Genomic DNA, 57,103 nt, shown 5'->3' on the forward strand with positions numbered 1-57,103 from the left:
CGCATTCCGACCCCGCCCGCATCCTGGGCAAGGTCAGCGACGAGGCGGGGCTGGCACCCGTGTACCGCCGCTGGCTCGACCAGGCGCAACCGGTGATGGGGCGCGCCTCCACCCAGCTGGAGGCCGAGCACATCGTTAGCATGGCGGGCATGCCGCTGCCGCAGTGGATCGTGGCGCGCGTCAGTCCTTCCCAATCCCTGCTGGCGCCGCTGCAAGGGGCGCAGCGCCAGGCGTGGTGGCTGGCTGCCGCCAGCATGCTGCTGTGCTTGCTGCTGATGGCCGCCCTGATGGGCTGGATGGCCCAGCCCCTGGCCCAGCTCACGTACCGCGCTCGCCAGATGCTGCAGCGGGCCACGCAGGCATCCGGAGAAGGTGCGGGGCACGCCTTGGCGTGGCCGCGTGCGGGGGGCGAGGTGGGAGACCTGGTCCGTGTTTTTGAAGGCATGGCCCGGCAGGGCAGCCTCCACCAGCAGTACAAATCCACGCTGGACGGCCAGTTCCAGGCGGTGCTGGACAGCGCGCCTGTGGGCATCGTCATTTCGCGCCGCGGGATCCTGGAGGTCGTCAACCGCCAGGCGCACCTGATGCTTGGCTACGTCCAGGGCGAGTTGCAGGGGCGCCCCGCACGCCTCTTGTATGCCAGCGACGCGGACCACGCGCAGGTGGGGCAGCGTGTGCAGGCCGAATTCGCGGTGCACGGCGTGTTCGACGAGGACGTGTGCTTCATGCGCAAGGACAGCTCACCCGTGTGGGCGCGGGTGCAGGGCCGTGCGGTGCAGCCCGACGGCGGCGCCCAGGGCGGCAGCACGGTATGGATACTGGAGGACATCACCGCCGCCCGCGAGGCGCGGATGGAACGGGCGTGGGAGCGCTCGCACGACGCGCTGACCCAGCTGTACAACCGTGCCGCGTTCGACGAGCGGCTGGGCCTGTTGCTGGCCGAGCGCGCCGCTAGGAGCGTGCGCGGCAGAAGGCATCGAAGCGAAACACCCGAAAACCGAGGATCGCTGGGTAGCGCCGACAAACCCAGGGTGGACCCCTGGGCGCCAGGGGTGCTAACCGGCGAGACCGGTTTGTCGGGCGTTGCAGCCGATGCTCCTTCTGTGGTGCACGCTCCTTGGCCACGGAGCGAGGAGGCGGCGGGCGGCGAGGCGGGCGCGGGCGATGGCGTGGTGCTTTTCCTGGACCTGGACCACTTCACGGTGATCAACGACATCGCGGGCCACGACGCAGGCGACGACGTGCTGCGCCATGTGGCCCGGCTGCTCGAATCCCAGGTGCGCCAGATCGGCTGGGCTGCGCGGCTGGGCGGCGATGAGTTCGCCGTGGTGCTGCCCGGCTGCGCGCTGGCACGCGGCCAGGCGGTGGCCGAGCAACTGCGTGCCTCGGTGCAAGGGTGGGAACCCTCCTACCAGGGCCGCAGCTTCACCTTGGGGGTGAGCATCGGGCTGGTGGTGCTGGATGCGAGCCTGCAGGATGTGCCCTCGGTGCTGTATGCGGCCGACATGGCGTGCTACGACGCCAAGCGGGCAGGGCGCAACCGCGTGGAGATGCGCGAGGTGACTGCTTCGGGCCGAATGGCGTTGGGACCGGTGTGATCTCCCCGGCCCGTGTGCGTCGGCGCATCAGCCCTGGCACAAAGGCATCGCCTGCCGGAAGGGTGTAAAGTAGTTTTGCTATTAAATCAATAGCTGCCTGCGCCTGATTTGTAGGCGCTGGAGCCCGGAAATTACAGAATCCGGCCGTACCACGCCACCGACAGCCCTGCCGCCAGCAACGCCAGCGCGGCGCCCAGCAGGGCCAGCAGCGAAGAAATTTCGGTCTCTTTCTTCTCGATCGTGAGCCGGGAGCTCAGCGTCTCATAGACCTTCTTCAAGTCTTCGGCCGTCGCCGCGTGGAAATACTCGGCATTGGTGCGCGCGGCCACGGCCTTGAGGGTCTCCTCGTCCAGCCGCACGCGCATCGACCAGCCCTCGAAGCCAATGGTCTCGCCCTGTACCGTGCCCACCCCCACGGTGTATACGCGCACGCCCCGGTCGGCGGCCCACTTGGCAGCTTCCAGCGGGTCCACGCCGGTCGTCCGCTGCCCGTCGGTCAGCATGATGATAGCGGCCGAGGTGTAGGAGCCCGGCGCCACCGGGGTGAAGGACTTGGCCGGGTCCTGCTTTCCGATCTCTTCGATCGGGCGCGGGCGCATGGCCTGGCGGCCTCCCAGGGCCGCGATGTCGATGCCTGCGTCGGGAAACAGCGTGGCCAGCGACAGCATGATGCCGTTGCCCGTGGCCGTGCCGCGCTGCAGCTGAAAGCTGTCGATGGCCTTGATGAGGTCCTCGCGGCTTTGCGTCGGCAACTGGGCCAGCTGCGCGCTGCCCGCAAAGGCCACGATGCCCACGCGCACATGGCGCGGCAGTTCGGCGATGAAGGCCTTGGCCGCGTTCTGGGCAGCGGTGATGCGGTCGGGCTCCACGTCGGCGGCGCGCATGCTGCCGGACACATCCATGGCCAGCATGATGGTCTGATCCTGCGCGGGCAGGGTGATGACGGCCAGTGGGCGCGCCGCGGCCAGCAGCAGCGCCACCAGCGCCAGCAGGAACAGCACCGGCGGGATGTGGCGGCGCAGGCGCTGGCCAGGACCCATGGCCTCGCGCACCAGCGCCAGGCTCGAATAGCTCAGCGCCGCCTTCTTGCGCCGGTGCAGCAGCCACCAGTACAGCAGCACCAGCAGCGGGGCGATGAGCAGTAGCCAGAGAAAGGTGGGCCAGAGGAAAACCATGGTTCGTGCGTCCCGGGTGTGTAATCGATTCAGGCCTGGGCGGGCAGGGCCGCGTCTGCCGTGGCTGAGCGCGGCGCGGCACGCGGCATTCGCACGTGCCGTTGGCGCAGGTCCATGTAGCGCAGCAGGGCGTCGACCAGATCGTCATCGGTGCTCAGCTCCAGCGTGTCGGCTCCGGCACGCGCGAGCGAAGTGCGCAGCGCGCCCTCGCGTTCGGCGGCCAGGCGCGCGAAGCGGCGGCGGAATCCCGCATCGTGCGTGTCCACCTGCAGCTGCTCGCCGCTCTCGGCATCGCGCAGCAGCAGCAGGCCCACGTCAGGCAACTCCATCTCCAGCGGGTCCACCAGCCGCACGGCCACCACGTCGTGGCGCTGCGCCAGCTGGGCCAGGGGCTTTTCCCAGCCGGGAGCGCTGATGAAGTCGGACACAACGAACACCGCACTGCGGCGGCGCACGTTGGCCAAACCGGCCTGCAGCAGCCGGTGCAGTTCGGTCGCTGCGCCCTGCTGCGCACGGGGCGATGCGGGGGCAGGCGCGGCGGGTTCCAGCAGGCGATGCAAGAGGTGCAGCACGTGAGCACGGCTGCTGCGCGGGGGCAGCACGGCATCCACCCCGCGCCCGGCCTGGCTGCTGGCGCCGCCATACAGCAGCGCTCCCACGCGGTTGCCGTGCCGCGTCAGCAGGCGCGAGAGCACGGCCACGAACCCCGTGAGGATGTCGCGCTTGGCATGGCCCGGGGGGCCGAAGCTGATCGAGGGGCTCAGGTCCAGCAGAAACCACGCCGTCATCTCGCGGTCTTCGGTGAACACGCGCACGTGGGGCGTGCTCAGCCGCGCGGTGACGTTCCAGTCGATGTGGCGCACGTCATCGTGTGGCTGGTACTCCCGCAGGTCGGCCAGGTCGAGCCCGGTGCCGCGCAGGAGCGTGCGGTAGTCGCCCTGCAGCAGGCCGTCCAGGCGCCGGATGACCTTCCACTCCAGCTCGCGCAGCAGCCGGTCGGCCTGCGCGGGCTGGGCCGGAAGTGCCTGGGCCAGGGCGACGGGGGAGGGCTGGGGAGTGTTGCGCATGGCAGGCCTCAGGCAACGCGGGCGGGTCAGGCGGCTTTTTGCCGTTCGTGGTGCAACGGCCGAGCAGGTGCGGGGATCTTGGCCATGATGCGCTGGATCAGCGCGTCGGCGTCCAGACCGTCGGAGAGCGCCTCGTACGACAGGCTGATGCGGTGGCGCAGCACATCGGCTGCCAGGTCGGTCATGTCCTCCGGCAGAACATAGTTGCGTCCGCGCAGCATGGCCAGAGCCTGTGCGCCTTCGGCCAGGGCGATGGTGGCGCGGGGGCTGGCCCCGCAGCTGATGAAGGCGGCCAAGTCCTTGAGGCCATGCCGTGCGGGTTCCCGGGTGGCCGCCACCAGCTTCACCGCGTATTGCAGCATCGAGGGGTCGACATACACCGTGCGGCACTCGGTCTGCAATGCTGCCAGCTGGCTGGTGGTCGCCACGGGCAGCACCTGCACGGGCAGGTCGAGCGCGCGCTGGGCGATCACGAACTCTTCCTCCTCGGTGGGGTAGGAGAGCAGCACTTTCATCATGAAGCGGTCCACTTGCGCCTCGGGCAGCGCGTAGGTGCCTTCGGTTTCGATGGGGTTCTGTGTGGCCATCACGAGGAACGGCTCGGGCACCCGGTGCGTTTCGCCCGCAATGGTCACCTGGCGCTCCTGCATCACCTCCAGCAGGGCGCTTTGCACCTTCGCGGGGGCGCGGTTGATCTCGTCGGCCAGCAGCAGATGCGTGAACACGGGGCCCAGTGCCGTGCTGAACTCGCCCGTTTTCTGGTTGTACATGCGTGTACCCACCAGGTCGGCTGGCACCAGGTCGGGCGTGAACTGGATGCGCTTGAAGCTGCCCTGGATCGTGCTGGCCAGGGTCTTCACCGTGAGCGTCTTGGCCAGGCCTGGAACCCCTTCCACCAGCAGGTGGCCCTGGGCGAGCATGGCCACCATGACACGTTCCAGGAATCGGTCTTGCCCGACCACCACGCGTTTGACTTCAAAAAGCACCTGTTCCATCAAGGTGGCGGTGTTGGTGGTGGTTTCCATGGGTGTCCTTCCTTGTGTCTGATCCACGATGCGCGGCCGCCCGCTAGAACGGCGGCATGCCCACGGCCGAGGCCGCGTTTTCGATGGGCACGGCGAACCCGATACCGATGAACGTCCGCGCCGGGGTGGGGTTGAGGATGGCGGTCACGATGCCCACGACCTCACCATCGAGCGTGACCAGCGGGCCGCCGGAGTTGCCCGGATTGGCCGCTGCGTCGAACTGGATCAGGTTGCTGAGCTGGCGTTTGCCCTCGGGCGAAGTGAACTCGCGCTGGAGGCCGGAGATCACGCCTGCAGACGCCGATGGCCCGATGCCGAACGGAAAGCCTACCGCCACCACGTGGTCGCCCGGGCGCAGGTCCTGCGTGGAGCGCAGGGGCGCGGCAAACAGATCGTCGGGCACCTTGTGCGCCTGCAGTACGGCCAGGTCGTTTTCGGGCTGCGCGCCCGTGATGCTGGCCGTGGTCTCCAGGCCGTCGTGGAAGGTGATGGCAATGCGGTCCGAGCCCGCCACCACATGCAGGTTGGTCAGGATGATGCCCTTGTCGACAATCACCACACCGGTGCCGATGCCGCGCTCGACTTCTTCCTTGCCGTTCTTGCTGCGGCCGTAGCCCACGACCCGCACGATCGAAGGCGAAATGGCTTCCACAGCCCGCGCGGCGGCGGATGGTGGCGTGGTGGTCTCCAGGGTGCGCAACACCGCGGCATCGATGTCCTCCTGCGTGATCCGGTGCGGGGCCGGGCGCTGGTGCAGCCAGAGGCTGGCGATGAGCAGGGCAGCGAGCAGTGCTGTGGTGGCCCACAGCCCGCGCAACTGCCGCCGCGACGGGTGGGGGCCTGGGGCGGGCCCGGCGGCCGGGGCTTCCTGCGCTTCGGAGACCGGCGGCGCGGGGGGGGGCTCGGGCGGGGCCACGCTCGGCGCGGAGCGGGGGGCGCGGCGGGATTGGATGTAGAGGGCGGGCCGGGGCATCCTGTCACCTTGACGATGAGCACGCCGCAGGGGCGCGAGCGGATTCACGTTAGCACGGATCGCCCGCCACTGCACATCCGAGGTCTCATCAAGGTGTTGCTGAATGCATGTATTGCGGAACCCGTAGGGGTGGGCTGCCTACGCCTCTGCGGTCGGTGGCAGCGTGGCCTCGGCTGGTCCGCCGTTGCTTTTTCCAGCCAATAGCTGGGCGATTGACTTCGAAAAGGCGCTTGGCGGCCTATCCCGACCCGCACTACCACGGACTCGCGAGGGCTATGCACGCCATCCCCATGCTGCTGGGGCATCATGGCGCCATGCACGCCTGGATCGATACCCATTGCCACCTGGACGCCCCGGAGTTCGACCCCGACCGCGACCGGGTGCGCAGCGACGCCCGGGATCGGGGCGTGATCCACTGCGTGATCCCTGCGGTGGCCCGCAGCAACTGGGCTACCGTGCGGGACTTGGCGCACCGCCACGGCGACAGCTACGCGCTGGGCATCCATCCGTTGTGCACCCCCGACGCCCACGACGACGACCTGGATTGGCTGGCCCGCGAACTCGACGCTCACCGCAACGATCCGCGCCTGGTCGCCGTTGGCGAGATCGGTCTGGACTATTTCGTGCCGGGCCTGGACCCTGCGCGGCAGGAGCGTTTTTACCGCGGGCAGCTGCAGTTGGCCCGCCGTTTCGACCTCCCCGTGTTGCTGCACGTGCGGCGTTCTGCCGACAAGCTGCTCAAGGCCCTGCGCGAGTTGCCCGTGCAAGGCGGCATTGCGCACGCCTTCAATGGCAGCCTGCAGCAGGCGCAGGCGTTCATCGGCCTGGGATTCAAGCTCGGCTTTGGCGGCGCCATGACCTATGACCGCGCGCTGCAGCTGCGCCGCTTGGCCGCCGAGCTGCCGCAGGAGGCGCTGGTGGTCGAAACCGATGCGCCCGATATCCCGCCCCACTGGCTGTACACCACGGCCGCCCAACGGGCCGCGGGCCAGCCGCAGGGCCGCAACACGCCGGGGGAGCTCGCGCGCATCGCACCCCTCCTGGCGCAATTGCGCGGCCAGCCCGAGGACGCGCTGGCCAGCAGCACCTGTGCCAACGCGCTGGCGGCGCTGCCCCGGTTGCGGTCCCTCGTTCGCGCTTGAATGGCCGACATTTTGATGAGCCACCGCTGAGTGGCAAACGGTTGGCCGCTATCGTTTTTTTGCAAATGGTGAGGGAGTCCGGAAAGTTTGGGGTCAGAATGGGTGGATGCCCGAAGTCCTCACCATGCCCCCCTCGCCGCACGCCGGTGATCAGCCGCCGGCATCGCCCGCGCGCCTGGCAGGGTTGCCGCCGGTGGTGTCGGCGGACTCGGTGGTATTGATCCTCGGGAGCTTTCCGGGGGCGGCTTCCTTGAGGCTTCGCCAGTACTATGCGCACCCACAAAACCATTTCTGGAAAATTTTGCAGGCACTGTGGCCGCAGCATCCCTTGCCACCCGCTGGAACCGACGGGTACGCCGCGCGGTGCGACTGGCTGCTGGCACGGCGGCTGGGCCTGTGGGATGTGTACGAGAGCTGCGAGCGGGAAGGCAGCCTGGACACCAGCATCCGCCATCCGCAAGTGAACGATTTTGCGCGCCTGCGTCAGGCGTGCCCCCGGCTCGCCGCCGTTGCGCACAATGGCGGCGAAAGCTTCAAGCATGCGCGCGCGGTGCTCGCCAGTTTTGGCCAGCCCCGCCCGACGGTGGGCGGCGGCGTGCCCGCCCGCCCCGGGCGGAAGCAGGGTGCTGGTGCGGATCTCGCCAGCCCCGTCGCGTCGCACCGCCTTCCCTCCACCAGCCCCGCCAATGCGTCCTGGAGCTTTGAGCGTAAATTGGCCGCCTGGACGGCACTCATGTCCACCCATGGCCTGCTTTGACTGCCTTGAATGACCCGCAAGAAAGATAAACCGAAAGAACTGCCCGAAGTCAGCGTGTCCGACGACGGAGATGTGCGCCACCTGCACTTGGGCACCCCCTGGATCCAGGGCTCGATGCGCATTGCCGAGCCCTTTGCGCTGGAGCTGGAGTACGTTCAGCGCATGATGGCCTGGCTGTTGTTTGCCGACCTGGCTCAGGTTTCCAAAGGCCACGCGATGCAGCTGGGCCTGGGCGCAGGCGCCATCACCAAGTTCTGCCACAAGAAGCTGCGCATCTGCACCACGGCCATTGAGCTCAACCCGCAGGTGCTGGCCGTGTGCCGGCACTGGTTCAAGCTGCCGCCGGATGGTCCCAAGCTGCGCGTGGTGCTGGCGGATGCCGCGCAAGAGATCAGAAACCCCATGTGGCTGGGCACGGTGGATGCGCTGGCGGTGGACCTGTATGACCATGAAGCCGCCGCGCCCGTGCTGGACAGCCCCGAGTTCTACGCCGACTGCCGCGCGTTGCTCACCGAAACCGGCAGCATGACCGTGAACCTTTTCGGGCGTGCGTCGAGCTTCGACCGCAGCCTGCAAAGCATGGCAGCGGCGTTTGGCGAAGATGCGCTGTGGGCCTTCAAGCCCACGCGCGAGGGCAACACCGTGGTGCTGGCGCAAAGGACTCCCACCCGCCCCAAGCGCGCCGAACTGGCCGAACGCGCCCAGGCGATCCAGGAGCGCTGGGAGCTGCCCACCGCCAAGGGGTTGCGGGCGTTCAAGCCCGTGGTGGCCTAGGGCCTGTTCACATTATTTTTGCCAGATGCGTTGCGTTGCCAAGGGCCATGCGCGAGGCGCCAAACCAATCTGGGGTGGGGCCCCAGCGCGGGGTTGCCACGCCGCGGATGGGCCGTGGGCATCGCCACCCGAAGGGAAGGCTTCCCGCGCCACGCCACTCGTCGTTGCGTTCCTAGCCAAGGCCCCCGGCCTTGGCGTCGTCACGCGCCTAGATTGGCGTGGCGGGAGAGGCCTTCGCAATGGCAAAAATAGTGTGAACAGGCCCTAGTGTCCTGTCCCGCAAATAAATGCCAATAAAACCGCGTCTTTCACGCCAGGGCTGCGTTGCAAATCCTCGCGATAGCACTGACTCTCGCTGCGGTTTGCGCCTTGCCCTGGCGCGAAATCCATCGGTTTTATTTCGTCATCTATTTACGGGACAGGACACTAGCATTCAACTCCGGTGATCAGCGCCCGCGCTGCCCACCACGGTCTCATATGAAAGGCAGTTGATGAAAACTTCCCTGGCTTCCCCACAAGGCAGTACGGCGCGGCCTTTTGCCGGCCCGCTGGATTGGCGGCGCGTGGTGCAGTGGCTCAGCGATGACGAGGTCATCTCCCAAGAGGAGGCGCAGCGCACCATCGCCCGCTGTTCGCAGGCCGAAAGCTCGCAGCACGCCCTGGTGCGTCTGGCCAACGTGGCCATGACGCGCGCCAGCGACGGCAAGCCGCTCGATATCGAAGCGCTGTCCGAGTACCTTGCCAAGCGCGCGGGCCTGCCTTACCTGCGCATCGATCCGCTCAAGGTGGACGTGGGGCGCGTGGCCGACACCATGAGCGCGACCTATGCGGAGCGCCACAAGGTGCTTCCCGTGCAGGTCACGCCCAAGGAAGTGGTGGTGGCCACCGCCGAGCCATTCATCGAGGACTGGGTGGCCGAGGTGGAGCGGCAGTCCCGCCGCACGGTGCGCCGGGTGGTCGCCAACCCGGCGGACATTCATCGGTTCACCGCCGAATTCTTCGCCTTGGCCAAATCGGTGCGTGCCGCCCAGAAGGCGGGCGGCAACTCCGGCGGCAGCAGCTTCGAGCAGCTGGTCGAGCTGGGCAAGAGCAACAAGCAGCTTGATGCCAACGACCAGGGCGTGGTCAAGGTGGTCGACTGGCTCTGGCAATACGCCTTTGACCAGCGCGCGAGCGACATCCACCTGGAGCCGCGGCGTGACCAGGGCGTCATCCGTTTTCGCATCGACGGCGTGCTGCACCCGGTCTACCAGATGCCCATGGGCGTGCACAACGCCATGGTCTCGCGCATCAAGCTGCTGGGCCGCATCGACGTGGTGGAAAAGCGCCGCCCGCAGGACGGCCGGATCAAGACACGAAACCAGCGCGGCGATGAGGTGGAAATGCGTCTGTCCACGCTGCCGACGGCCTTTGGCGAAAAGATGGTCATGCGGATCTTCGATCCGGACAACGCCGTTAAGGACCTGGATGCGCTGGGCTTTTCGCAGCACGACGCCGAGCGCTGGGAGGCGCTGGTCAAGCGGCCGCACGGCATCGTGCTGGTGACGGGCCCCACGGGCTCCGGCAAGACCACCACCTTGTACTCCACCTTGAAGCGCGTGGCCACCGAAGAGGTTAACGTGAGCACCGTGGAGGACCCGATCGAAATGATCGAGCCCAGCTTCAACCAGACGCAGGTGCAGCCCCAGTTGGATTTCAACTTTGCCGAAGGCCTGCGCGCACTGATGCGCCAGGACCCGGACATCATCATGGTGGGGGAAATCCGCGACTTGGAAACCGCCGAGATGGCCATCCAGGCAGCGCTCACAGGGCACCTGGTGTTCTCCACGCTGCACACCAACGATGCGCCCTCGGCCATCACCCGCATGATGGAACTGGGCGTGCCCCCCTATCTGCTCAACGCCACCTTGCTCGGCGTGCTGGCGCAGCGCCTGGTGCGCACGCTGTGCAAGCAGTGCAAGCAAAAAGACGACGGGGGCGACCGCGAGACGCTGATGGCGGCTGTCAAGCCGTGGAAGCTCAGCGGGGGCTACCACCCCTACAAGCCCGTGGGCTGCGTCGATTGCCGCATGAGCGGGTTCCGGGGCCGCATGGGCCTGTACGAACTGCTCACGGTCACCGAGCCCCTCAAGGAAAAGATCAACCAGTCTCCCTCTATCGACATGCTGCGCCGCCAAGCGGTGCAGGACGGCATGCGCCCGCTGCGGCTGGCGGGGGCGCTGCGTGTGGCGGAGGGTGTGACCACGCTGGACGAAGTCATTACCGCAACGCCACCGCTCGAATAGCGTTCTTGCAAGGCTGAGAGCGGCTAACAAAACTCCTTTGCTCCTCAGGCGTCGTTGCAGCGGCTTGTCGTACACGTTGTACTGCCTGCAACGCAGCGCCTAGCCAGAACCGCTTCGCTGAGTTCTGCTGGCCGCTCTCAGGCAGATCGCGCGCTCTGCCGAAACCGCTGCCTGCCCGGCCTGGGCAAGCTTTACGACCCCATGGCCGCTGATGGCTGGGACGGGAAGGGTTACGGAATGTAGGTGGAATCCACATCCACGCACGCCCTGGATGCCCCCACAATCGCGCAGTCGAAAATCCGCCAAGGAGACAATTCGTGAAAATCAAAAGTCAAAAGGACTTCTTTGCCGGCCTCATGTTCATGGGTGTGGGCGTGGCGTTTGCGTGGGGAGCCACTACGTACAACGTCGGAAATGGGGCTCGCATGGGCCCGGGTTACTTCCCGCTACTGCTGGGGATCCTGCTGGCCATCATCGGCGGCGCGATCACCTTCAAGGCCACCACGGTCGAGACGCAGGATGGTGACAAGATCGGCAAGTGGGCCTGGAAGCCGCTGTTCTTCATCCTGGCTGCCAACTTTGCGTTCGGCATCCTGCTGGGCGGACTGCCCAGCCTGGGTGTGCCTGCCATGGGCCTCATCGTGGGCATCTATGCGCTGGTCTTCATTTCCAGCCTGGCTGGCCAGGAGTTCCACGCCAAATCGGTATTCCTTCTGGCCACGATCCTGGCCATAGGAAGTTATGTGGCATTCGTCTGGGCGCTCAAGCTGCAGTTCCCTGTGTGGCCGAGTTTCATCACGGGTTGAGCAGGAGCACCGACCATGGAATTATTTGACAACCTCGCGATGGGTTTTGGCGTGGCCTTCACGTTCCAGAACCTGATCTACTGCTTCATCGGCTGCCTGCTGGGTACGCTCATCGGTGTGCTGCCCGGCATCGGGCCGGTGGCCACCATCGCCATGCTGTTGCCGGCCACGTATGCGCTGCCGCCCGTGGCCGCGCTGATCATGCTGGCGGGCATCTACTACGGTGCACAGTACGGCGGCTCCACCACCGCGATCCTGGTGAACCTGCCCGGCGAATCTTCGTCGGTGGTGACCGTGATCGACGGCTACCAAATGGCGCGCAAGGGCCGAGCTGGCCCTGCGCTGGCGGCGGCGGGCCTGGGCTCGTTCTTTGCCGGCTGCGTGGGTACGCTGATCCTGGCGGCCTTCGCTCCTCCGTTGACCGAAGTGGCGTTCAAGTTCGGCCCTGCCGAGTACTTCTCGCTGATGGTGCTGGGCCTGATTGGCGCCGTGGTTCTGGCTTCGGGCTCGCTGCTCAAGGCCGTGGCCATGATCGTGCTGGGCCTGCTGATGGGCCTCGTGGGTACCGACGTGAACTCGGGTGTCGCGCGTTTCAGCTTCGACATTCCGGAGCTGACCGACGGCATCGGCTTTGTGACCATCGCCATGGGTGTGTTCGGCTACGGCGAAATCATCGCCAACCTCTCGCGCCCCGATGACGAGCGCGAAGTGTTCACTGCCAAGGTGGAAGGTCTGTTCCCCACCAAGGATGACTTCAAGCGCATGATTCCTGCCGTGCTGCGGGGTACGGCGCTGGGTGCCGCCCTCGGCATCCTGCCCGGTGGTGGTGCCTTGCTGGCCGCGTTTGCAGCCTACACGGTGGAGAAGAAGACCAAGCTCAAGCCCGGTGAAGTGCCGTTCGGCCAGGGCAACATCCGCGGTGTGGCGGCGCCCGAGTCGGCCAACAATGCCGGTTCGCAGACTTCCTTCATCCCGCTGCTGACGCTGGGTATCCCTCCCAACGCCGTGATGGCGCTGATGGTGGGTGCCATGACGATCCACAACATCCAGCCTGGTCCCCAGGTGATGACGAGCAATCCCGAGCTGTTCTGGGGCCTGATCGCCTCGATGTGGCTGGGCAATGCCATGCTGATCATCTTGAACCTGCCGCTGATCGGCATCTGGATCAAGCTGCTCACGGTGCCCTACCGCTGGCTGTTCCCGTCCATCGTGCTGTTCTGCGCCGTGGGTGTGTATTCGACCAACAACAACACCTGGGACATCTGGATGGTGGGTGCGTTTGGTCTGGTGGGCTACATCTTCCACAAGCTGGGCACCGAACCCGCACCTCTGCTGCTGGGCTTCATCCTCGGCCCGATGATGGAAGAAAACCTGCGCCGCGCGCTGCTGCTGTCGCGTGGCGACTGGAGCGTGTTTGTCACGCGTCCGCTGTCGGCGGGCCTGCTGGCTGCTGCGGCGCTGCTGCTCATCATCGTGCTGCTGCCTTCGGTGAAGAGCAAGCGCGAGGAAGCCTTCGTCGAAGACTGACGGCACGGCCTTTTCCATCCGACTCCAGAACAACGGCGCCTTCGGGCGCCGTTGTTTTTTGGCGATCTGCAGCCGCAGCACGCCCTCAGCGCCAGTACACAATGGCGGGCAAGAGGCCCGCATGTCCACTCCAATCCACCTGCCGCAGCATCCCCACCGGGCGATGCTGCACAACGAAATCCACGCCCGTCCGCCTGAGGCCATGACGGCCCCGCTGGCCATCGCACACATCGTGATGCTGGCCGACGCCGCGGGGCGCGAAGCAAGCAGGGCCCACGTGGCGGCCCTATTGCGCGACCATCACCTGGCACTGCCCGATGCGAACACCACCCACCTGCGCATGGACCTGGGGGCTTTCCGCATGCGGTGGGAACTGCACACCGAGTTTGTCTCGTGGACTTTCATGGTGCCTCTGGTGGCGGACGCCTTTGGCGAGCGGGAGCCCGCCAGCGCTGCCGACACCGTGCCGCGCGAGTGGCTGTCGGCCTTGCCCGGCCAGTGCCTGTGCAGCCTCAACCTGTGGGTGCTGCCCACGCACACCTTCGGTTCGGGTTCGCTGGTCAAGCATGTGCTGCACGAGGACACGCTGGTGGCCTCCACGGTGGCAGACGGGCATGGCGAGGTCTACACGGACTTTGCGATCCACGCCGATGGGTTTTCGCGCATGGTGCTGCTCGCGGGCGGCATGACGCAGCGCCGACTGGGCCGACTGGTGCAGCGCCTGCTGGAGATCGAGACCTACCGCATGGCGGCGTTGCTGGGCCTGCCGGCTGCGCGCGAGGCCGCGAGCGTGCTGGCCTTTGCCGAGCGGGAACTGGCCGAGCTGGCCAATGCCATCCGCACCGCCAACCGCGACGCCGAGCCCGTGCTGCTCGACCGCCTGACCCGCCTGGCGGGGCAGGTGGAGAGCCAGTACGCGGCCACGCACTCGCGCTTTTCTGCTAGCAGTGCGTATTTCGAGCTGCTGGACCGCCGCATCGAGGACATCGCCGAAACGCGCCTGGCAGGGATGCAGACCATCCGCGAATTCATGGACCGGCGCCTCACGCCCGCACGCAGCACCTGCGAGTGGGCAGCGCGGCGCCAGGATGCGCTGTCGCAACGCGTATCGCGCATGAGCAACTTGCTGCGCACGCGCGTGGAGATCGAGCAGCAGCAGAGCAGCCAGGCGCTGCTGACCACCATGAACCACCGGCAGGATTTGCAGCTGCAGATGCAGTCCACGGTGGAGGGGCTGTCGGTGGCGGCCATCACCTACTACATCGTGGGGCTGGTCAGCTACCTGGCCAAGGGAGCGCAAAAACTGGGCTGGCCGCTGTCGCCCGAGACCACGGCGGCCATCGCGATCCCCGTGGTGGCGCTGGGGGTATGGTGGTCGCTGCGCAGGCTGCACCACAAGGTCTTCCGCAAGCACGGCTGAACGCTGCCGCGAGGGGTGTTCGCGCAGAGGGCAGCGCTGCCGCGGGGTGCGGCCCATAATGCCCCGATGGACTTCAGCTATACCCCTTCTTATGCCAGCACGCGCTTGCCGGTGTTCGCCCGCAACGTGGTTTCCACCTCCCATCCGCTGGCTGCCCAGGCGGGCCTGCGCATGCTGCAGCAGGGCGGCAACGCCGTGGATGCTGCGGTGGCGGCGGCAGCGGCCATGACGATCTGCGAGCCCGTGAGCAACGGGCTGGGCAGCGATGCTTTTTGCATTTTGTGGGACGGGAAAGCCCTGCATGGGCTCAATGCCTCCGGCCGCGCCCCCGCTGCCTGGACGCCGTCTTACTTTCATAGCCGCTACGGCGAGGGGCAGGCCAGCCCGCCTAAGCGGGGCATCGATTCCGTCACCGTGCCGGGCGCCGTCAGCGCCTGGGTCGCCTTGTCGGAGCGGTTTGGCAAGCTGCCTTTTGCCGACCTGATGGAGCCCGCGGCCGAGATCGCCGAGCGCGGCTACCTGGTGCCAGTGGTGGTGCAGCAGAAGTGGGCGGCCGCGGTGCCCGAGCTGCACGTGCAGCCCGGCTTTGCGCAGAGTTTCATGCCCTGGGGCCGCGCGCCGCAGGTGGGCGAGCTGTTCCAGTTTGCTGCAGCAGCGCGGGCGTTGCGGGCCATTGGCGCGACGCGCGGCCAGGCGTTCTATACGGGCGAGATTGCACAGGCGCTGGTGGCCTTTTCGCAGGCGCTGGGTGGGGGGCTGACCTTGGCGGACTTCGCGGCGCACCAGCCGGAGTGGGTGGCGCCCATCGCCCGCGACTACCGTGGCTACACGCTGCACGAGATTCCGCCCAACGGCCAGGGCATTGCTGCCCTGATCGCCCTGGGCATCCTGGAGCAGTTCGACCTGGCCGAGCTGGCGGCGGATGGCGCCCGTGCACAGCATCTGCAGATCGAGGCGATGAAGCTCGCGTTTGCCGATGTGTACCGCTATGTGGCCGAGCCATCGTCCATGGCGGTGACCCCCGCGCAAATGCTCGATGACGCGTACCTCGCCTCCCGTGCCAAACTCATCGACATGAACAAGGCGCAGGATTTTGGGGCAGGCAACCCGGCCAAGGGCGGCACCATTTATCTCACGGCGGCCGACGAGAACGGCATGATGGTGAGCTTCATCCAGAGCAACTACATGGGCTTCGGCTCGGGCTGTGTGGAGCCCACGTTCGGCATCAGCCTGCAGAACCGCGGCCAGGCGTTCAGCACCGACCCGGCGGGTGCCAATGCCGCCAACCTCGTGGCACCCGGCAAGCGGCCGTTCCACACCATCATCCCGGCCTTTCTCACGCAGGGCGGGCAGCCGGTGATGAGCTATGGCGTCATGGGCGCGAACATGCAGCCGCAAGGCCACCTGCAAACCCTGGTGCGCATGCTCGACTACGGGCAGAACCCCCAGACCGCGTGCGACGCGCCGCGCTGGCGCTTCAACGAAGGCCTTTCCCTCAATGTCGAAGCCAGCATGGCCCCCGGCACCGTGCAGGGGCTGCAGGCCCTGGGACACCAGCTGGATGTGCTGCAGGACCCCTACCAGGACTTCGGCGCGGGCCAGTTCATTTGGCGCATGGGCGATCCCAAGGTGCAGGGCTACGTGGCAGCCAGCGATCCGCGCCGTGATGGGCTGGCGGCAGGGTACTGATGAAACTCCCCCTGAGTCGCCTTCGGCGCCTTCCCCCTCTCTCGCTGCGCGGGAGGGGGACGCCACCGGTGGCCTGGCGAAGCCAGATCCATGGTGGCACTGGCTTGGGCTACGCCACTTGCCAGCGACACGGGTCGTACGCACGTCATTGATGAGTGGAAAGCTATATTAAAAGTGCCTCCAGCCCAATCACCACAAGCGCAAGCAGCTAGAAAAAATGTAGCAACCGGGCTCGTCCTGGCGCTGCTGGGCTCCATCGCCTTCAGCGGCAAGGCCATCATCGTCAAGCTGGCGTACCGCTATGGCGTCGATGCGGTCACGCTCATCATGTACCGCATGCTGTTCGCGCTGCCCATCTTCGCCGTGATGGCATGGTGGGCCAGCCGGGGCCAGCCACCTTTGACTCGCAAGGACTGGCTGGGCGTGCTGGGCCTGGGGCTCACAGGCTACTACCTGGCGAGTTTCCTGGACTTCGCCGGGCTGGCCTACATCAGCGCAAGCCTGGAGCGCCTGATCCTGTACCTCAACCCGACGCTGGTGGTCGTGCTGGGCTGGGTGCTTTACCGGCGCAGCATCACGTGGGGGCAGGCGCTGGGCATGCTCATCAGCTACTGCGGCGTCGTGCTGGTGTTCGGGCATGAGGCCAATCTGCAGGGCGCCAACGCGGCCTGGGGCACCTTGCTGGTGTTCCTGAGCGCGGTGAGCTATGCCATTTACCTGGTCTACAGCGGCGAAATGGTGCGGCGCCTCGGCTCGCTGCGGCTCGTGGGCCTGGCCACCTCCGTGGCGTGCCTGCTGTGCCTGTTGCAGTTCGTGTTGCTCCGCCCCCTGAGCGCCGCGGTGGTGGCCCCTGAGGTGGTCTGGCTGTCCATCCTGAACGCGACGCTGTGCACGGCGGCCCCGGTGCTCATGGTGATGATGGCCATTGAACGCGTGGGTGCGGGCACGACGGCGCAGACGGGCATGGTGGGGCCCTTGTCGACCATCCTCATGGGCGTGTGGATCCTGGGCGAGCCGTTCACGGTGTGGGTGGCGGCGGGCACGGCGCTGGTGTTGGCGGGCATTTTCGTGTTCACGCAGATGGCGCGCCGTCAGGCACCGTAGCCCCCGTCACGTGACATCTGATGCGGATCGCGCGCGGACTGGACCCACAGCAGCGACTACGCTGCGAACCACGCCGTGGCCTTCGATGTGGACAGCCGTTACGAACCCGTGCAGGGCCTGCACCGCACCATTCAGCGTTGGGTCTGCAAGGCACCCCGTGCCTCGGTGATGCTCGCCAAGGGCAAAGAGACCTTCGTCTGGGAGTTTTAGGAGCGGCTAACAAAGCTCTTCTGGCGTCGTTGCAGCGTCTTGCCGTACGACTTCTTGTACTGCCTGCGACGCGGCGCCTCGCCAGAACCACTTCGCTGAGTTTGGTTAGCGCCAAGTCCGCCGGTGAGGCGGCGTTGCTTATCCAGTCTTCTTGGTCGGCCGGGCCGCAGGCGCCGGTGCCGGCGTACTGGCAGGCGCGTTGCCGCCCACGCGCTGGGCAATCGAGGCACGCGAGCCGCCCAGGCCATCGAACTGCCGGCCCATGGACTGCTCCAGGTAGTCCAGGCGTGCTTGTGCTGCGGGGTGGGTCGACATCGTCAGCGTGAACATGGGATTGTCGGGCGTGACGGTGCGCAGCTGCTGCAGCACCGAGACGAGGCCATACGGATCAAAACCCGCCTTGGCCGCCAGCGATACGCCGGTGCGGTCTGCCTCGAACTCGTCGGTCTGGCTCAGTCCCTTGGTATAGACCGTTCGGAACAGCGACAGCAGCTGGTCCTTGACGAGCTGCCCCGCCACGTTGCTGGTGCGGATCTGCGAGGCCAGCAGCTGCGTGCCGACGCCGGCCATGGCGCTTTGCCGGATGGCCTGCAGGTGATGCTTGGCAGTGACGTGCGTGATCTCGTGGGCCAGGATGCCCGCCAGCTCGGACTCGTCGGCACAGCGGTCGATGAGCCCCTTGGTCACAAACACGTAGCCGCCCGGCGCCGCGAAGGCGTTGTAGCCCGCGTCGTCGAGCACCACAAAGGTCCAGGGCAGGCCGGCCCGGGGAGATTGCAGGCTGATCCAGCGGCCCAGACGGTTCACGTAGCGCTGCAGTGCCATGTCCGGGTGGGCGGGCTTGGCGCCCAGCAGCAAGGCGGCCAACTGCCGGCCAATCTCGATTTCCTTGGGCTCGTCGATGTTCTCCATCGACTGCGTCAGCAGGCTGATCAGGTCGTCGCCCTGCGCCGCGGGAGCCGACCTGCCGCCCGTGATGGCAGAGCCCAGGCCGCCGCCCAGCGAGTTGAGAATGTTCATCATGCCCTGGCTGTGGGCGGCCAGCGGGGCCGCGGCGAGCACCGTGCACAAGGCTACCGTCTGTGCGCGGCGTTTCCAGGTGGAAATCCGGTTCATGGGCATCTCCTCAGTTGGGGCTGTAGTTGGGGTCGGCGGGGTTGCCGGAATTGCTGCCGGAGCTGCGGTTCGAGGTGGGCAGTGCAGGCTGTGCCAGCGCGGGCACCTCGCGGGATTGCAGGGACGCGGAGCTGGCGAACTGGCGTGCCTGGTCGGCATTCACCCGCAGGCCTTCCACCCTCCCGACGGCCGCAGGGTCGGGCTGTGCATTGGCGATGTCTTCAGCACCCAGGCCGCGAATGCCCACCGTGGAGGTGGCGGTGGTGGTGGAGCCACCGGTGCCGCCAAACAATCCACCCAGGCCCCGCAGTCCGCTGGTCGCCGCGTTGTTGGAGGGGGTGGCCGCACCCGACTGCGGGCCCAGATCGAACATGTGCACCCAGCCGCTGGCGCCTTGCTGCGTGCTCACCTTGGTCCAGGGGCCCTTGCGCTCGTTGGTGCGCGTGACCACGGTGTTGGCTTCCAGCGGAGCCACGCTCGCGCCGCCGTCGCTGGGAGCGTCGCGCAGCTGGGTGGCCCGCTTGATCACGGCCGCCTCCTGCGCATGCACGCTACCTGCCAGGGGCGCCAATGCGGCGCATGCCAGCCAGGTGGCCAGGGCTCCGCGGTGCAGCCAGTTCATGTTGCAGCTCTCCACTTATGATGATTCGATGATTTTGTGAGTGCTGCAGGTGGCAGCAGAACCGGAGATTGTTATGGATTTGGGTATCGCAGGCAAATGGGCGCTGGTGTGCGGCGCCAGCAAGGGGCTGGGCTATGGCTGTGCTCAAGCCCTGGTGCGCGAGGGCGTCAATGTGGTCATCAATGCCCGCAATGCGCAGGCGCTCGAACAGGCTGCTAGCAATTTGGTAGCTGATGCCGCGCTTGCTGCAAGCGCGGGGGGGCAAAAAATTGTCCAACCCCAGGTCGTGGCGGTGGCCGCCGACATCACCACGGCCGAGGGGCGCGCGGCCGTGTTCTCGGTGCCGGGTGGGCCGGGGCGCGACTTCGACATCGTGGTGACGAACGCGGGTGGCCCGCCCACCGGAGATTTTCGCGACTGGGACCGCGATGCCTGGATCAAGGCGGTGGATGCCAACATGCTCACTCCCATCGAGCTGATCCGCGCCACGGTGGACGGCATGGCCGCACGGGGCTTCGGGCGCATCGTCAACATCACCTCCAGCGCCGTGAAGGCCCCCATCGACATCCTGGGCCTTTCCAACGGCGCGCGCAGCGGGCTGACCGGCTTTGTGGCAGGGGTTGCTCGCAGCAAGATTGCCGCGCAGGGCGTAACCATCAACAACTTGCTGCCGGGAAAGTTTGACACCGATCGGCTCGCGGCCACGGTGGTCGCCGCCGCCGGCAAGTCAGGCAAGTCGGTGGACGATGTCCGCCAGGCCCAGCAGGCCCAGATTCCGGCAGGCCGCTATGGCACCGCGCAGGAGTTCGGAGCGATCTGCGCCTTCCTGTGCAGCCAGCATGCCGCGTACATGACCGGACAGAACATCCTGGCCGATGGGGGCGCCTACCCAGGCACGTTCTGATCGGCAGCGGTGTGCCAGGCAGGAGTGCGCCGTGGCTTATTGCACACAGTTTTCGCCTGCGAGGGGGGGAATATGGTGAAAAATGTGAACTGAGAGTTTGCGCGCCAGAAAAGGGAAGCGGGGCAAAGTGCGATCCGTAGCGAGGTCTCTTTCCCACCTCCCGCTTCGATGCCTTCCGCCGCAGGCTCCCCGCACCCATTTGAAAGTACCGGACATGAGACCGCATATTCATCCTGCAGACGGAGCTTCTGGTCCTTGTGGATTCCACGGGTTTTCGGGTTGTGCCGGGCGTGTGTCGGATGTGGCCGCCGGGCGCAGCCCTTTGCGCCCGGGTGGCAAGCTGCTGGGGACGCTCGGGCTGCTGAACATCGCGTGGCCCTGCACCCGGGTTCTGCCATGAGCCGCCTCCGCCATCGCATCGCGATCGCCTGTGCAGCCCTGGGCTTGCTGTGCGCGGGCGTGCCGCAGGCCGGAGGCCAAACCGCGACACCCAGTTCCGCGCCCGCCGCGGCGGCGGCGCCGTACAAGCTGCGCATCGTCGGCGGCTTGGCCGGCATCAACCAGTACACGCGCCAGGAAGAACCGTTCTGGAGCAAGGAACTGTTGCGCCTGAGCGGCGGGCGGTACGATGCCGAGATCGTGCCCTTCGACCGCGCAGGCGTGCCTGGCACCGAGATGCTTCGGCTCCTGCAACTGGGCGTTGTGCCGTTTGGCACCACGCTCATGAGCTCCTTCACGGCCCAGTACCCTGAATACACCGCCCCCGATCTGGCGGGCCTCAATCCCGACATCGCCACGCTCAAGTCCACCCTGGCCGCATTTCGCCCCTACCTGGAAAAGCGGATGCGCGAGCAGCATGGCGTGGAGCCGCTGGCCGTGTATGTGTACCCGGCCCAGGTGGTCTTCTGCAAGAAGCCACTGCGTGGCCTGGCCGACTTGGCAGGACGCCGCACCCGCGTGTCTTCGTCCACCCAGGCGGACTTTGTCGCCGCACTGGGCGGTGTGGCCGTGCTGACGGGGTTTGCCCAGATCGTGCCCAGCCTCACCGATGGCAACACCGAGTGCGCGATCACCGGCACCATGTCGGGCAACACACTGGGCTTGCCCGGCATCACCACCCACGTACATGCCATGCCGATCACCTGGGGCTTGGCGATTTTCGGGGCCAACCGTGCGGCGTGGGAGGCTCTGCCGCCCGATCTCCGGGCGCTGCTGCGCCGGGAATTGCCTCGGCTGGAGGCCGCCATCTGGGACGAGTCCGAGCGCGAGACCTCCGATGGCATGGCCTGCAACCGGGGTCTGCCTACTTGCCAGGGCGGTCGCAAGGGCAAGATGGTGATGGTGCCAATCTCTGCCCAGGATGAGCGCAGCCGTCAGGAGATCCTGGCCTCCACGGTGTTGCCGCGCTGGGTTCAGCGCTGCGGAGTGCGGTGTGCCCAAGTCTGGAACCAGACCATCGGCCCCGTCCGAGGCGTGTCTGCGAGCGCAGCCAAATGAGGGATTCCCCGACGCCACGACGCATCAGGGCTTTTGTGTGGGCAGCGACCATGGTGTTCATGGGCGCTGTGGTGCTGGTGTCCGTGGCGCTGGTCATGAATGCGCGCCGGGTCGCGCTGGATGATTACGAAGCCCAGGCCAGCCGCTTCGTCGCGGGCGCCGAATCGGCGCTCAACCGTTCCCTGCTGGCCGTGGATGTGCTGCTGGCCAGCATGGATGAGTTGCTGGGCCTGTCGGTGGCGGTGAACGACTGGGTGGATGCGGCCCCGGCCAGCGAGCGCCTGCGCAGCTCGGCCCGGCAGAACCTGATGGTGCGCTACGTGGCATTGCTCAATGCCCAGGGCCAGACCCTGGCGTCGTCGGACGCTTCGGGTGGCGCCCTGGCAGTGCAGCTGCCCCCAGGCTTTCTCGCGTCGGTGCTGGAGCAGTCCGTCTCCACGCTCATGGTGAGCCCGCCGGTCGTGAGCTTCACCACGGCCGAACGCGTGCTGTACTTTGCGCGCCACCTGCGCATGGCCGACAGTACCCGGGTAGTGGCGGTGGCCGAAGTGCCAGTGGGGGCGCTCAGCTCGGTGCTGGTTCAGGGCGTGGACATCAGCGGCCTGCAGGTCACGCTGGAGCGGGCCGGCGGCGAACTGCTGCTGAGCGTGCCCCACCGCGAAGAGCCGGCCGCCCCCTTGCTGAAGCCCCCTTTGCACGAGGTGACTTCCGCTGGGCACGAATGGCGCGCCGCTGCCCGGCTCAGTGGTGACCCCGCGCTGGTCGTGTACCGGCCCGTGCTGTACCAGGACCTGCGCATCTCCGCGAGCATTCCATTGCGCGACGCACTGGCGGGCTGGCGCGAGCAGCGCACGGCCATCGGGCTCACGGGATTGCTGTTCGTGGCAATGATCGCGGCCGCCGGCGTTCTGGCGCTGCGCTATCTGGACCGCCTCTCGCTCGCGCGCATCGCGATCGCGCAGTCCAAGGCCACGCTCGACCAGGCACTGGAATCGATGGTGAGCGGCTTCCTGCTGCTGGACGGGGAGCAACGCGTCGTGCAGTGGAACAGTCGGTTCGAGGAGATCTTTCCGTGGCTTCGCGGCGTGATCGCCCCCATGCTGCCGTTTCGCCGCGTGATGGAGGAAACCTCGCGGCATCACCTGCCGCGCGCCAGCGAGGAGGAGCGCATGCGCTGGGTCGAGCTGCGGCTGCTCAAGCAGAAGCAGCACCAGGAGCCGCATGAGCAGGTGCTGCCCAATGGCCGCACCATCCAGATCACCGAGCGGCCCACGCCCGAAGGCGGGCTGGTCATCACCTACCACGACGTGACGGCCCTGCGCCGCGCCAGCGCCGAGATCGAGAGCCTGGCGTTCTACGACCCGCTGACCAACCTGCCCAACCGGCGCCTGCTCATGGACCGCATGCAACAGGTGGTGGCGGCCAGTGTGCGCAGCGGGCAGTATGGCGCGCTGCTGTTCCTGGACCTCGACCATTTCAAGACGCTGAACGATACCCAGGGCCACGAGGTGGGCGACATGCTGCTGCGCCAGGTGGCCGATCGCCTGAAGACCTGCGTGCGCCGTGAGGACACCGTGGCACGGCTGGGGGGAGACGAGTTCGTGGTGATGCTGCATGAGCTGTCGACCCGCAGCGAAGAGGCGGCCGCGTATGCGCGGCGCGTGGGCGAGAAGATCCTGCGCGCACTCAACGTGCCATATTCGCTGGGTGCGCTCAGCTACCACAGCACCCCCAGCATTGGCGCGACGCTGATGGGCGGGCCGCTGCAGCCCGGTGGCGTGGATCCACTCAAGCAGGCTGACATCGCCATGTACCAGGTCAAGTCGCAGGGGCGCAATGCGCTTTGCTTCTTCGACCCGGAGATGCAGATCGCCATCAGTGCCCGGGCCCAGTTGGAGACCGATCTGCAGACGGCCCTCGCGGCGCGCCAGTTCGTGCTGTACTACCAGCCCCAGTTCCACCTGGACGGGCGCATGGTGGGTGCGGAAGCCCTGATCCGCTGGGTCCACCCCGAGCGCGGGCTGATTGCGCCCGGCGCCTTCATTGGCGTGGCGGAAGAGAGCGAACTGATCGTCCCCATGGGCCACTGGGTGCTGCGCACGGCCTGCGAGCAACTGGCGGCCTGGCAGAGCGACCCGCGCTGCAGCCACCTCCAGCTGTCGGTCAACGTGAGCGCGCGGCAGTTCCGCCAACGCGATTTTGTGGCCCGCGTGGTCGAGGTGCTGCGCGAGACCGGCGCGCGGCCGCACTTGCTCAAGCTGGAGTTGACCGAGTCGCTGGTGCTCGACGATGTGGAGGACACCGTCGCCAAGATGGGCCTGCTCAAGACCAAGGGTGTGCGGTTTTCCGTGGACGACTTCGGAACCGGGTATTCGTCGCTGGCCTACCTCACGCGGCTGCCGCTGGACCAGCTCAAGATTGACCAGTCCTTCGTGCACAACCTGGCCGTGCGCCACACGGACGACGTGATCGTGCAGACCATCATCGGCATGGCGCGCAACCTGGAGCTCGACGTGATCGCTGAGGGTGTGGAAACCCTCACCCAGAAAAACCTGCTGGCGGAATATGGCTGCCAGCTCTTCCAGGGCTACCTCATGGGCATGCCCGGTCCGGTGGAAGAGCTGGAAGCGCTACTGCACAACGGCGCGGTGGTGGCGCCGCCTCCCGGCGCTCCGGCGGGGGCTGCGTCGACAGCGCCAGACGCTGCGGCCTGAGCAAGGGCCAGAAAAGCGAGCTTCCTTCCTGCGCGCTTCTTGCAAGGGGTCGCTACTTGCGCGATGACACCACAATGCCGCCCACAATGAGCGCAAAGGCCAGGCCGTGGAACAGCTGCGGCGTCTCGCCCAGGAACGCGGCCGACAGGATGCCGGCAAACAGCGGTGTCAGGTTGACAAAAAAACCGGCCACCGCCGGCCCTGCACGCTGCACACCCACACCCCAGCACCGGTAGGCCAGCACGGCCGGCCCCACGGCGATGAATGCCAATGCGGCCGCCAGCGGCCAGCCCCATGCGATGTGGGTGCGGCCGGTGGCCCACTCGGCACCGGCAAAGCTGCCCGACCAGGCCAGGCCGAACACCATCTGCGCCATCAGGAATGCGGCCCAATCGCCGCGGATGTTGGAGGGCTCGCTCGTGCGGGACAGCAGCCAGCTGTAGAACGCCCATGAGATGGTGGCCAGCAGCATGAACAGATCGCCCGGCACCAGACGGAAGGCCAGCAGCTGCGCCCATTCGCCCCGGCTGAGCACCAGCAGCACGCCGCACATCGACAGCAGCGCGCCCAGCAGCTGCCGCCGCGTCACGGCCGCGCCAAAGAACAGCGCGCCCACGGCCAGCATCCACACCGGCATGCTGGAGCCCACCAGCGTCACGTTGATGGGCGTGGAGGTCTGCAGCGCCATGTACTGCAGCGCGTTGTAGGCGCCGATGCCCAGGAGCCCCAGCAGTGCATAGCGGCGCCAGTGCGGCCACAGCGGGCTGTCTTTGCGCAGCACTTGGTGCGCCAGCGGCAGCAGGATGAAGAACGCCAGCACCCAGCGGATGAAGTTCAGCGTGATGGGAGGAATCAGATCGTGGACCAGGCGCCCGGTGACGGCATTGCCGGCCCACAGCAGGGGCGGAACCACCAGCAGCACGGCCGTGCCGGGTGTGAGTTTTTGAGTCATGGGGCTGCACTGTAACGGTGCGCGCGTTGCGCTGCAGCAAACTGCGGGAACGCCCTTGAAGGAGACCGGGCAGATGGGTGCGGCGGTAGGCGCCATCTGCCGATTCGTGGCAGGATGGCCGCCGTTTTGGTGTGTGTCGGCCCGGCCGGTACCTCGTTCCCCCCATTCGTCCGCTTTCCATTTTCCGTTCGTCCGTTCGCCACAGGAGCCCCCATGAGCCTTGCCGTCCAGATCCGCCAGCACGGTGGACCCGAAGAACTCCACCTCGTCGATGTTCCCGTCGGCGAGCCCGGTCCGGGCGAGGTGCGCATCCGCCACCACGCCATCGGCCTGAACTTCATCGACGTGTACCACCGCACCGGCCTGTACCCGCTGGGCATGCCAGCCACCATCGGCATGGAGGGCGCGGGCGTGATCGAAGCCGTGGGCGAAGGCGTCACGCACCTCCAGGTGGGCGACCGGGCTGCCTATGCCAGCAACCCGCCCGGCGCGTACAGCGAGGCGCGCGTGATGCCCGCCAAGTGCGTGTGCAAGCTGCCCGACGCGATCAGTTTCGAGACCGGCGCAGCCATGATGCTCAAGGGCCTGACGGCGCAGTACCTGCTCAAGAAAACGCTGCCCGTGGAGGGCCTGCAACCTGGCGACCATGTGCTTTTCCACGCGGCGGCGGGCGGCGTGGGGCTGATTGCCACGCAGTGGGCCAAGGCCCTGGGCCTGCAGCTGATCGCCACTGCCGGCTCCGACGCCAAATGCCAGCTCGCGCTGGCCAACGGCGCTGCCCATGCCATCAACTATCAGCAGGAAGACTTCGCGGCCCGGGTCAAGGAGATCACCGGCGGCAAGGGGGTGAAGGTGGTGTACGACTCGGTGGGCAAGGACACCTGGGACAAGTCGCTCGAGTGCCTTCGCCCCTTTGGCTTGATGGCCAGCTTTGGCAACGCCTCGGGTCCCGTGCCACCGTTCGCGCCCGGCAGCCTGGGCGCCAAGGGCTCGCTCTACGTCACGCGCCAGACACTGTTCACCCACATCGCCACGCGCGAGTCCACCCAGGCCATGGCCGACGACCTGTTCGCCGTGGTGGCCAGCGGCCAGGTCAAGATCCACATCGACCAGCGCTACCCGCTGGCCGAGGTGCAGCAGGCGCATCGCGACCTGGAGGCACGCAAGACCACGGGCTCCACGATCCTCACACTGTCGTGACTGCCGCGCTGCAAGCCTGGCTGCAGGCGGCGCGCCAGCGCGCGCAGCAGCCGCCTGCCCAGCCGCGCCTGCCCCTGTGGGTGGCCGGGCAGTCCGTTGGATCGGTGGCGGAGGGGGTTTTGAATGAAATTGGCCTCCAGCGCTTGAAGGACAAGCGCTATAAGCTATCAAAGCAGGAGCATTCTGCCGGAGTAGCCTGGCACCTGGATGTGCCTGTGGCGGCAGCCACTGACGCCCTCAATACCCTGGCTGCCGCGTTGCGCGATGCCGACCTTTGCGGCCCCTGGCGGAGCGAGCAGTTGGCGGTGTGCAACCCGGCGGGCGAGCGTGTGGCCACGGTGGAGCGCGGTGCCGTGCGTGTGCTGGGCATCTCCACTTCCGCCGTGCACCTGGTCGGCCAGGCGGTGGATGGGCGCATGTGGGTGCAAAGGCGCGCCCTCACCAAGCCCAACGACCCCGGGCTGTGGGACACGCTGATGGGCGGCATGATCGCCGCCACCGATTCGCTGCAGCAGGCCCTGGTGCGCGAAACCTGGGAAGAGGCCGGCCTGCGCGTGGCCGACCTGCACCAGGTCTCGCATGGCGGCCACGTGCTTTTCAGCCGCCCCAGCAGCGAAGCCAGCGGCACAGGCTACATGGTGGAACGCATCGACTGGTTCCGCGCCACGGTCCCCCAAGGCCTGACGCCTGCCAACCAGGACGGCGAGGTGGACGAGTTCGCGCTGCGCACCCCTGAAGAGCTGTACGCCCAGGTGGCAGACGGCCGTTTCACGCTGGAAGCCGCGCTGGTGATGGCCGCGCACTGGGGGCTGTAGCTGATCGCGCCGGCAGCGCTGCAGTGGGGCTGCAGACGCCTTATGGTCCAACGTCCGGAGCGGGCGGATCCCAGTCCCGGCGTCGCAGGCGCACAGCGCAGCTTTAAGCCTGCTCGTTCAGCGCACGCAGCCGACTGGGCGCCAGCGCGCCGGCCGATTCGAGGATGGGGTAAGCGACCGAGCACAGCAGCGAGTTGATGCGCTTGAGCTCGCTGATCAGGTCGATGTGCAGGGAACTGGTCTCGATGCTCTGCACTGTGTTGTCGGACAGCCGCGCGAGGTGGGTGGCCGAGTACGCGTGCTCCAGGTCGCGGAAACGCGCTTTTTCTTCCAACAGCTTTTGCGCATCGCGCACACTGCCGTTCAGGAACACGCTCATCGCCAGCCGCAGGTTGTCGATCAGGCGGGCGTGCAGTTCGTTGATCTCTTCCATGCCCGCCTCGGAGAACTGGCGTCCCTTCTTGATCTTCTTGTCCTCGATGTCGATGAGTACGCGCTCGATGATGTCGCCGATCTGCTCCATGTTGATCGTGAAGCTGATGATGTCGGCCCAGCGGCGGCCCTCGCGTTCGTCCAGGGCCTCGCGCGAGATCTTGGTCATGTAGTACTTGATGGCCGAGTACAGGCCATCCACCTCGTCGTCGAGCTTGCGCAGGTCCTGCGCGAGCTGCAGGTCGTCGGTGCGGATCACCTTGTGCAGGCCCAGCAGCATGGACTCGACCACGTCGGCTTGGTGCAGCGCCTCGCGGGCGGCGCAGGAGATGGCCAGCGAGGGCGTGGCCAGGGCCGAAGGGTCCAGATGCTGCGGACGCGTGCCCGCCGCCTGCGCCTTTTCATGGGGCAGCAGGCGCTGCACCGCGCGCGCCACCGTGCCGGTCAGACCGATGCAGATGATGCCGACCACGACGTTGAACGCCAGATGGAACAGCACCACCAGCGTCGCAATGTCGGGCACATAAGGGCGCACGTGCTTCAGCCAGAGGCCGGCGACCGGGGTCATGATGACGACGCCGATGATCTTGAAAAAGAGGTTGCCCAGTGGTACCTGGCGGGTCTGCACGTTGGCCTTCAGCGTGGTCAGCACGGCGAGCACTCCGCTGCCCAGGTTGGCGCCCAGCACGAGGCCGAGGGCCACATCGGGCGGAATGCCGCCCGAGCCTGCCAGCGCGGCGGTGAGCAGCACGGTGGCGAGGCTCGAATAGGCGACGATCGCCAGGACCGAGCCGGTGAAAATTTCGAGCAGCAGGTCGCTGGTCAGCGCCCCCAGCAGGGTGCGCACGGTGGGCGACTGGGTGAGCACCGTGGTGGATTCGGTGATGAGCCGCAGTGCCAGCAGCATCAGGCCGAGCCCGATGAGCACGCGGCCCACGCGGCCCACGGCCGTGTCCTTGCGTGAAATGAAGAGCACGACGCCCGCGAAGATAAACAGTGGGGAGAGCCATGAAAGGTCCATCGAGAACACCACGGCCATGACGCTGGTGCCCACGTCCGCCCCCAGCATCACGGCCAGCGCAGCCGGCAGCCCGACCAGCCCCTGGCCCACGAAGGACGACACGATGAGTGCCGTTGCCGTGCTGGACTGCACCACCGCCGTCACTCCCAAGCCGGACAGCACGGCGGTGAAGCGGTTGCTGACGCTGCGCGCAATCAGCTGGCGCAAATTGGCGCCAAATACGCGCAGGATGCCGGTGCGCACCAGGTGCGTGCCCCAGATCAGCAGTGAGACAGCTGCCAGCAGATTCAAAAGATGCTTCATGAAAACCGTCGATTCTTCTTCTTGGAACGCGCGGACCGCGGCGCTGCGCTTTCAGGCGGTGGATGGCGCCATCATGCACCCGCAACGCGGACACTCGCTACGGGGCCCGTGCCGGAAGATGGCTCCGATGTGCCATGCTGCACGGTGGCCGCATCTGGCGATGTGCGGGCCGGGAACGGCACCCACCACTTGTCACAAATCTGACATATGAGGATACCCGGGATTGCCGGCGCCCGGTGTAGGCAGATGCAGGCAACCGCGCCGGTGGACGGGATTTGGTGGCGCCCCATGAAAAAGGCCCGCGCAGGGCGGGCCAGTCAGCTCTGGAGCGCCGTGTCAGCGCTCGCGGCGTACGCGCAGGAACTCATCCAGGATCAGGCAGGCTGCGCCCACGCTGATGGCCATGTCGGCCACATTGAATGCCGGGAAGTGGCCGCCCGGGAAGATGCCCGAGAGAAACGTCCAGTGGAAGTCGAGGAAGTCCACCACGTAGCCGTGCATCAACCGGTCCACCACATTGCCCACGGCCCCGCCCAGAATGCTCGACAGCGCGAAGCCGAAGAGCTTCTGGCCCGGGTGCGCCCGCAGCTGCCACACGATGAACACCGTGGCCGCGAGGCCGATGCCGGTGAACAGCCACCGCTGCCAGCCCCCCGCGTCCTGCAGGAACGAGAACGCCGCCCCCGTGTTGTGCGCCCGCACGATGTTGAAGAAGCTGGTGATCACCGTGCCATCGCCCAGCTTGTAGTGCTCCAGGATGAGCGACTTGGTGACCTGGTCGGCCACCAGCAGCAGCACGGCCCAGGCCAGCCAGGGCCACATGCTTGCGCCGGATCGCCCGGCCAGCGACGACCGCGCCATCAGGCGTGCGCGCGGCTCTCGCCGCTGCCGTAGAGGTTGCTGGTGCAGCGGCCGCACAGGGTGGGGTGCGCGGCATCGTGTCCCACATCGCTGCGGTAGTGCCAGCAGCGGTCGCATTTCTGGTCGGAACTGGCCTTGACGCTGATCTGGAGAGCGCTACCAGCTACCAATTCAATAGCAGATGTGATGAACACGAATTTCAGGTCGTCGCCCAGGCTGGTCAGCAACGCATGGTCCTCAGGGGCTGCGGTCAGCACGACATTGGCCTGCAGCGAAGACCCCACCTGACCGGCGGCGCGCAGGGCCTCGATCTCCTTGTTCACCGCGTCGCGGATCTCGCGCAGGCGGGCCCACTTGGCCAGCAGGCCCTCATCGGCGTGGGCAATGGTGCCGTAGGTTTCCAGGAAGATGGAGTCGGAGCTGCCGAACACCTTCCACGCCTCTTCGGCCGTGAACGACAGGAACGGCGCCATCCAGCGCAGCATGGCGTGCGTGATCTGGTAGAGCGCGGTCTGCGCGCTGCGGCGCGCCAGGCTCTTGGGCGCGGTGGTGTACAGGCGATCCTTGAGCACGTCCAGGTAGAAGCCGCCCAGGTCTTCCGAGCAGTACAGCTGCAGCTTGGCGACCACAGGGTGGAACTCATACACCTTGTAGTGCGCCAGCACCTCGGCCTGGAACTCGGCCGCGCGCGTGAGCGCGTAGCGGTCGATCTCCAGCATCTGGTCGAAAGGCACGGCGTCCTGGGCGGGGTCGAAGTCGCTCACGTTGGCCAGCAGGAAGCGCAGCGTATTGCGGATGCGGCGGTAGGCGTCCACCACGCGCGCGAGGATCTTCTCGTCACCGGCGATGTCGCCCGAGTAGTCGCTCGCGGCCACCCACAGGCGGATGATCTCGGCGCCCAGTTTTTTGTTGATCTCCTGCGGATCGATGCCGTTGCCCAGCGACTTGCTCATCTTGCGGCCCTGGCTGTCCACAGTGAAGCCGTGGGTCAGCAGGCCGCGATAGGGCGCGCGGCCTTCGAGGGCCGAGGCCAGCAGCAGCGAGCTGTGGAACCAGCCGCGGTGCTGGTCATGGCCTTCGAGGTACAGGTCGGCCTCGGGGCCGGTGTCGTGGTGCACGTTCGGGTGCGTGCCGCGCAGCACGTGGCTGAAGGTCGAGCCGGAATCGAACCACACCTCCAGGATGTCGGTGCTCTTGGTGTAGTGCGGCGCGTCTTCGGCGCCCAGGATCTCTTCCACCGTCACGCGGCTCCAGGCCTCGATGCCGCCCTTTTCCACGATGTCCGCCGCCTGGTCCATGATTTCCATGGTGCGCGGGTGCAGTTCGCCCGAATCCTTGTGCAGGAAGAACGGGATGGGCACGCCCCAGCTGCGCTGGCGCGAGATGCACCAGTCCGGCCGCCCGGCGATCATGTCGTGCAGGCGGGCCTTGCCGTTCTCGGGGTAGAAGCTGGTGTGCTCGATCGCATCCAGCGCGATCTGGCGCAGCGTCTTGGCGGGCTTCATGCCTGGCTTTGTGAACACGCCTTCGCCTTCGTCCATGCGGATGAACCACTGCGCGGCGGCGCGGTAGATCACCGGCGTCTTGTGGCGCCAGCAGTGGGGGTAGCTGTGCGTGATGTCCTTGGTGGTCATCAGGCGGCCCGCGTTGCGCAGGGCTTCGATGATGACGGGCACCGCCTTCCAGATGTGCTGGCCGCCAAACAGCGGGAAGTCGGCCGCATAGGTGCCGTTGCCCTGCACGGGGTTCAGGATCTCGTCGAGCGCCATGCCATGGGCGCGGCAGGAGTTGAAGTCCTCCAGCCCGTAGGCGGGCGAGGAGTGCACAATACCCGTGCCGTCGTCGGCCGTGGCGTAGTCGGCCAGGTACACGGGCGACAGGCGGCGGTAGCCAAAGCTGCCGTCTTCGCCCGCCACGTCGTACAGCGGGTGTTCAAACTCGAGACCACCCAGCTTTTCACCGGCGGTGGTGGCGATCACCGTGCCGGTGAGGCCGTAGCGCTCCAGGCACTGCTCCACCAGCGCTTCTGCCAGCACCAGGTAGCCCTTGGGCGTGTCCACCAGCGCGTACATCAGCGTGGGGTTCAGGTTCAGCGCCTGGTTGGCGGGGATGGTCCAGGCCGTGGTGGTCCAGATGACGATGAAGGCGTCCTTGGCCAGGGCAGGTGCGCCGAAGGCTGCGGCCAGCTTGGCGGGCTCGTGCGCCTTGAAGGCCACATCCAGCGTGGTGCTCTTCTTGTCCTGGTATTCGATCTCGAACTCGGCCAGCGACGAGCCGCAGTCGAAGCACCAGTACACGGGCTTCAGGCCGCGATATACGAAGCCCCGCTCCATCACGCGCTTGAACGCGCGGATCTCGCCCGCCTCGTTGGCGGGGTTCATGGTCTTGTAGGGGTTGTCCCATTCGCCCAGCACACCCAGGCGCTTGAAATCGTCCATCTGCTGCGCGATCTGCTCGGTGGCATAGGCGCGGCTCTTGGCCTGCATGTCGTCGCGGCTGAGGTTGCGGCCGTGTTTCTTCTCGATGGCGTTTTCGATCGGCAGGCCGTGGCAGTCCCAGCCCGGCACGTACAGCGCATCAAAGCCTTCGAGCTGGCGCGCCTTGGTGATCATGTCCTTCAGGATCTTGTTGACCGCGTGGCCCATGTGGATCTGGCCGTTGGCATAGGGAGGGCCGTCGTGCAGGATGAACTTGGGGGCGCCGCAGCGGGCATCGCGCAGGCGCTTGTACAGGCCCTTGTCTTCCCATTCCTTCACCCATCCCGGCTCGCGCTTGGGCAGGTCGCCGCGCATGGGGAAGGAGGTATCGGGCAGGTTCAGCGTGCTGCGGTAGTCAGCGGCTGAGGTGGTGGATGCGGTGCTGGCGTTGTCGTCGGACATGGGGAGCCTTAAAACAGGGCATTCCGGGGCAGGGCCCGGAGCAAGAACGGGATGGAGCGCGAAGGAGAGCGGGCCCGTCAGGCGGGCGCTGCGAGAAGCAGCTCCCTCAAATTCGGTCGCGGGTGGTCTGGCGACGGGTTTCGGTGTGGTTGGGCGCAAGCACCGAGGCAAAGTAGGCACGCGCTTCGGCGCAATCCTTGGAGATGCCGGCTGTCAGGGCGTCCAGGCCATGGCGGGTTGGCTGATCTTGCAGTGTGTGCAGTGGTTCCACGCAGAGATTTTACTGTAACGTCTTCGAGAGCCCTTCATCCCGGGCCACCAGGGCGGCGGCAAGCGCGACGGGGTAGTTCAGCAGATGCGATCCCGCCATCAGCGCCTGCCTCAGCACCGGTTGCAGGGTGGGCTCTCGACCGTCCATTCGCAAGAGGCTCAGCGAACCCTGGGCGCCATGGCTCAGCCACAGGCTGCGGCCGTCGCCTGCCAGTGCGGCGCCTCGCACGTTGTCGACCGGGGTGACGAGGGATAGCGACTGGTCGTCCAGGCGCCAGAAGGTCAGCAAACCAGGGGTCGGGTGCGTCACCACGGCCAAGCCCTCGCGGGGAAGCACTGCGATGCTCAGGGCCTCTCCCAGCAGGCGAGGGGCGAGGTCCTGCACGGACGGCAGGCCCCGCAAGGTGGTTTCGCTTCGCTGGCACCAGCTGACACTTCCCGCGTGGTCCACGCCCAGCCCGAGCCGGGGGGCGGAAGCGATCACTGCGGTGTTGTCAGAGACCGGCGCCATGTGCCCGGTGTTGAAAGCCGAGCCCGACATCTCATGGCGATCCAGCAGTCGGCGCGTTTTCACATCGATGTAGCTGACGCAGGGGGCCGGATCTTCTCCTGCGGCCCCGCCGCCGTTGGTCACGGCCAGCACCCGCCCACCTTCCACCAGATGACAGTCGTGCGGACGGGCCCCGAAACTCGGGAAGTCGCCGAGGTAACGCAGGGTGCTGGCGTCACGCATGCCGATAAAGCCCCGCCCCTGCGCGTCGGACTCTGTGCTGAGCAGCAGTCCTCCGTCATCGGCGAGCACGCCATGACCATAGAACTGCCTCTGCTCGAAAGGAGCGATGGTTTGCACAAACCGTTGTTGCTCCAGGTCGAAAACCCCGGCCCCGGGGCCGTGCTTTTCAAAAAAGAATGCCCGGGTCTTCTGGCGGACGTCCAGTGCCCAGCCATGGGGAAAGAACGGGGACTCGATCAGGCGTGCGCCTTGCACTTGCAGGCTGGCGTAGGCCAAGGCGGTTTTGTGAGGGGCTCCAGCACGCTCCTGGTAGCGGCACCCGGCAAACAACTGGTCGCCTTGCATGGCGGGCGACATTGCGGCCGCTGAGGTAGGGGTGCTGCGGGATGCCATGGAGACTGGGAGAAGGGTGCAACCCATTGCGTGGGCAAGAAGGCTGCGCCGGTTGATTTGGGGGCGGACAGGGGGTTGAATCAGGTGGCGCATTCACGGGCTTTCGACCAAAGGACCTCTCCGGATGAACCTTCCGCCTCGGGACGCTGTTTGTCAACCCGGGGCTTGGGTGTTGTCTATCCCCAGCGGCGGGTTTCGCCGAGTCTCAAAATGCTGGCGGGCCTGGATGCAATCCCGGGCAATCCCCTCCTTCAGCGCATCCAGGCTCGGGTACTTGAGTTCATCGTGCAGCTTGTGGAGTAGTTCCACATGGACGATCTTGCCGTAGGCATCGTCTGCGCCCAGGTGTTCGGGCCAGTCCAAACAGTGGGTCTCCAGGAGCACCCGCCCTCCATTCACATCGTCGGGGTCCAGGGAGGGCCGCACGCCCAGGTTGGCCACTCCGGGTAGCGGACGGTCCGTGAGGCCTTGCACGCTGACGGCAAAAATGCCACTGGCGGCGGGTTTCCAATGGCTGAACCGCATGTTCAGCGTGCGAAATCCCAACTCGCGCCCCAGCTTGCGGCCGTGCACCACATGCCCGCTGATCGTGTACGGCCGCCCCAGCAACCTCGCTGCGGCCTCCATGTCGCCGGCTGCCAGGGCCTGGCGGACGGCGGAGCTGGATACGCGCAGTCCGTGCACCTCGTAGCTGTTCATGCGGGCCACATCAAAGCCCTTTGCCTGCCCAGCGGCGTCCAGCATGGCGTAGTCGCCTGCGCGCTGGCGGCCAAAGCGGAAGTCATCGCCCACCAGCACGTAGCGGGCTCCCAAGCCCTGGATCAGCACGTCCTGGATAAACGCTTCCGGGGATTGGGCGGCCAGCTTGGCATCAAAAGGCAGCACCACCGTTTGCTGAACGCCGCAGCGCCGCAGTTCGGTCAGCTTGTCTCGCAAGGTTCCGATGCGTGCGGGTGCCAGTTCAGGCTTGTGCAGGGCGCCGGCGAAGTAGTCGCGCGGATGCGGCTCGAATGTCAGCACGCAGCTCTCCACGCCCCGATGCGCGGCCTCGCTGTTCAGCAGGGCCAGCATGGCTTGGTGCCCCCGATGCACACCATCGAAATTACCGATGGTCAACGCACAGGCATCCGCAATGCCAGGGTGGTGAAATCCGCGAAAGATCTTCATCGGTTTGTTATCTTTTTGATAGCACCATGCGCAGGTCCATCAAGCGCAGGACGCCAATTTGTCATGAAAACGGAGTATATTGTGATCTACGGCTGTCCCTGCGCAGGGCTGCCCGCGAGACTCCGCGTTCCGAATCCTTGTGTACTTTGTGTTCCAGGAGGCGTGTTTTGAAGGTCTTGAAGCTGTCAGCCCAGGGGCTGCCCCAATCGTGGATATCACTGGAGCAAGCGGTCATCCATTACGCCGCTGGCGAGGTGCGCTGGGAGTCTGGCGGCCAGATCGCGCGTTTTCGCGGGGGGCACAACGCCGTCACGGGCGAGCAGTCGGTCATTGCCATCAACAGCATCATCGGCACCAAGGGGGTGCCCAGCATCAACCCCTTCGACCTCAAGCCCAGCCTCACCAACAGCAAGCTCTTTGCCCGCGACCGCAATGTGTGCGCCTACTGCGGCGGGCAGTTCCATGAAGAGCACCTCACGCGCGAGCACATCGTGCCCTTTGCGCGCAACGGGCAGGACCATTGGATGAATGTCGTCACCGCCTGCCGCCCGTGCAACCACCGCAAGGGCCCGCGCACGCCCGAGCAGGCCCACATGCCGCTGCTGTACGCCCCCTATGTGCCCAGCCTGTGGGAGGACTTCATCCTGCGCAACCGGCGCATCCTGGCCGATCAAATGGAGTTCCTGATAGCCCACGTCCCCAAGTCGTCCCGGCTTCTTGTGTAGGGGAGCGGCCAGTACGAGCCTGCTGCTGGCGCTGCTGGTCGGTCTTGCCATACGGGGAGTCTGGGCACTGCGCCGCCTTGACCGCTCTGCCTGGTGCTTAGCGCGGAGCACGGCTACCTGACCCCGCCCGTCCATTCAATATGTCAACTCCAGAAATACCAAGTGGCCGCTCGCTGCAGGCCATGTTTGCCCCACCACGCGCTCTCCATTGAATTCACCCGCAATGCTGCGCACGCCGCCCGATGGCTTGACCTTGGCCGAGGCCACGCCCGCGCCGGGGGGCACACCGGCCGGCGCAGCACCATCGAGCAGCATCTGGTCGCGCGCCGGGTCCAGGTAACCGCGGGGGCGGGTCAGCGTGACCACGCTCTCGGCGCCTTTGTCGGCATCGGCCATGCGCTCTGCGCGCAGGTGGACGATGTTGCTGCTGCGCGGGAAGCCGCTGCGGTAGATGTGGGTGGTGGCATAACCCGGCGCGGTGATCACGAACTCGACGGGCGAGCCGGCGGGCACCGTCAGCGGACCCCATTGGCCATCCGCACCCACGGTCTTGCGCAGCAGGGCGCCGCCGGTGCGGGCGCCGGTGGCGGGGTCAGTGGCATACACCTCCAGCTGAGCTCCCCTCAGGGGCAGGTTGTTGCTGAAATTGCCGGTCTGGGGGGCTGCTGGGTCCACGCCCAGGCCGGTGACCTTGCCGTTCAGCACCACCTGCGTTTCTGCCGCGATGGTGGTGAGCTGCGGCGCCTTGCCTGTGATGAAGCGGTAGGCGGCTTCGAACGCGGCGGGCGAGTACGAGGTTTCGCGGTGGTCGATGCGCGGGATCACGATGTTGGTGGCGCCCTTGAGCTCAGGGCCTGCGGCGGTCACGTTCGTGGGTTTGCCCTTCTGGCCGATCCACACGCCATCGGGCTGGGCGAACTTGTCGTTGTTGTCCGAGCGGATGGTCATCCACTTCACCGGGCCGCTCACCTCGTCGCCCGCGGCGTTCTTCGGTGCGTTCAGGGCCATGAGGAACGGGCCAGTGCCCGAAAACTCGTTGCCTTCGCGGAAACCAGGAATCGCCCACACGCCATGGTTGGGCGTGCCGCCCAGGATGGCATGGCTCACGGTGCGGTCGCCACCGCCGTTGTAGATGTAGTTGCGAATGGCGTTGCCCCCGCGCGAGTTGCCCACCAGCACGACCTGGCTGGCGCCCGTGGACTTCAGAACCTTGTCTACCTCGGCCTTCAGGTAGGCCATGTGCTCAGCCGCGGAAGTGCGGCCCGGCTGGGCCTTGGCATCGTCGTCGCGCGAGAGCGGATAGGGCACGTCGATGGCATGCAGGCGCTCGCGGGGCCAGCCGTTCGATTCAAACCGCCACACGGTGGTCTGCCACAGCGCGGCGGTGTCGCCGTTGCCATGCACGAAGACGATGGGGGGTGTCTCTGCGAGGCTGGGGCTCTTGGTGGCGCAGCCGGCCAGGGTCAGCGCCAGTACCGATGTCGCGGCTGCGAGCACGAATCGGCGGGTGAGAAGAGCGGTGGGGTTCATGGGAGCTCCGGAAAGTAAAAATGCCCGTGGACAGGGAAATCCACGAGCATCGTTGGCGGGTATGACGCGCCTGCGTCAGATCAGGTCAGGCGACTCAGGCAAAGACGCCCGCCGTGTCCTGCATGCGGGCTGAAACCTCGCCCAGGTGGTGCAGCGTGTCGCCGTAGGTCATCTCCAGCTGCGTGAGCTTCTTGAAGTAATGGCTCACGATGTACTCGTCGGTCACGCCGATGCCGCCATGCATCTGCACCGCCTGCTGGCCCACAAAGCGCATGGACTGCCCCAGCTGCACCTTGGCACGCGCGATGGCGCGGCGGCGCTCATCGGCGGGGGCGCCGAGCTTGAGGCTGGCGTAATAGCTCATGGAGCGGGCCAGCTCCAGCTGCATCTTCATGTCGGCCGCGCGGTGGCGCAGCGCCTGGAAGCTGGCGATGGGCACGCCGAACTGCTTTCGCTGGTTGAGGTAGTCGAATGTGACGGCGGCGGTCTTGTCCATCACGCCCACGGCTTCGGCGCACAAGGCGGCGATGCCCACGTCCACGGCCAGCTCCAGCGCTGCCAGGCCGTCGGTGGTGACGAGGGTGGCTGGGGTGTTGGAGAGCTGCACTTCGGCGGCGCGGCTGCCATCCTGCGTGACGTAGCCTTGCGTGGTGACACCGCTGGCGGTGCGCTCCACCAGGAAGAGGGCGATCTTGCCGTCGAGTTGGGCAGGAAGGAGGAAGGCGTCGGCCTGGTCGCCTGCGGGTACTATGTTTTTGATAGCTGCTACCGCATATCCAGACTGCGCCGGAACCGCTTTTGCCTCGCAAACGTTCAGGCGGTAGCGGGCCTTGCTCTCTTGCTGGGCCAGCACCACCAGGGCTTCGCCGCTGGCAATCTTGGGCAGCCACGCAGCCTGCACGTCTTGCGCGCCAAACTGGGAGAGCACGCTGCTGGCAATGAAGGCCTGGGCCAGGGGCTCCAGTACGATGCCGCGGCCCAGCTCTTCGGCCACCACCATGGCGTCAATGGCGCCCTGGCCCATGCCACCGTGTGCTTCGGGCACCGTCAGGGCCGTGAGGCCCAGCTCGGCCAGCTCGCCCCAGGCGGCGCGGTCAAAGCCGCCCGCAGCCACGGCCGCGCGGCGGCGTTCGAATGTGTAGCCCTTGTCCACCCACTTGCGCACGGCATCGCGCAGTTGTTCCTGGTCGTCAGAAAAATCGAAATCCATGTTCTTGTCTCCTGGAACTTGGGATCAGCCGAGGACGGTCTGAGCCACGATGTTGCGCTGCACTTCGTTGGAGCCGCCGTAGATGGTGGTCTTGCGCAGGTTGAAGTAGGTGGACGCCAGCGGCGCGTTGGCGGTGACGCCGCCCGGGAAGTTGCCCTGCCAGCCGGCTTCCATGGCTTCTTCGATGAAGGGCAGGCTGAACGGGCCGGCGGCCAGCATCATCAGCTCGGCATAGCGCTGCTGGATCTCGCTGCCCTTGATCTTGAGCAGCCCTGCGATGTCGAGCGAGTTCTTGCCGCTCTTCTCGGCCGAGAGCACGCGCAGCACCAGCATCTCCAGCGCCACGATGTCCACTTCCAGCAGGGCGATCTGGTCGCGGAAACGTACGTCGTCCCAGACGCCTTCGGCCCTGGCGATGCGCTTGAGGCGCTCCAGCTCGCGCTTGCTGCGGTTCACGTCGGCGATGTTGGTGCGCTCGTGGCTGAGCAGGTGCTTGGCGTAGGTCCAGCCCTTGTTTTCTTCGCCGATCAGGTTCTCGGCGGGCACTTCGACGTTGTCGAAGAACACCTCATTGACTTCGCACTCGCCGTCCAGCAACTTGATGGGGCGCACGGTGACGCCCTTGGACTTCATGTCGAGCAGCAGGAAGGAGATGCCGGTCTGGGGCTTGCCCTCGGTGCTGGTGCGCACCAGGTTGAACATCCAGTCGCCGTACTGCCCAAGGGTCGTCCAGGTCTTCTGGCCGTTGACGATGTACTTGTCGCCCACGCGTTCGGCGCGGGTCTTGACGCTGGCCAGGTCCGAGCCCGAGCCCGGTTCGCTGTAGCCCTGGCTCCACCAGACCTCGCCGCTGGCGATGCCGGGCAGGAAGCGCTTTTGCTGCTCGGCATTGCCAAACGCCATGATCACCGGCGCCACCATCACGGGCCCGAAGGGCACGATGCGCGGCGCACCCGCCAGTGCGCATTCTTCTTCGAACAGGTGCTTTTGCACGGCCGTCCAGCCCGGCCCGCCAAATTCCTTGGGCCAGCCGAAACCCAGCCACCCCTTCTTGCCCAGGATCTTGGCCCAACCCTGCAGGTCGTCGCGGGTCAGGCGCAGGGCGTTGTGCACCTTGTGCGAAATTTCTTTCGGTAGATTGGCTTGAACCCAGGCGCGAATTTCCTCGCGGAAGGCCTGTTCTTCGGGGGTGAATGCGAGATCCATCGGTTTGTCTCCAAATGATCCCGCAGTTGTAGCACGGTCGTTCGTTTTAGTCCTGTCCGGGTGGTGACATGGCGGGGTCAATGCCCAGTTCGGAACACAGGCGCTGCACAGTGGCCTGCAAGGCCGCCACTTGGCTTTCGAGGGCTTCCACGCGGGCCTGCAGCGCGGGCGAGGCACCGCCGCTGGCCGGTGCCGGCACGCTGGCGCGGGTGTCGACTGCTCCGCAAAGCAGGTGCGCCCAGCGCGGCTCGCGGGCACCGGGGGCGCGAGGCAGCAGGGTAACCAACGGTCCGCCTTTCTCGGCGCTGCGTTCCTGCAGCTCATCCAGAAACGCCTCCACCGAGGAAATGTCCGCAAACCGGTACCAGCGCTCCGCATTGATGCGCAGCTCGCCCGCTGTTTGAGGGCCGCGCAGCATCAACAGGCCCAGCAGCACGGCCGATTGCTCGGGCACCCCCACGCCGCGCTGGAAGTTGTGCTCCCAGCGGGTGGTGCGGTTGCCGCTGGTCTCGAACGCCAGCGTCAGGAGCTTGAGCGAATCCAGCGCCTCCTGCACCTCGCTCTCGCTCAGGTTCATCACCGGATCGCGGCTGGTCTTCTGGTTGCAGCCGGTGACCAGCGCGTTAAGCGACATGGGATAGCTGTCGGGCACGGTGCGGGCCTTCTCCATCAGGGTGGCGAGCACGCGGGCTTCGGCGGGCGTGAGGGGGCGGGTGGTTGGATCGAAGGGCACGGATAATTGATGGCAAATGAAAAACATCGTGATTTTGATCTCAGGCGGCGGCTCCAACATGGCCGCCATCGTCCGGACGGCGCAGCAGGAGGCTTGGGCGCAGCGCTATGGCGCCCGTGTGGCGGCCGTGATCAGCAACAAGGCGGACGCAGGCGGTCTGGCCTTTGCGCGGGAGCAGGGGATCCCCACCGAGACGCTCGACCACAAGCAGTTTGCAAGCCGCGAAGCGTTTGATGCCGAGCTGGCCGCGCTGGTCGATCGCTACGATCCCGCGCTGGTGTTGCTGGCCGGCTTCATGCGCATCCTCACGCCGGGCTTCGTGGCGCGGTATGCGGGACGCCTCATCAATATCCATCCCTCGCTGCTGCCGGCTTTCACGGGTTTGCACACGCACCAGCGCGCCATTGATGCAGGTTGCAAGTTCGCTGGCGTCACCGTGCACCAGGTGACGGCGGAGCTGGATGTGGGGCCCATCCTGGACCAGGCGGTGGTGCCTGTGCTACCCGATGACACGGCCGACACGCTGGCCGCCCGCGTGCTCACGCAGGAGCACGTGATCTATCCGCGGGCGGTGCGTGCGCTGCTGCAGACGCTGTAAGACCGTTGCCCCGCCGCAAGGGATGCGCCGCTGCACTCGCGGTGTTTGCCAGGGGGAAGGCAGCCGCTACAGCGTGGTAACGACCTCTGCCGCGTGCTGCTCCAGCACTTGGCGCACGCGCTGCGTCTGTTCCGGGTTGATGGGATGGGCCACTACGGCCCACTGGTCATGGCGCAACGCCGACCGCACCCGCGTGATCAGCCGGACATGATCGGGCCGCATGGTCAACAGCCCGCCCGCCAACAGCCCGAACGTGGTGGCAAACCCCACGATGGCGATGAAGGCAACCAGCGGGCTGCTCACGATCATCGGGTGGGCGGCCCGGTAGAACCAGAGATAGAGGGCCAAGCCCGCCACCGCACCCGCCATGCCACCTACCAGGTGGGTCTGCAAAAAAGTCCGGGCAATTCCCGCGCTTTCGGGTTCGACCGCCCGGCCGAACAGCTCGCGCCGCGCGTTGCGCGCATCCTCTGGGCCTAGGAGCCGGACCTGCGGGGCGCTCAGCCCCCCTGCGCGCAGCACCTGGTCCATGGTCGACTCGGCTTGGCTCTTCTGCGCGAACAGGCCGGCCACCTTGGTGAGGGAACGTTCTCCGAAAAGACCTTGCAAAAAGTAGCTCATACGGCCTCCTGCACACGGTTGGCAAGGGGCTCTGCAGGCGGCGCGCGCTGGCAGCCGCAGAAAGCCCTGTCGGCAACATACGTCGGCCGGGGCGCGGGCTGTGTAGGAAGCGGCCAAACCCCGGGGTAGGTGGCATCAACGCAAGGTGCGACAGGCCGGGGACCTTTGCGGTCGGAAAAGCGGCCGGAGTGATTGCTATTGAAATGCTAGCTGTTGACGCATTTCGTATAAGCGCTAAAGGCCGTTTTCAAGAATTTTCGTCATCGCTGCATTTCTCGAACCGCGGCCGCATCGTGCCATCGATGAGCACCTGCTCTTCAAACATGGCCGCAGGCCGCACCCACAGCCCCCGCTCGCCGTAGAGCGCGCGGTAGAGCGTCATGGGCTCCAGGGTCTCGCTGTGGCGCACGGTGTCCAGAACCTCGTAGAGCATGCCCTTGTAGTGGCGGTATCTGCCCGGCGGTGTGCGGATGAGGGCGGGAAGATCGTCGTCGTTCATGTTCGTTAGGATGGCGGGTTTACAGGTTTACAAGAAGCTGTTCAGCAGAGCAACTATCGGGGGAGATTCCGTGGACCAGGCAGATTTTGTGCACATGGTGCGCATGAGCGAGCATGCCAGCGCCGACAACAGCCGGGCGTATCGCCGCAGCGTGGCTGCGTTTGCGGCGCTGGGCTATGCCTGGGTGCTGGGCTGCCTGGGCCTGGCCGTGGCCATGCTGGCGTGGGTGCTGCCGCAGGTGCTGCAGGGGCGGTTTCGGATCTCGATGGTGTGGGCGCTGATCGCCGCGGCCAGCCTGCTGTGGATCAGTCTTCGCGCGTTGTGGGTGCGGTTTGACGAGCCCGAGGGCGTGGAGATCAAAGCAGCGGATGCACCCGAGCTCTTCGAGGCGCTGGAACGCATCCGCCGCAAGATCAAGGGGCCACCCATCCACAAGGTCACGCTCAACGACGAGTTCAACGCCAGTATTCAGCAGCTACCCCGGTATGGCCTGCTGGGCGGCGCCGTCAACCACTTGAGCGTTGGCCTGCCCCTGCTGATGGCACTGGACCGACCGCGCTTTCTGGCCGTGCTGGCGCATGAGTATGGCCACCTGCGCGGCGACCACGGGCGCTTCGCGGCCTGGATCTACCGCACGCGCCTGTCGTGGATGCGCCTCAACCACAGCCTCGCCGACGACGAAGGTCCGGTGGGGGCGGCCACACAGGCTTTCATGCGCTGGTACTTTCCACGGTTTTCCGCCAAGACGTTTGCGCTGGCGCGCCAGGATGAGTACGAAGCCGACCGCATTGCCGGCAAGCTGCTGGGGCGCGAGGTGACCGCGGCCGCACTGGCCGAGATCGAGATCCGCGGCGCCGCGCTGGACGCCGACTTCTGGCGGGACCATTGGTGCGCTGCCGCTGGCAACCCCTTGCCGGTCGGGCCCTATCGCGGCATGCGCCGATTCCTCGCCAAGCCCCCGGATGCCGCGTTTGCCAACGATGCGCTGCGGCTGGCGCTCAAGCGGCTGAGCAGCGTGGACGACACCCACCCCAGTTTGCGGGACCGCATCGAGGCGCTCGACGCCACCCCCACCTTGCCGGAGTGGTCGCGCGGCAGCGCGCTGGGCATCCTGGGCGAGGAAGCCAAGCGCTGGGTAAAGCACTTTGACAACCAATGGTGCCGCGACAACGCCACCGAATGGAAACAGCACCACGCATGGCTGGTGCGGGTGCGTGCCCGGGCCGATGCCCTGGCCGCCATGGCAGCGCAGGCCAGTGCCGCCGAACTGGTGGAACTGGCGCGCTTGCGGCGCCATCTGGATCCGCATGCCGACGTGCGCGGGCTGTATGAGCTGGCGCTGGAGCGCAGCCCCGAAAACCCGGCCGCCCTGCGTGGGCTGGTGCCGTGCCTGGCCGAGGACGACCGCGAAGGCCGCCTTGCATTGCTGCACCGCCTGTGGGACGCGGGCAGCAGCGACCGCTACTGGGCAGCACGCACTGCGCTGGCCGAACTGGATACGCCCCGCATGGGCATGGACCACGACGCTGCAGCCTTCAAGCAGTGGCGCAAGCGCCTGGAACGGGCGCAGGAGTCCGAGGAGCGGGCGTGGGAGGAACTGTCCAGCACGTCCTTCTTCAGCCAGATCACGCGGCACGACCTGAGTGCCTTCGAGCTGGCGGAACTTCAGTCCGAGTTGGCCCGCTGTGCACCTGTGGCCCGCTGCTGGCTGGTGCGCAAGAACCTGCGCGAGCATCCCCAGCGCCGGGCCTACCTCATCTTTGTGGAGCTGCCGGGCATGGACGATGAAAGCCGCTACCACCTGTGCCGCGCGCTGGAGCGCAACCTCAGCCTGCCGGGCCCGGCGTTGGCGCTGTGGGCGGGCGAGTCGCCCACACTGAAGGAAATCCAGCGCTACGCGTTTGACCCGGTGCATTCACGCTGAAGCCCGCAGGTAGCCCGTGGACAGCCCGCAGCCGCGCCGCGCGGCCGGAGATCGCCCCACGGTCGCCCTCGCAGCAGGGAATGGGACAATTGGGGGATGCATCCCAAAGTTCTCCTCGACGCCTGCGCCGAACTCATCAGGCTCACTCTCACGTTTGAACACCCCGCCGACGCGGTGGTGTCACGCTTCTTTCGCGACAACCGCGGCCTGGGCCCGCGCGAGCGCGCCACCCTGGCCGAGACGGTCTACACCGTTCTGCGCAAGAAGCTGCTGTTCGACCACATGGCGCCCTCCGGCTCGGGCCCCAAGGAGCGCCGCCTGGCCATCCTGGGCTTCCATGGCCCGCGCGACTTTCTCAAGAGCGCGCTGACCGAGCAGGAGAAGAAATGGCTCGACCAGTGCGACGCCGTTACGGCCGACGACCTGATGGAGCGGCACCGCCACAACCTGCCCGAATGGCTGGTGAAACCCCTGAAGGACCAGGTGGGAGACGGTTTCTGGCCGTTGGTGGAAAGCCTGGCTCAGAGCGCTCCGCTGGACTTGCGCGTCAACGCGCTCAAGGACAAGCGTGCCGACGTGCAAAAGGAGCTTGCCAAGGCCGGCATCCAGGCCATGCCCACACCGTATTCGCCCTGGGGCCTGCGCATTGACGGCAAGCCGGCGCTGACCAAGCTTGATGCGTTCACGCGCGGGGCCGTCGAAGTGCAGGACGAAGGCTCGCAATTGCTGGCTCTGCTGCTCGATGCCAAGCGGGGCGAAATGGTCGTGGATTTCTGCGCCGGAGCCGGCGGCAAGACACTGGCCATTGGCGCCAGCATGCGCAACACCGGTCGCTTGTATGCGTTTGATGTCTCGGCGCACCGCCTGGATGCGCTCAAACCCCGGCTGGCGCGTAGCGGCCTGTCCAATGTGCACCCGGCCGCCATCGCCCACGAACGCGACGAGCGCGTGAAACGGCTGGCGGGGAAGATCGATCGCGTTCTGGTGGATGCCCCGTGCTCCGGCCTGGGGACGCTGCGGCGCAACCCCGACCTCAAATGGCGCCAGTCACCGAAGGCCATCGAAGAGCTGGTGGCCAAGCAGACCGCCATCCTGGCCAGTGCCGCGCGCCTGCTCAAGCCCGGCGGCCGCCTGGTGTATGCCACCTGCAGCATCTTGCCCCAGGAAAACGAGGCCATCGCGGAGGCCTTCAGCGCATCGCACCCCGACTTTGAGCTGCTGGACGCTGGGGCCGTGCTGCAACAGCTCAAGGTAGAGGGTGCCGCGGGTCTGTGCAGCGGTGGCGAGACGGGCGGCAGATACCTGCGCCTGTGGCCCCATGTGCATCAGACGGACGGGTTTTTTGCGGCAATCTGGACAAAAAAGCCCTGACATAGCCCCCTAAAGCGGCTAAATCACCGCAAATACCGTGGATACCCCTGAACCTACCCCGGGGACACGTCTCTAAAATGGGACTCCGTCCGCTGGTGAACGGGTTCCTGTCAAAGTAAGGTTTTCTGAATATGCTGTTACCCGATTGGGCTGTCCTGAACGCTGCCATCGACTGGCTGGGCCATGGTCTTTGGAATCTGGCTTGGTGGCAGATCGTGCTGTACACCCTGGCGACGACCCACGTCACCATTGCGGCGGTCACGATCTTCCTGCACCGCGCGCAAGCGCACCGCGCGCTGGACCTGCACGCCATTCCCTCGCACTTTTTCCGCTTCTGGCTGTGGGTTGGCACGGGCATGCTGACCAAGGAATGGGTGGCCATCCACCGCAAGCACCACGCCAAGTGCGAAACCGCCGAAGACCCGCACAGCCCGCAGACACGCGGCCTGGACACGGTGATGTGGCGCGGCGCCGAGCTGTACCGCGCCGAGGCCAAGAACCAGGACACCCTGAAGAAATTCGGCCACGGCACACCCGACGACTGGGTGGAACGCAATGTCTACAGCCGCTTCCCCTGGCAGGGCGTGGGCCTGATGCTGGTGCTCGATCTCGCGCTCTTCGGCGCCGTCGGCGCTGCTGTGTGGGCTGTGCAGATGCTCTGGATCCCTTTCTGGGCCGCGGGCGTGGTCAACGGCATTGGCCACTACTGGGGCTATCGCAATTTCGAGGCGCAGGACGCCAGCACCAACCTCTCCCCCTGGGGTGTGATCATCGGTGGCGAAGAGCTGCACAACAACCACCACACCTATCCCACATCGGCCAAGTTCTCGGTCAAGCCGTACGAGTTCGACATCGGCTGGGTCTACATCAGCCTGATGAAGAAAGTGGGCTGGGCCACCGTGAAGAAGGTGCCGCCCAAGCTGCAATTGGGCGACGTGAAGGCGGTGGCCGATGAGAAGACCCTGGAGGCGCTCATTGCCAACCGCTATGAGGTCATGGCGGGCTACGCACGCGGCGTGCGCCGGGCCTGCAAGGAAGAGATTGCCGCACTCAAGGCGCGCCAGGCGGACGTTTCGGTGCTCAAGGCTGCCAAGCGCTGGCTGCATCGCGATGCCGAGAAGGTGCCGGCCATCGCGCTGCCGCAACTGGCCCAGGTCCGCGCCGCCCACCCGGCGCTCGACAAGATGGTCACCATGCGCGAGGAGCTGCGCCAGCTGTGGCTCAACACTTCCCACTCGCGCGAGCAGCTGACGGCCGACTTGCAGGCCTGGTGCCGCCGTGCCGAGGAAAGCGGCATTGCCGCGTTGCGCGAGTTCTCGCTGCGGTTGCGGGCAGCACAGGCCTGAGGTCGTTTCAGAAACCCGGACTGCACCTTTGCGAAAAAGGCCCTGCCGGTTGGCAGGGCCTTTTTATTTTCTTTTTTTGCCTGACCCCTTGTGCAAGGGGGTGCGCAGGCTCAGCGCGCCCCGTGCCATGCGCTGCGCCGCGAGGGCAGTTCGCGCGCGGCATTGCCACTGCGCCGCAAGGCCGCGCGCAGCTCTCGCCAGATCTTCGGCCACAGCGTTGGCGTGGGAGCAGCTTCCTCCAGCTGGACCGCGGCCGGCTCGTGCGTCGCGTTGTACAACTGAACCCAGATGGCCTGCGCTGTCCCACTCCATGCCAGGGGCTCGCCTGCCGCCAGCAGGGTCATGGGCGGGGTGTGCAAGGTGTGCCCGCAGGGCTGGGGTGCCCAGCGGACGCTGATAGTGCCTCGGGTGGGGCGCAATGTGCTGCCCGGTGGCAGGCAAAGCCAGAGGCTCTCGCCCGAGGGCAGGGGCAGGGGCGGGGAAAACGTCGTGGAGGGACTGTGTGGCGACATGCTGTGCTCCGTAAGAAATGCACGGTAGGGAGGGCTCCAGCTTAGAAAAAGCGTCTGCCGCCCAACAGGTACACGTGGCGCTACAGAGCGGTAGAACAGCAACGATTTTTCAGAGGCTGTTATGGTCGTGTCTGCGCCTTCCTGTATCTGTACCCGTAGCCAGCGTTCCGGCACGATGCCCAGATCCGTTGTCCAGCCCATGTCATACACCTCCTCCGATCAGCGGGAAGCCCCGCGCTACCGCCAGCTGGCCGCCCTGTATGAACAGGCGATCGCCGCCGGCAGCCTTTCACCCGGCATGCGCATGCCTTCGGTGCGCGAGCTGTGCCAGCGGCACCAGGTGAGCCTGACGACGGCGCTGCAGGTGCTGCGCCACCTCGAATCCCAGGGCTGCGTGGAGGCGCGGGAGCGCGTGGGCTACTTCGTGCGCGAGTCCGGAGGGGTGATGTTGCCCGAGGCCCGTGAGCCCGAGCTGCACGAACCCCTGGCCCAGGACCCGCATGTCTTCGCCGGCATCAATGAACGGATTTCCGGCTTTCTGGAGAAGGCCCGTCGCGCTGGCCCCCTGCCATTGGACCTGGGCAGTGCCATGCCCGCGCCCAGTCTGTTCGACGCCGCAGCGCTCAACCGGCTCGCCCACGGCCTGCTGCGCGAGCAGCCCGACATCCTGGTCTACGGGCCCTCTGCGCCCACCACCCACCCGAAGTTCCAGCAGGCGATGGCGCGGCATGCGCTGACCTTTGGCGTGTGTGTCGCACCGGCCGACATCGGCGCTACGCACGGCAACTCCGAGGCGGTGAACCTGGCGCTCGATGCCATTGCCGAGCCGGGTGATGTGATCGCGGTGGAATCACCCACGTTCTTCGGCATCCTGCAAGCCATCGAAGTGCGCGGCCTGCGCGCCCTGGAGATTCCATGCAGCCCCCACACCGGCATGTCGCTGGAGGCTCTGGAGTTGGCGGCGCGCAACGAGCCCCGGCTCAAGGGCGTGGTGGTGGTGCCCCACTTGCAGATGCCCCAGGGCAGCGTGATGCCCGACGCGCACAAAGAGCGCCTGGTGGCGCTGTGCGTCGAGCATGGCTTGGCGCTCATTGAGGACGACATCTACCGGGAGTTTGTGGAGTCCCCGCGTGTGCTGCGGCCCGCCAAGGCCTGGGACCGCCCGGGCGACGCTGGACAGGTAATCTACTGCGCGTCGCTCAGCAAGAGCTTTGCGCCTGGGCTGCGCCAGGGCTGGATGAGCGCGGGCCGCTGGCAGGCCCGCGTGCAGATGATCAAGTTCGCCCGCACGCGCAACATGCAGACCTGGTCGCAACTGCTGGCGGCGCGCAGCGTGGATTCGCCAGCGTACGAACGCCACATGCGCCGCATGCGGGCGCAGTTGCGCCTCCAGCGCGAGCAAGCCGCACGCGCCGTGGCGCGTTATTTTCCGCCCGGGACCCGCCTCAGCCTGCCACCGGGAGGGCTCAGCCTGTGGCTGGAACTGCCCGTTGGCATCTCATCGACCCGCCTGTACGACGAGGCGCTGCAAAAGGGCATCCGCGTGGCGCCGGGCCCCATGTTCTCTAACACGGGGCGGTACGAGCATTTCCTGCGCTTGAGCTGCGGCATGCCGTTCACGCCCGAGGTGGAAGCAGGCTACCAAACGCTGGGCGCCTTGCTCGCCGCGCAGATGGCGGAACTGCCCGCACCGCGCAAAGCGGCCTGAGGAAGCGCCGCACGCGGTGGGGCGAAGCGGGCATAAAAAAACCGCCCTGAAAAGGGCGGCTTTTTGGAAGGTCATGGGCCGAATTACTTCAGCTTCATTTCCTTGTATTCGACGTGCTTGCGAGCCTTGGGATCAAATTTCATGATCAGCATCTTCTCGGGCATCGTCTTCTTGTTCTTGGTCGTCGTGTAGAAGTGGCCGGTACCCGCAGTGGATTCCAGCTTGATCTTGTCGCGTCCGCCTTTGCTTGCCATGGTGCTACTCCTTAAGCCTGGCCACGGGCACGCAGGTCTGCGAGCACCGAGTCGATACCGTTCTTGTCGATCAAACGCAGGGCAGCGCTCGAAACACGCAGGCGCACCCAGCGGTTTTCGCTCTCGACCCAGAAACGGCGGTATTGCAGGTTCGGCAGGAACCGGCGCTTGGTTTTGTTGTTGGCGTGGGAAACGTTGTTTCCGACCATGGGCTTCTTGCCCGTTACGTCGCAGACGCGTGCCATGAGGACACTCCGATACTTTTTAACGGCCGTTCGCTGGGCCCCGGGGCATGATTTCCCGGGTTGGCTTGCGGCCTCACCTCGCCAGAAAGGGTGGCGGTAACCCGATTTGCCTGTTTCGAAAGGACCGTGAAGAACGGGTCGAAATCAGCAAAGCCGCAGATTATAGCCTGCAGCTTAATTTTTGATCAACTTTCTTGTTCAAGGAAGCGCTGGGCATCCAGCGCCGCCATGCAGCCCGTGCCCGCGCTGGTGATGGCCTGGCGGTATACGTGGTCCTGCACGTCGCCCGCTGCGAACACGCCGGGCACGCTGGTCTGGGTGGCAAAGCCCTTGAGGCCGCCCTGGGTGATGATGTAGCCGTTCTCCATCTCGAGCTGGCCCTGGAAGATCTCCGTGTTGGGCGCGTGGCCGATGGCGATGAAGCAGCCCTGCAGCTGGATGTCTTCAGTGCTGCCGTCCTTGGTGCTCTTGATGCGGATGCCGGTCACGCCGGTGTTGTCGCCCAGCACCTCGTCCAGGGTGTAGAACAGCTTGAGCTCGATCTTGCCGGCGGCGACCTTCTCGTTGAGCTTGTCCACCAGGATGGGTTCGGCCTTGAACTTGTCGCGGCGGTGCACCAGCGTGACCTTGCGGGCGATGTTGGACAGGTACAGCGCTTCTTCCACCGCCGTGTTGCCGCCGCCGACCACGCAGACATCCTGCTCGCGGTAGAAGAAACCGTCGCAGGTGGCGCAGCCGGACACGCCCTTGCCCATGAAGGACTGCTCCGAGGGCAGCCCCAGGTACTTGGCGGATGCGCCGGTGGCCAGGATCAACGCGTCGCAGGTGTAGGTGCCGCTGTCGCCGGTGAGCGTGAAGGGACGCTGGCTGAAGTCGACCTTGTTGATGTGGTCAAAGATGATCTGGGTCTTGAAGCGCTCAGCGTGTTCCAAAAAGCGCTGCATCAGGTCCGGGCCCTGTACGCCATGCACGTCGGCGGGCCAGTTGTCCACTTCGGTGGTGGTCATCAGCTGGCCGCCCTGGGCCATGCCGGTGATGAGCACCGGGTTCAGGTTGGCGCGCGCGGCATAGACGGCGGCCGTGTAGCCGGCGGGGCCGGAGCCAAGAATCAGAACTTTCGCGTGTTGAGTGGTGGACATGGTAAAAGCCTGTGTTTTGCGTCCGCTACATTGCGGCGCTGTTGGGGAAGCTGGGGGCTGAGCTGCCGAGTATCAACCGGCGGCCACTTGGGCAAACGGCTGCTTTATCAATCACGGCGATTGTAAGAACCCATCAGTGACGTGTGGCGGCACAGGGGTTCGCACTGAGAGGAGAGGTTTCATGTCGACGATGTTGTCCAACCTGGATCTGCTGCGCCGGGTTCCACTGTTCTCGCTGCTCACGGTGGCGCAGGCCGAGGTGCTCAGCGGGGCTGTGGTCAAGCGCCGCTTCAAGCGGGGCGAGGTGCTGGTGGAGCAGGGGCAGAAGTCCGATGCGCTGTACATCCTGCTCACGGGGCGGGCGCGGGTGATGGCCTCCGACAGCCGGGGCCGCGAGGTGATCCTGGCCACGCTCTCGCAGGGCGACTACCTGGGCGAGATGAGCATCATCGACAACGAGCCGCACTCCGCCACGGTGCGGGCCGAGGTGCAGACCGACGTTCTGACGCTGGGCCGGGCGGAGTTTGCGCGCTGCCTCACCGAGAACGCCTCCATGTCGCTGGTGGTGATGCGCGGCCTGGTCAAGCGGCTGCGCCACGCAGACCGCAAGATCGAGTCACTGGCCTTGCTGGACGTGTACGGGCGCGTGGCGCACGCGTTGCTGGACTTTGCGGTGCCCGATGCCCAGGGCCAGTTGGTGATCAAGGACAAGATCTCGCGCCAGGACCTGGCCAAGATGGTGGGCGCCTCGCGCGAGATGGTCAGCCGTGTGATGAAGGACCTGGAGGAGCGCGGCTTCATCGAAGCGCTGCCCAGTGGCGCCACCTTGCTCAAGGACCGTTTGAACGCGTTGGGCTGAGTTATTCATTCATGGGCGAGCACGTGGCCAGCGCGAGGGGGGAAACGGCGTAGCCGTTCAGGGGACTGTCGCTTCGTCCAGTGCTTGGGGTAAGCTCGCCCGGCACGCATATGACCTATTCCCTCAATACCCTGAATGCATCGGCGGCGGCCAAGTCACCGCCCCGCACGGGCGCTGCCCGTTTTGGCCATGAAATCGGTCTGGTCGTGGGCCTGCTGGCCCTGGTTTTCTGGTTGCTGGCGTTGGTCAGCTACTCCGCGCAGGACGCGGCTTTTTCAAGTTCCGGCACCCGCGACGCACGCATGGTGGCCAACTGGGCCGGCCGGTTAGGTGCTTGGCTGGCCGATGGCAGCTACTTCGCGCTGGGATTTTCTGTCTGGTGGTGCGTGGCCGCGGGCGTGCGTGCTTGGCTTTCGTCGCTCGCGCGCTGGATGCGCGGTGGCGAGTCGATCCCGGGTGCGGCCAGCCCGTTGCGGCGCCGGGCCCTGTTTTGGGGCGGATTGGTGCTGCTGATGTGCGCCAGCACGGCGCTTGAGTGGTCGCGGCTGTACCGCTTCGAATCCCTGCTGCCGGGCGGGCACGCCGGCGGCGTGCTGGGCTACGTGGTGGGGCCAGCGAGCGTGAAGTGGCTGGGCCACACGGGTTCGGCTCTGCTGTCCATCGTGGCGGCGGTGCTCGGGGCGGCGCTGGTGTTCCGCTTCTCGTGGGGCCATGTGGCCGAGGGCCTGGGCGCTCGCATCGACGCGCTCATCCAGTCGCGCCTGGCCAAGCGCGAGGTCGCCAAGGACGTGGCCGTGGGCCGCAAGGCCGCGCGCGAGCGCGAAGTGGTGGTGCTGGAGGAGCGCACCGAGAGCGAGGTGCACCACCCCGAACCCATCCAGATCATCGAACCTGTGCTGGTGGACGTGCCGCAAAGCACCCGCGTGGTGAAAGAGCGCCAGAAGCCCCTGTTCACCGAGATGCCTGACAGCAAGCTGCCGCTGGTGGACCTGCTGGACGGCCCCCAGCAGCGCCAGGAAACCGTGGCGCCCGAGACGCTGGAGATGACCAGCCGCCTCATCGAGAAAAAGCTCAAGGACTTTGGCGTGGAAGTGCGCGTGGTGGCCGCCATGCCCGGCCCCGTGATCACGCGCTACGAGATCGAGCCCGCCACGGGCGTCAAGGGCTCGCAGATCGTGGGCCTGGCCAAGGACCTGGCCCGCTCGCTCAGCCTGGTGTCCATCCGCGTGATCGAGACCATTCCGGGCAAGAACTACATGGCGCTGGAGCTGCCCAACGCCAAGCGCCAGTCCATCCGTCTGTCCGAGATTCTCGGCTCGCAGGTCTATCACGAAGCCAAGAGCATGCTCACCATGGGCCTGGGCAAGGACATCGTGGGCAACCCTGTGGTGGCCGACCTCGCCAAGATGCCGCACGTGCTGGTGGCGGGTACCACGGGCTCGGGCAAGTCAGTGGGGATCAACGCGATGATCCTCTCGCTGCTGTACAAGGCCGAGGCGCGCGATGTGCGCCTTTTGATGATCGACCCCAAGATGCTGGAAATGTCGGTCTACGAGGGCATTCCGCACCTGCTGGCGCCTGTGGTGACCGACATGAAGCAGGCGGCCCACGGCCTGAACTGGTGCGTGGCCGAGATGGAGCGGCGCTACAAGCTCATGTCCAAACTGGGCGTGCGCAACCTGGCGGGCTACAACGCCAAGATCGATGAAGCCAAGGCGCGCGAGGAGTTCATTTACAACCCCTTCAGCCTCACGCCCGAGGAGCCCGAGCCGCTGCAGCGCCTGCCGCACATCGTGGTCATCATCGACGAGCTGGCCGACCTGATGATGGTGGTGGGCAAGAAGATCGAGGAGCTCATCGCCCGCCTGGCGCAGAAGGCGCGTGCGGCGGGCATTCACCTGATCCTGGCCACCCAGCGCCCCAGCGTGGACGTGATCACCGGCCTGATCAAGGCCAACATCCCCACCCGCATCGCGTTCTCGGTGGGCTCCAAGATCGACAGCCGCACCATCCTCGACCAGATGGGCGCCGAAGCGCTGCTGGGCATGGGCGACATGCTCTACATGGCCAGCGGCACGGGTCTGCCGATCCGCGTGCATGGCGCTTTCGTGTCGGACGAGGAAGTACACCGTGTCGTCAACTACCTCAAGGAACAAGGGGAGCCGGACTACATCGAGGGGGTGCTCGAAGGCGGAACTGTGGATGGAGATGGCGATCTGACCGGGGACGGCGGCAGTGGCGAAGGCGGTGAGAAAGACCCCATGTACGACCAGGCTGTCGAGGTGGTGCTCAAGGACCGCAAGGCGAGCATCTCGTATGTGCAGCGCAAGCTGCGCATTGGCTACAACCGCTCGGCCCGCCTGCTGGAAGACATGGAAAAAGCCGGTCTGGTCAGCGGCCTGACGGCCAGCGGCCAGCGTGAAGTGCTGGTGCCCAACCGCAACGAATGACGGGCCGGCTGGCTGGCCACGACAAGCCGGCCGGGCCCGCATCCCCAGATCAGGAGTTTCTGTTGAAAAAGATCGCCACTGCAATTTTGATAGCTGCTGCCGCAAGCGTAGCAAGCGCTGACGGCCTTAAAAGCCTGGAGTCCTTCATGAAGGGCACACAGACCGGCAAGGCGGATTTCACGCAGACGGTGACCTCGCCGCCGAAGGATGGGCAGGCCGCGCGCACCAAGACATCCAGCGGCAGCTTCGAGTTCCAGCGACCCAACCGCTTCAAGTTCGCCTACAGGAAGCCGTTCGAGCAGATCATCGTGGCCGACGGGCAAACGCTGTGGCTGTACGACGTGGATCTGAACCAGGTCACGCAGCGCTCGCAGTCGCAAGCCCTGGGCACCACACCCGCTGCATTGCTCGCGTCGGCCCCCGACCTGTCGGCGCTCAAGGCCGAGTTCGCGCTGGAAAACGCCCCCGACCAGGACGGTCTGCAGTGGGTGCAGGCCACGCCCAAAACCAAGGATGGTCAGCTCAAGAGCGTGCGCGTGGGCTTTGCGGGTGAGCAGCTCGCGGCCCTGGACATCCTGGACAGCTTTGGCCAGCGCTCGCTGATTCGCTTTACCGGCATGCAGGCCAATGCGACGCTGCCTGCAGGCAGCTTCCAGTTCAAGCCGCCAGCCGGGGCGGATGTGGTGAAGCAGTAGCGTTTTGCTTCAAAAAACATAACTGTCAGCGCTTGCTGGCTGGGCGATTGAGGCATTTTTCGCTTGAAAGCCTGACGTAGACAGGATCCACTCCAACATGGCAACACGCAGTGCCTCCACCCCCGCGGCGATGCATGCCCCCGCCCACCAGCCCCTGGCGGAGCGCCTGCGGCCCCGCACGCTCGGCGAGGTGATCGGCCAGCAGCATGTGCTGGGCCCGGGCATGCCGCTGCGGCTGGCCTTTGAATCGGGCCGCCCGCACAGCTGCATCCTGTGGGGCCCGCCGGGCGTGGGCAAGACGACCATCGCGCGGCTGATGGCCGATGCGTTCGACGCACAGTTCATCAGCATCAGCGCCGTGCTGGGCGGGGTCAAGGACATCCGCGAGGCGGTCGAACGTGCCGAGGCGGCGCGCGACGGGCTGATGCAGCAGCGCACGATCGTCTTCGTGGATGAAGTGCACCGCTTCAACAAGAGCCAGCAAGATGCCTTCTTGCCGCATGTGGAGAGCGGGCTGTTTACCTTCATTGGGGCAACCACCGAAAACCCGTCGTTCGAGGTGAACTCGGCGCTGCTGTCACGCGCTGCCGTGTACGTGCTGCAGCCGCTGTCCGAACAGGATCTGAAGCAAATAGTGGCTCTGGCGCAGGCAGAGAAAGCGCTGCCAGCTATCGAAGATGTAGCAATCGATCGCTTGGTGGCCTATGCCGATGGCGATGCCCGCAGATTGCTCAACACACTCGAAACCCTGGCCATGGCGGCCACGCAGGAGAAGCTGACCGAGATCACCGACACCTGGCTCCTCAAGGTGCTGGGCGAGCGCATGCGCCGCTACGACAAGGGCGGCGAGCAGTTCTACGACACCATCAGCGCGCTGCACAAGTCGGTGCGCGGCTCCGACCCCGATGCTGCGCTGTATTGGCTGGTGCGCATGCTCGACGGAGGTGCCGACCCGCGCTACATGGCCCGCCGTTTGGTGCGCATGGCCAGCGAAGACATTGGCCTGGCAGACCCGCGCGCGCTGCGCCTGGCGCTGGACGCCAGCGAGGTGTACGAACGACTGGGCAGTCCTGAAGGGGAACTGGCCTTGGCTGAATGCGTGGTGTATCTGGCCGTGGCACCCAAGTCCAACGCCGTCTACAAAGCCTACAACGCGGCCCGTGCCTGGGTGAAGCAGGACGGCACCCGCCCGGTGCCGATGCACCTTCGCAATGCACCAACGCAGCTCATGAAACAGCTCGACTACGGCAAAGGCTACCGTTACGCGCACGACGAAGAGGGAGGCTTTGCGGCGGGCGAAAACTACCTGCCGGAGGGGATGCCGGAGCCCGGTTTCTACGTGCCAGTGGAGCGCGGACTCGAAATCAAGATCGCACACAAATTGCGTGAGTTGCGTGCTCGCAATGCTTCCGCGGATTCCGCGGGCATTGCCAGCGAAGAGTCTTGAGAAGGCGGCAGCAAGCCCACCGGGCCCCGCTGATCCCGCCAAAACGCACCCGCTCGTCGTTACGAGTGCTCGCCACAGCCCGCGCTATGGCGGCGGCTAGAGCGGGAACTAAAACTCTTCCGGCGTCGTTGCTACGTCTTGTTGTACGCCCAGTCCTGCCTGCGATGCAGCGCCTGGCCCGAACCGTTTCGCTGAGTTTTGTCAGCGGCTGTTAGCGTTTAGGCCCGGCGCATTATGTCGGCCTGCTCGACCCCGCCAGCGCCATTCACAGCTTCTGAATCCACGAGTGCGCTGCCCGTTATGCTGATTTGGCATAAAGGTGGTAATAAGTTAGCACATCAATTTTCCTGCTCGCATCATTCCAACTTATGGATTGCGTTCTGCGCTGATGTGGCGCAAACCCGAGGGAAAACCCCGCCCGGCGCCGCAAGGGCTGCGAGGGACTACTGGCTACAATCCCGTCCACAAACCCGCACAGCTGCACTTCTGGCGGGTTTTTTGCTAGGTGGCAGTCGGGCCCACAAGGCTGTGCCGATTCCGGTGCCGAGCGGTGGGTACGTTACAAACGAAGGACTTCTCTTATGGACATTTTGCTGCAAC

Annotated in this window: 49 protein-coding genes and 1 pseudogene (1 of these 50 cut by a window edge); 27 read left to right on the forward strand and 23 right to left on the reverse strand. The window is 66.1% G+C overall.

The annotated features are described in order from the left end of the window. Positions 1 to 1,598 (forward strand): GGDEF domain-containing protein (locus MRY84_RS06655; protein WP_291504957.1); only part of this gene is annotated, 1,598 nt, incomplete at its 5' end. Between the two features lie 131 nt (positions 1,599 to 1,729). Here the strand turns inward: MRY84_RS06655 and MRY84_RS06660 are convergent. From MRY84_RS06660 to MRY84_RS06675, 4 genes are read right to left on the reverse strand one after another with little or no spacing between them, the layout of a single operon-like run. After that, a complete protein-coding gene (locus MRY84_RS06660; protein ID WP_291504958.1) occupies positions 1,730 to 2,773 on the reverse strand; it encodes a VWA domain-containing protein in 1,044 nt (347 codons plus the stop codon). A 29-nt stretch (positions 2,774 to 2,802) separates the two neighbouring features. After that, the gene (locus MRY84_RS06665; protein WP_291504959.1) at positions 2,803 to 3,840 is read right to left on the reverse strand and encodes a DUF58 domain-containing protein; all 1,038 of its coding nucleotides are present in this window, start codon (positions 3,838 to 3,840) and stop codon (positions 2,803 to 2,805) included. A 26-nt stretch (positions 3,841 to 3,866) separates the two neighbouring features. Then, positions 3,867 to 4,865: a MoxR family ATPase gene (locus MRY84_RS06670; protein ID WP_291504960.1), complete on the reverse strand. Its 999-nt coding sequence runs from the start codon at positions 4,863 to 4,865 to the stop codon at positions 3,867 to 3,869. A gap of 43 nt (positions 4,866 to 4,908) precedes the next feature. After that, the gene (locus MRY84_RS06675; protein WP_291504961.1) at positions 4,909 to 5,838 is read right to left on the reverse strand and encodes a trypsin-like peptidase domain-containing protein; all 930 of its coding nucleotides are present in this window, start codon (positions 5,836 to 5,838) and stop codon (positions 4,909 to 4,911) included. A 314-nt stretch (positions 5,839 to 6,152) separates the two neighbouring features. Between MRY84_RS06675 and MRY84_RS06680 the strand changes: the two genes are divergently transcribed. The 10 genes from MRY84_RS06680 to MRY84_RS06725 all read left to right on the forward strand — a co-directional run bounded on the left by MRY84_RS06680 (position 6,153) and on the right by MRY84_RS06725 (position 17,552). Then, complete coding sequence (locus MRY84_RS06680) at positions 6,153 to 6,980, forward strand: TatD family hydrolase (protein ID WP_291505015.1); 828 nt, start codon at positions 6,153 to 6,155, stop codon at positions 6,978 to 6,980. Between the two features lie 106 nt (positions 6,981 to 7,086). Next, the gene (locus tag MRY84_RS06685; protein WP_291504962.1) at positions 7,087 to 7,737 is read left to right on the forward strand and encodes a DNA-deoxyinosine glycosylase; all 651 of its coding nucleotides are present in this window, start codon (positions 7,087 to 7,089) and stop codon (positions 7,735 to 7,737) included. A gap of 9 nt (positions 7,738 to 7,746) precedes the next feature. Next, positions 7,747 to 8,511, forward strand: coding sequence for a spermidine synthase (locus MRY84_RS06690; protein ID WP_291504963.1), 765 nt, complete (start codon positions 7,747 to 7,749; stop codon positions 8,509 to 8,511). A 491-nt stretch (positions 8,512 to 9,002) separates the two neighbouring features. Next, positions 9,003 to 10,796, forward strand: a complete 1,794-nt coding sequence (locus MRY84_RS06695) for a type II/IV secretion system protein (protein WP_291504964.1) — start codon at positions 9,003 to 9,005, stop codon at positions 10,794 to 10,796. Positions 10,797 to 11,113: 317 nt separating this feature from the next. Beyond that, complete coding sequence (locus tag MRY84_RS06700; protein WP_291504965.1) at positions 11,114 to 11,602, forward strand: tripartite tricarboxylate transporter TctB family protein; 489 nt, start codon at positions 11,114 to 11,116, stop codon at positions 11,600 to 11,602. A gap of 15 nt (positions 11,603 to 11,617) precedes the next feature. Continuing rightward, positions 11,618 to 13,129: a tripartite tricarboxylate transporter permease gene (locus tag MRY84_RS06705; RefSeq protein WP_291504966.1), complete on the forward strand. Its 1,512-nt coding sequence runs from the start codon at positions 11,618 to 11,620 to the stop codon at positions 13,127 to 13,129. 121 nt (positions 13,130 to 13,250) lie between these two features. Beyond that, positions 13,251 to 14,549: a DUF3422 domain-containing protein gene (locus MRY84_RS06710; RefSeq protein ID WP_291504967.1), complete on the forward strand. Its 1,299-nt coding sequence runs from the start codon at positions 13,251 to 13,253 to the stop codon at positions 14,547 to 14,549. A 66-nt stretch (positions 14,550 to 14,615) separates the two neighbouring features. Further along, complete coding sequence (locus MRY84_RS06715; protein ID WP_291504968.1) at positions 14,616 to 16,238, forward strand: gamma-glutamyltransferase family protein; 1,623 nt, start codon at positions 14,616 to 14,618, stop codon at positions 16,236 to 16,238. 90 nt (positions 16,239 to 16,328) lie between these two features. Further along, positions 16,329 to 17,342: a DMT family transporter gene (locus MRY84_RS06720; protein ID WP_291504969.1), complete on the forward strand. Its 1,014-nt coding sequence runs from the start codon at positions 16,329 to 16,331 to the stop codon at positions 17,340 to 17,342. A 75-nt stretch (positions 17,343 to 17,417) separates the two neighbouring features. Next, the gene (locus MRY84_RS06725; RefSeq protein ID WP_291504970.1) at positions 17,418 to 17,552 is read left to right on the forward strand and encodes a hypothetical protein; all 135 of its coding nucleotides are present in this window, start codon (positions 17,418 to 17,420) and stop codon (positions 17,550 to 17,552) included. A gap of 138 nt (positions 17,553 to 17,690) precedes the next feature. On the opposite strand, the gene MRY84_RS06730 is transcribed toward MRY84_RS06725, so the two are convergent. Beyond that, complete coding sequence (locus tag MRY84_RS06730) at positions 17,691 to 18,668, reverse strand: M48 family metalloprotease (protein WP_291504971.1); 978 nt, start codon at positions 18,666 to 18,668, stop codon at positions 17,691 to 17,693. 10 nt (positions 18,669 to 18,678) lie between these two features. Further along, on the reverse strand, positions 18,679 to 19,290 hold the full coding sequence (locus MRY84_RS06735) for an SH3 domain-containing protein (protein WP_291504972.1): 612 nt from the start codon (positions 19,288 to 19,290) through the stop codon (positions 18,679 to 18,681). Positions 19,291 to 19,363: 73 nt separating this feature from the next. On the opposite strand from MRY84_RS06735, the gene MRY84_RS06740 reads away from it, so the two are divergent. From MRY84_RS06740 to MRY84_RS06750, 3 genes are all read left to right on the forward strand, one after another. Beyond that, positions 19,364 to 20,194 carry an SDR family oxidoreductase gene (locus tag MRY84_RS06740; protein WP_291504973.1) on the forward strand — a complete coding sequence of 277 codons (831 nt, stop codon included), beginning with the start codon at positions 19,364 to 19,366 and terminating at the stop codon, positions 20,192 to 20,194. A 396-nt stretch (positions 20,195 to 20,590) separates the two neighbouring features. Further along, on the forward strand, positions 20,591 to 21,691 hold the full coding sequence (locus tag MRY84_RS06745; RefSeq protein WP_291504974.1) for a TRAP transporter substrate-binding protein: 1,101 nt from the start codon (positions 20,591 to 20,593) through the stop codon (positions 21,689 to 21,691). Then, positions 21,688 to 24,405, forward strand: a complete 2,718-nt coding sequence (locus tag MRY84_RS06750; RefSeq protein WP_291504975.1) for an EAL domain-containing protein — start codon at positions 21,688 to 21,690, stop codon at positions 24,403 to 24,405. Before MRY84_RS06745 ends, MRY84_RS06750 begins: the two co-directional genes overlap by 4 nt. Positions 24,406 to 24,457: 52 nt before the next feature. Here the strand turns inward: MRY84_RS06750 and MRY84_RS06755 are convergent, their stop codons facing one another. Then, on the reverse strand, positions 24,458 to 25,357 hold the full coding sequence (locus tag MRY84_RS06755; protein ID WP_291504976.1) for a DMT family transporter: 900 nt from the start codon (positions 25,355 to 25,357) through the stop codon (positions 24,458 to 24,460). A 213-nt stretch (positions 25,358 to 25,570) separates the two neighbouring features. Between MRY84_RS06755 and MRY84_RS06760 the strand changes: the two genes are divergently transcribed. Beyond that, positions 25,571 to 26,557, forward strand: coding sequence for a quinone oxidoreductase (locus MRY84_RS06760; RefSeq protein WP_291504977.1), 987 nt, complete (start codon positions 25,571 to 25,573; stop codon positions 26,555 to 26,557). Continuing rightward, positions 26,554 to 27,372, forward strand: coding sequence for an NUDIX domain-containing protein (locus tag MRY84_RS06765; RefSeq protein WP_291504978.1), 819 nt, complete (start codon positions 26,554 to 26,556; stop codon positions 27,370 to 27,372). The genes MRY84_RS06760 and MRY84_RS06765 overlap by 4 nt, the downstream gene beginning before the upstream one ends. A 103-nt stretch (positions 27,373 to 27,475) precedes the next feature. On the opposite strand, the gene MRY84_RS06770 is transcribed toward MRY84_RS06765, so the two are convergent. The 6 genes and pseudogenes from MRY84_RS06770 to MRY84_RS06795 all read right to left on the reverse strand — a co-directional run bounded on the left by MRY84_RS06770 (position 27,476) and on the right by MRY84_RS06795 (position 35,431). Beyond that, on the reverse strand, positions 27,476 to 29,128 hold the full coding sequence (locus MRY84_RS06770) for a Na/Pi cotransporter family protein (RefSeq protein WP_291504979.1): 1,653 nt from the start codon (positions 29,126 to 29,128) through the stop codon (positions 27,476 to 27,478). Positions 29,129 to 29,464: 336 nt separating this feature from the next. Next, complete coding sequence (lspA, locus tag MRY84_RS06775; protein WP_142147832.1) at positions 29,465 to 29,989, reverse strand: signal peptidase II; 525 nt, start codon at positions 29,987 to 29,989, stop codon at positions 29,465 to 29,467. Beyond that, positions 29,989 to 32,868 (reverse strand): isoleucine--tRNA ligase, encoded by a 2,880-nt coding sequence (gene ileS / locus MRY84_RS06780; RefSeq protein ID WP_291504980.1) that lies wholly within the window; start codon positions 32,866 to 32,868, stop codon positions 29,989 to 29,991. The genes lspA and ileS overlap by 1 nt, the downstream gene beginning before the upstream one ends. Positions 32,869 to 32,974: 106 nt before the next feature. Continuing rightward, positions 32,975 to 33,094 (reverse strand): annotated as a pseudogene (locus MRY84_RS06785) (bifunctional riboflavin kinase/FAD synthetase); the annotation flags it as partial. Positions 33,095 to 33,148: 54 nt separating this feature from the next. Next, on the reverse strand, positions 33,149 to 34,264 hold the full coding sequence (locus MRY84_RS06790; protein WP_291504981.1) for a DUF1513 domain-containing protein: 1,116 nt from the start codon (positions 34,262 to 34,264) through the stop codon (positions 33,149 to 33,151). Positions 34,265 to 34,417: 153 nt separating this feature from the next. Then, positions 34,418 to 35,431, reverse strand: coding sequence for a bifunctional riboflavin kinase/FAD synthetase (locus MRY84_RS06795; protein ID WP_291504982.1), 1,014 nt, complete (start codon positions 35,429 to 35,431; stop codon positions 34,418 to 34,420). 167 nt (positions 35,432 to 35,598) lie between these two features. On the opposite strand from MRY84_RS06795, the gene MRY84_RS06800 reads away from it, so the two are divergent. Beyond that, positions 35,599 to 36,156, forward strand: coding sequence for an HNH endonuclease (locus MRY84_RS06800; protein ID WP_291504983.1), 558 nt, complete (start codon positions 35,599 to 35,601; stop codon positions 36,154 to 36,156). A gap of 135 nt (positions 36,157 to 36,291) precedes the next feature. On the opposite strand, the gene MRY84_RS06805 is transcribed toward MRY84_RS06800, so the two are convergent. The 4 genes from MRY84_RS06805 to MRY84_RS06820 all read right to left on the reverse strand — a co-directional run bounded on the left by MRY84_RS06805 (position 36,292) and on the right by MRY84_RS06820 (position 40,835). Next, entirely contained in the window at positions 36,292 to 37,686 is a 1,395-nt protein-coding gene (locus tag MRY84_RS06805) for a twin-arginine translocation pathway signal (RefSeq protein WP_291504984.1), read from the reverse strand. A gap of 94 nt (positions 37,687 to 37,780) precedes the next feature. Continuing rightward, a complete protein-coding gene (locus MRY84_RS06810; protein WP_291504985.1) occupies positions 37,781 to 38,896 on the reverse strand; it encodes an acyl-CoA dehydrogenase family protein in 1,116 nt (371 codons plus the stop codon). 24 nt (positions 38,897 to 38,920) lie between these two features. Further along, positions 38,921 to 40,102 carry an acyl-CoA dehydrogenase family protein gene (locus MRY84_RS06815; RefSeq protein ID WP_291504986.1) on the reverse strand — a complete coding sequence of 394 codons (1,182 nt, stop codon included), beginning with the start codon at positions 40,100 to 40,102 and terminating at the stop codon, positions 38,921 to 38,923. Positions 40,103 to 40,148: 46 nt separating this feature from the next. Next, on the reverse strand, positions 40,149 to 40,835 hold the full coding sequence (locus tag MRY84_RS06820; RefSeq protein ID WP_291504987.1) for a YceH family protein: 687 nt from the start codon (positions 40,833 to 40,835) through the stop codon (positions 40,149 to 40,151). A gap of 16 nt (positions 40,836 to 40,851) precedes the next feature. Between MRY84_RS06820 and purN the strand changes: the two genes are divergently transcribed. Continuing rightward, positions 40,852 to 41,433, forward strand: coding sequence for a phosphoribosylglycinamide formyltransferase (gene purN / locus MRY84_RS06825; RefSeq protein ID WP_291504988.1), 582 nt, complete (start codon positions 40,852 to 40,854; stop codon positions 41,431 to 41,433). A 66-nt stretch (positions 41,434 to 41,499) separates the two neighbouring features. Here purN and MRY84_RS06830 read toward each other — a convergent pair whose 3' ends face one another. Continuing rightward, positions 41,500 to 42,054 carry a hypothetical protein gene (locus MRY84_RS06830; protein ID WP_291504989.1) on the reverse strand — a complete coding sequence of 185 codons (555 nt, stop codon included), beginning with the start codon at positions 42,052 to 42,054 and terminating at the stop codon, positions 41,500 to 41,502. 247 nt (positions 42,055 to 42,301) lie between these two features. Beyond that, positions 42,302 to 42,553 carry a DUF1653 domain-containing protein gene (locus tag MRY84_RS06835; protein ID WP_291504990.1) on the reverse strand — a complete coding sequence of 84 codons (252 nt, stop codon included), beginning with the start codon at positions 42,551 to 42,553 and terminating at the stop codon, positions 42,302 to 42,304. Between the two features lie 70 nt (positions 42,554 to 42,623). Here MRY84_RS06835 and MRY84_RS06840 point away from each other — a divergent pair, with 70 nt between their 5' ends. From MRY84_RS06840 to MRY84_RS06850, 3 genes are all read left to right on the forward strand, one after another. Then, complete coding sequence (locus MRY84_RS06840) at positions 42,624 to 44,477, forward strand: M48 family metallopeptidase (RefSeq protein WP_291504991.1); 1,854 nt, start codon at positions 42,624 to 42,626, stop codon at positions 44,475 to 44,477. 96 nt (positions 44,478 to 44,573) lie between these two features. After that, entirely contained in the window at positions 44,574 to 45,848 is a 1,275-nt protein-coding gene (locus tag MRY84_RS06845; RefSeq protein WP_291504992.1) for an RsmB/NOP family class I SAM-dependent RNA methyltransferase, read from the forward strand. 131 nt (positions 45,849 to 45,979) lie between these two features. Next, positions 45,980 to 47,194, forward strand: coding sequence for a fatty acid desaturase (locus tag MRY84_RS06850; RefSeq protein ID WP_291504993.1), 1,215 nt, complete (start codon positions 45,980 to 45,982; stop codon positions 47,192 to 47,194). A 110-nt stretch (positions 47,195 to 47,304) separates the two neighbouring features. Here MRY84_RS06850 and MRY84_RS06855 read toward each other — a convergent pair whose 3' ends face one another. Next, a complete protein-coding gene (locus MRY84_RS06855) occupies positions 47,305 to 47,538 on the reverse strand; it encodes a hypothetical protein (protein WP_291504994.1) in 234 nt (77 codons plus the stop codon). A 367-nt stretch (positions 47,539 to 47,905) separates the two neighbouring features. Here MRY84_RS06855 and MRY84_RS06860 point away from each other — a divergent pair, with 367 nt between their 5' ends. Continuing rightward, positions 47,906 to 49,414, forward strand: a complete 1,509-nt coding sequence (locus tag MRY84_RS06860; RefSeq protein ID WP_291504995.1) for a PLP-dependent aminotransferase family protein — start codon at positions 47,906 to 47,908, stop codon at positions 49,412 to 49,414. Between the two features lie 83 nt (positions 49,415 to 49,497). Here the strand turns inward: MRY84_RS06860 and rpmG are convergent, their stop codons facing one another. The 3 genes from rpmG to trxB form a co-directional block, all read right to left on the reverse strand. Then, positions 49,498 to 49,668 carry a 50S ribosomal protein L33 gene (rpmG, locus tag MRY84_RS06865; RefSeq protein ID WP_008904999.1) on the reverse strand — a complete coding sequence of 57 codons (171 nt, stop codon included), beginning with the start codon at positions 49,666 to 49,668 and terminating at the stop codon, positions 49,498 to 49,500. An 11-nt stretch (positions 49,669 to 49,679) separates the two neighbouring features. Then, complete coding sequence (gene rpmB / locus MRY84_RS06870; RefSeq protein ID WP_005797187.1) at positions 49,680 to 49,913, reverse strand: 50S ribosomal protein L28; 234 nt, start codon at positions 49,911 to 49,913, stop codon at positions 49,680 to 49,682. A 185-nt stretch (positions 49,914 to 50,098) separates the two neighbouring features. Further along, entirely contained in the window at positions 50,099 to 51,052 is a 954-nt protein-coding gene (gene trxB, locus MRY84_RS06875) for a thioredoxin-disulfide reductase (protein ID WP_291504996.1), read from the reverse strand. A gap of 181 nt (positions 51,053 to 51,233) precedes the next feature. Here trxB and MRY84_RS06880 point away from each other — a divergent pair, with 181 nt between their 5' ends. From MRY84_RS06880 to MRY84_RS06900, 5 genes are all read left to right on the forward strand, one after another. Further along, entirely contained in the window at positions 51,234 to 51,911 is a 678-nt protein-coding gene (locus MRY84_RS06880) for a Crp/Fnr family transcriptional regulator (protein WP_291504997.1), read from the forward strand. Positions 51,912 to 52,021: 110 nt separating this feature from the next. Beyond that, positions 52,022 to 54,361, forward strand: coding sequence for a DNA translocase FtsK (locus MRY84_RS06885; RefSeq protein WP_291504998.1), 2,340 nt, complete (start codon positions 52,022 to 52,024; stop codon positions 54,359 to 54,361). Between the two features lie 62 nt (positions 54,362 to 54,423). Beyond that, the gene (gene lolA, locus MRY84_RS06890; RefSeq protein WP_291504999.1) at positions 54,424 to 55,056 is read left to right on the forward strand and encodes an outer membrane lipoprotein chaperone LolA; all 633 of its coding nucleotides are present in this window, start codon (positions 54,424 to 54,426) and stop codon (positions 55,054 to 55,056) included. Positions 55,057 to 55,153: 97 nt separating this feature from the next. After that, positions 55,154 to 56,503 carry a replication-associated recombination protein A gene (locus tag MRY84_RS06895; protein ID WP_291505000.1) on the forward strand — a complete coding sequence of 450 codons (1,350 nt, stop codon included), beginning with the start codon at positions 55,154 to 55,156 and terminating at the stop codon, positions 56,501 to 56,503. A 581-nt stretch (positions 56,504 to 57,084) separates the two neighbouring features. Next, positions 57,085 to 57,103, forward strand: the start of a protein-coding gene (locus MRY84_RS06900) for a branched-chain amino acid ABC transporter permease (protein ID WP_291505001.1). Its footprint extends 911 nt past the window's final position; the window shows 19 of its 930 coding nt (coding positions 1-19); it begins with the start codon at positions 57,085 to 57,087; its stop codon lies off the right edge, out of view.

It is taken from the genome of Acidovorax sp., assembly GCF_022763525.1.
In the GTDB taxonomy this organism is placed as follows: domain Bacteria; phylum Pseudomonadota; class Gammaproteobacteria; order Burkholderiales; family Burkholderiaceae_C; genus Acidovorax.

Bases quoted from the DNA above. Each gene is read 5' to 3' on its own strand.
- MRY84_RS06855 (WP_291504994.1), bottom strand. From the start codon at position 47,538: ATGACCCTGCTGGCGGCAGGCGAGCCCCTGGCATGGAGTGGGACAGCG.
- MRY84_RS06665 (WP_291504959.1), bottom strand. From the start codon at position 3,840: ATGCGCAACACTCCCCAGCCCTCCCCCGTCGCCCTGGCCCAGGCACTT.
- MRY84_RS06660 (WP_291504958.1), bottom strand. From the start codon at position 2,773: ATGGTTTTCCTCTGGCCCACCTTTCTCTGGCTACTGCTCATCGCCCCG.
- MRY84_RS06815 (WP_291504986.1), bottom strand. From the start codon at position 40,102: ATGGATCTCGCATTCACCCCCGAAGAACAGGCCTTCCGCGAGGAAATT.
- MRY84_RS06680 (WP_291505015.1), top strand. From the start codon at position 6,153: ATGCACGCCTGGATCGATACCCATTGCCACCTGGACGCCCCGGAGTTC.
- MRY84_RS06805 (WP_291504984.1), bottom strand. From the start codon at position 37,686: ATGAACCCCACCGCTCTTCTCACCCGCCGATTCGTGCTCGCAGCCGCG.
- MRY84_RS06685 (WP_291504962.1), top strand. From the start codon at position 7,087: ATGCCCGAAGTCCTCACCATGCCCCCCTCGCCGCACGCCGGTGATCAG.
- lspA (WP_142147832.1), bottom strand. From the start codon at position 29,989: ATGGCGCGGTCGTCGCTGGCCGGGCGATCCGGCGCAAGCATGTGGCCC.
- MRY84_RS06795 (WP_291504982.1), bottom strand. From the start codon at position 35,431: ATGAAGATCTTTCGCGGATTTCACCACCCTGGCATTGCGGATGCCTGT.
- purN (WP_291504988.1), top strand. From the start codon at position 40,852: ATGAAAAACATCGTGATTTTGATCTCAGGCGGCGGCTCCAACATGGCC.
- MRY84_RS06885 (WP_291504998.1), top strand. From the start codon at position 52,022: ATGACCTATTCCCTCAATACCCTGAATGCATCGGCGGCGGCCAAGTCA.
- MRY84_RS06730 (WP_291504971.1), bottom strand. From the start codon at position 18,668: ATGAACCGGATTTCCACCTGGAAACGCCGCGCACAGACGGTAGCCTTG.
- trxB (WP_291504996.1), bottom strand. From the start codon at position 51,052: ATGTCCACCACTCAACACGCGAAAGTTCTGATTCTTGGCTCCGGCCCC.
- MRY84_RS06720 (WP_291504969.1), top strand. From the start codon at position 16,329: ATGGTGGCACTGGCTTGGGCTACGCCACTTGCCAGCGACACGGGTCGT.
- MRY84_RS06845 (WP_291504992.1), top strand. From the start codon at position 44,574: ATGCATCCCAAAGTTCTCCTCGACGCCTGCGCCGAACTCATCAGGCTC.
- MRY84_RS06675 (WP_291504961.1), bottom strand. From the start codon at position 5,838: ATGCCCCGGCCCGCCCTCTACATCCAATCCCGCCGCGCCCCCCGCTCC.
- MRY84_RS06860 (WP_291504995.1), top strand. From the start codon at position 47,906: ATGTCATACACCTCCTCCGATCAGCGGGAAGCCCCGCGCTACCGCCAG.
- rpmB (WP_005797187.1), bottom strand. From the start codon at position 49,913: ATGGCACGCGTCTGCGACGTAACGGGCAAGAAGCCCATGGTCGGAAAC.
- MRY84_RS06830 (WP_291504989.1), bottom strand. From the start codon at position 42,054: ATGAGCTACTTTTTGCAAGGTCTTTTCGGAGAACGTTCCCTCACCAAG.
- MRY84_RS06710 (WP_291504967.1), top strand. From the start codon at position 13,251: ATGTCCACTCCAATCCACCTGCCGCAGCATCCCCACCGGGCGATGCTG.
- MRY84_RS06745 (WP_291504974.1), top strand. From the start codon at position 20,591: ATGAGCCGCCTCCGCCATCGCATCGCGATCGCCTGTGCAGCCCTGGGC.
- MRY84_RS06715 (WP_291504968.1), top strand. From the start codon at position 14,616: ATGGACTTCAGCTATACCCCTTCTTATGCCAGCACGCGCTTGCCGGTG.
- MRY84_RS06670 (WP_291504960.1), bottom strand. From the start codon at position 4,865: ATGGAAACCACCACCAACACCGCCACCTTGATGGAACAGGTGCTTTTT.
- MRY84_RS06755 (WP_291504976.1), bottom strand. From the start codon at position 25,357: ATGACTCAAAAACTCACACCCGGCACGGCCGTGCTGCTGGTGGTTCCG.
- MRY84_RS06835 (WP_291504990.1), bottom strand. From the start codon at position 42,553: ATGAACGACGACGATCTTCCCGCCCTCATCCGCACACCGCCGGGCAGA.
- MRY84_RS06690 (WP_291504963.1), top strand. From the start codon at position 7,747: ATGACCCGCAAGAAAGATAAACCGAAAGAACTGCCCGAAGTCAGCGTG.
- MRY84_RS06880 (WP_291504997.1), top strand. From the start codon at position 51,234: ATGTCGACGATGTTGTCCAACCTGGATCTGCTGCGCCGGGTTCCACTG.
- MRY84_RS06770 (WP_291504979.1), bottom strand. From the start codon at position 29,128: ATGAAGCATCTTTTGAATCTGCTGGCAGCTGTCTCACTGCTGATCTGG.
- MRY84_RS06850 (WP_291504993.1), top strand. From the start codon at position 45,980: ATGCTGTTACCCGATTGGGCTGTCCTGAACGCTGCCATCGACTGGCTG.
- MRY84_RS06740 (WP_291504973.1), top strand. From the start codon at position 19,364: ATGGATTTGGGTATCGCAGGCAAATGGGCGCTGGTGTGCGGCGCCAGC.
- MRY84_RS06695 (WP_291504964.1), top strand. From the start codon at position 9,003: ATGAAAACTTCCCTGGCTTCCCCACAAGGCAGTACGGCGCGGCCTTTT.
- MRY84_RS06895 (WP_291505000.1), top strand. From the start codon at position 55,154: ATGGCAACACGCAGTGCCTCCACCCCCGCGGCGATGCATGCCCCCGCC.
- MRY84_RS06790 (WP_291504981.1), bottom strand. From the start codon at position 34,264: ATGGCATCCCGCAGCACCCCTACCTCAGCGGCCGCAATGTCGCCCGCC.
- MRY84_RS06705 (WP_291504966.1), top strand. From the start codon at position 11,618: ATGGAATTATTTGACAACCTCGCGATGGGTTTTGGCGTGGCCTTCACG.
- MRY84_RS06750 (WP_291504975.1), top strand. From the start codon at position 21,688: ATGAGGGATTCCCCGACGCCACGACGCATCAGGGCTTTTGTGTGGGCA.
- MRY84_RS06760 (WP_291504977.1), top strand. From the start codon at position 25,571: ATGAGCCTTGCCGTCCAGATCCGCCAGCACGGTGGACCCGAAGAACTC.
- ileS (WP_291504980.1), bottom strand. From the start codon at position 32,868: ATGTCCGACGACAACGCCAGCACCGCATCCACCACCTCAGCCGCTGAC.
- MRY84_RS06810 (WP_291504985.1), bottom strand. From the start codon at position 38,896: ATGGATTTCGATTTTTCTGACGACCAGGAACAACTGCGCGATGCCGTG.
- MRY84_RS06735 (WP_291504972.1), bottom strand. From the start codon at position 19,290: ATGAACTGGCTGCACCGCGGAGCCCTGGCCACCTGGCTGGCATGCGCC.
- rpmG (WP_008904999.1), bottom strand. From the start codon at position 49,668: ATGGCAAGCAAAGGCGGACGCGACAAGATCAAGCTGGAATCCACTGCG.